At 71.2% G+C, this 57,671-nt stretch carries 48 protein-coding genes (2 of these 48 cut by a window edge); 15 read left to right on the top strand and 33 right to left on the bottom strand.

Going from position 1 to position 57,671, the window contains the following annotated elements:
* The 5 genes in view from WMF22_RS30875 to WMF22_RS30855 are tightly spaced (at most 19 nt apart) and all read left to right on the top strand, a layout consistent with a single transcriptional unit that may run on beyond the window.
* A protein-coding gene (locus WMF22_RS30875; RefSeq protein ID WP_438032102.1) for a DUF2169 family type VI secretion system accessory protein crosses the window boundary here: on the top strand, positions 1–1,938 show its 3' portion. 705 nt of this gene lie to the left of the window's left edge; the window shows 1,938 of its 2,643 coding nt (coding positions 706–2,643); the start codon falls outside the window, past its left edge; its stop codon occupies positions 1,936–1,938.
* Entirely contained in the window at positions 1,935–2,984 is a 1,050-nt protein-coding gene (locus tag WMF22_RS30870; protein WP_437293588.1) for a pentapeptide repeat-containing protein, read from the top strand. Before WMF22_RS30875 ends, WMF22_RS30870 begins: the two co-directional genes overlap by 4 nt.
* A 19-nt stretch (positions 2,985–3,003) precedes the next feature.
* Positions 3,004–3,648 (top strand): DUF3540 domain-containing protein, encoded by a 645-nt coding sequence (locus tag WMF22_RS30865; RefSeq protein ID WP_437293587.1) that lies wholly within the window; start codon positions 3,004–3,006, stop codon positions 3,646–3,648.
* Positions 3,649–3,657: 9 nt separating this feature from the next.
* Positions 3,658–4,050 (top strand): DUF4150 domain-containing protein, encoded by a 393-nt coding sequence (locus tag WMF22_RS30860; RefSeq protein WP_012238290.1) that lies wholly within the window; start codon positions 3,658–3,660, stop codon positions 4,048–4,050.
* Entirely contained in the window at positions 4,047–4,496 is a 450-nt protein-coding gene (locus tag WMF22_RS30855; protein WP_438032101.1) for a hypothetical protein, read from the top strand. Before WMF22_RS30860 ends, WMF22_RS30855 begins: the two co-directional genes overlap by 4 nt.
* A gap of 246 nt (positions 4,497–4,742) precedes the next feature.
* Here WMF22_RS30855 and WMF22_RS30850 read toward each other — a convergent pair whose 3' ends face one another.
* Positions 4,743–5,471, bottom strand: coding sequence for a hypothetical protein (locus tag WMF22_RS30850; protein WP_438032100.1), 729 nt, complete (start codon positions 5,469–5,471; stop codon positions 4,743–4,745).
* 46 nt (positions 5,472–5,517) lie between these two features.
* A complete protein-coding gene (locus tag WMF22_RS30845) occupies positions 5,518–6,417 on the bottom strand; it encodes a hypothetical protein (protein WP_438032099.1) in 900 nt (299 codons plus the stop codon).
* Between the two features lie 729 nt (positions 6,418–7,146).
* On the opposite strand from WMF22_RS30845, the gene WMF22_RS30840 reads away from it, so the two are divergent.
* Positions 7,147–8,619, top strand: coding sequence for a DUF5050 domain-containing protein (locus WMF22_RS30840; RefSeq protein WP_438032098.1), 1,473 nt, complete (start codon positions 7,147–7,149; stop codon positions 8,617–8,619).
* Here WMF22_RS30840 and WMF22_RS30835 read toward each other — a convergent pair.
* Positions 8,531–9,262, bottom strand: coding sequence for a hypothetical protein (locus tag WMF22_RS30835; RefSeq protein WP_437293582.1), 732 nt, complete (start codon positions 9,260–9,262; stop codon positions 8,531–8,533). The two genes, WMF22_RS30840 and WMF22_RS30835, sit on opposite strands and share 89 nt — an antisense overlap.
* An 855-nt stretch (positions 9,263–10,117) precedes the next feature.
* On the opposite strand from WMF22_RS30835, the gene WMF22_RS30830 reads away from it, so the two are divergent.
* A complete protein-coding gene (locus WMF22_RS30830) occupies positions 10,118–10,798 on the top strand; it encodes a hypothetical protein (RefSeq protein ID WP_437293581.1) in 681 nt (226 codons plus the stop codon).
* 14 nt (positions 10,799–10,812) lie between these two features.
* Here WMF22_RS30830 and WMF22_RS30825 read toward each other — a convergent pair whose 3' ends face one another.
* Positions 10,813–12,402: a DUF1552 domain-containing protein gene (locus WMF22_RS30825; protein WP_437293580.1), complete on the bottom strand. Its 1,590-nt coding sequence runs from the start codon at positions 12,400–12,402 to the stop codon at positions 10,813–10,815.
* Positions 12,403–12,642: 240 nt separating this feature from the next.
* Between WMF22_RS30825 and WMF22_RS30820 the strand changes: the two genes are divergently transcribed.
* The 3 genes from WMF22_RS30820 to WMF22_RS30810 all read left to right on the top strand — a co-directional run bounded on the left by WMF22_RS30820 (position 12,643) and on the right by WMF22_RS30810 (position 16,487).
* Positions 12,643–12,789, top strand: coding sequence for a DUF1810 family protein (locus tag WMF22_RS30820; RefSeq protein ID WP_438037297.1), 147 nt, complete (start codon positions 12,643–12,645; stop codon positions 12,787–12,789).
* A 301-nt stretch (positions 12,790–13,090) separates the two neighbouring features.
* On the top strand, positions 13,091–15,145 hold the full coding sequence (locus WMF22_RS30815) for a sodium-translocating pyrophosphatase (RefSeq protein WP_438032097.1): 2,055 nt from the start codon (positions 13,091–13,093) through the stop codon (positions 15,143–15,145).
* A gap of 178 nt (positions 15,146–15,323) precedes the next feature.
* Positions 15,324–16,487, top strand: coding sequence for a pyridoxal phosphate-dependent aminotransferase (locus tag WMF22_RS30810; protein WP_437293577.1), 1,164 nt, complete (start codon positions 15,324–15,326; stop codon positions 16,485–16,487).
* A gap of 48 nt (positions 16,488–16,535) precedes the next feature.
* Here the strand turns inward: WMF22_RS30810 and WMF22_RS30805 are convergent, their stop codons facing one another.
* The 10 genes from WMF22_RS30805 to WMF22_RS30760 all read right to left on the bottom strand — a co-directional run bounded on the left by WMF22_RS30805 (position 16,536) and on the right by WMF22_RS30760 (position 30,947).
* Positions 16,536–18,446, bottom strand: a complete 1,911-nt coding sequence (locus WMF22_RS30805; RefSeq protein ID WP_438037296.1) for an ABC transporter ATP-binding protein — start codon at positions 18,444–18,446, stop codon at positions 16,536–16,538.
* A gap of 77 nt (positions 18,447–18,523) precedes the next feature.
* Positions 18,524–20,257 carry an ABC transporter ATP-binding protein gene (locus tag WMF22_RS30800; RefSeq protein ID WP_437293576.1) on the bottom strand — a complete coding sequence of 578 codons (1,734 nt, stop codon included), beginning with the start codon at positions 20,255–20,257 and terminating at the stop codon, positions 18,524–18,526.
* The gene (locus tag WMF22_RS30795) at positions 20,251–20,868 is read right to left on the bottom strand and encodes a TetR/AcrR family transcriptional regulator (RefSeq protein WP_437293575.1); all 618 of its coding nucleotides are present in this window, start codon (positions 20,866–20,868) and stop codon (positions 20,251–20,253) included. Before WMF22_RS30795 ends, WMF22_RS30800 begins: the two co-directional genes overlap by 7 nt.
* Positions 20,869–21,009: 141 nt before the next feature.
* On the bottom strand, positions 21,010–21,975 hold the full coding sequence (locus tag WMF22_RS30790; protein ID WP_437293574.1) for an NADP-dependent oxidoreductase: 966 nt from the start codon (positions 21,973–21,975) through the stop codon (positions 21,010–21,012).
* Positions 21,976–22,160: 185 nt separating this feature from the next.
* Complete coding sequence (locus WMF22_RS30785; RefSeq protein ID WP_438032096.1) at positions 22,161–23,816, bottom strand: hypothetical protein; 1,656 nt, start codon at positions 23,814–23,816, stop codon at positions 22,161–22,163.
* Positions 23,817–23,904: 88 nt separating this feature from the next.
* A complete protein-coding gene (locus WMF22_RS30780; protein ID WP_438032095.1) occupies positions 23,905–24,669 on the bottom strand; it encodes a hypothetical protein in 765 nt (254 codons plus the stop codon).
* Positions 24,670–24,809: 140 nt separating this feature from the next.
* On the bottom strand, positions 24,810–26,453 hold the full coding sequence (locus WMF22_RS30775) for a hypothetical protein (RefSeq protein ID WP_438032094.1): 1,644 nt from the start codon (positions 26,451–26,453) through the stop codon (positions 24,810–24,812).
* Between the two features lie 240 nt (positions 26,454–26,693).
* The gene (locus tag WMF22_RS30770) at positions 26,694–28,277 is read right to left on the bottom strand and encodes a hypothetical protein (protein ID WP_438032093.1); all 1,584 of its coding nucleotides are present in this window, start codon (positions 28,275–28,277) and stop codon (positions 26,694–26,696) included.
* Between the two features lie 71 nt (positions 28,278–28,348).
* Positions 28,349–29,284, bottom strand: a complete 936-nt coding sequence (locus WMF22_RS30765) for a tetratricopeptide repeat protein (protein WP_438032092.1) — start codon at positions 29,282–29,284, stop codon at positions 28,349–28,351.
* Between the two features lie 58 nt (positions 29,285–29,342).
* Positions 29,343–30,947, bottom strand: a complete 1,605-nt coding sequence (locus WMF22_RS30760) for a protein kinase domain-containing protein (RefSeq protein ID WP_438032091.1) — start codon at positions 30,945–30,947, stop codon at positions 29,343–29,345.
* A gap of 296 nt (positions 30,948–31,243) precedes the next feature.
* Between WMF22_RS30760 and WMF22_RS30755 the strand changes: the two genes are divergently transcribed.
* Both WMF22_RS30755 and WMF22_RS30750 read left to right on the top strand, forming a co-directional pair.
* Positions 31,244–31,906 (top strand): FmdE family protein, encoded by a 663-nt coding sequence (locus tag WMF22_RS30755; protein WP_438032090.1) that lies wholly within the window; start codon positions 31,244–31,246, stop codon positions 31,904–31,906.
* Positions 31,907–31,987: 81 nt separating this feature from the next.
* On the top strand, positions 31,988–33,607 hold the full coding sequence (locus WMF22_RS30750) for an ABC-F family ATP-binding cassette domain-containing protein (protein WP_437293566.1): 1,620 nt from the start codon (positions 31,988–31,990) through the stop codon (positions 33,605–33,607).
* A gap of 48 nt (positions 33,608–33,655) precedes the next feature.
* Here the strand turns inward: WMF22_RS30750 and WMF22_RS30745 are convergent, their stop codons facing one another.
* The 5 genes from WMF22_RS30745 to WMF22_RS30725 form a co-directional block, all read right to left on the bottom strand.
* Positions 33,656–34,741: a lipase family protein gene (locus WMF22_RS30745; protein ID WP_438032089.1), complete on the bottom strand. Its 1,086-nt coding sequence runs from the start codon at positions 34,739–34,741 to the stop codon at positions 33,656–33,658.
* A 235-nt stretch (positions 34,742–34,976) separates the two neighbouring features.
* Positions 34,977–35,423 (bottom strand): hypothetical protein, encoded by a 447-nt coding sequence (locus tag WMF22_RS30740; protein ID WP_437293564.1) that lies wholly within the window; start codon positions 35,421–35,423, stop codon positions 34,977–34,979.
* A gap of 28 nt (positions 35,424–35,451) precedes the next feature.
* Positions 35,452–36,951 (bottom strand): cytochrome c, encoded by a 1,500-nt coding sequence (locus WMF22_RS30735; protein WP_437293563.1) that lies wholly within the window; start codon positions 36,949–36,951, stop codon positions 35,452–35,454.
* A 31-nt stretch (positions 36,952–36,982) separates the two neighbouring features.
* A complete protein-coding gene (locus WMF22_RS30730; protein WP_438032088.1) occupies positions 36,983–38,851 on the bottom strand; it encodes a peroxidase family protein in 1,869 nt (622 codons plus the stop codon).
* 19 nt (positions 38,852–38,870) lie between these two features.
* Positions 38,871–40,187, bottom strand: coding sequence for a cytochrome P450 (locus WMF22_RS30725; RefSeq protein ID WP_437293561.1), 1,317 nt, complete (start codon positions 40,185–40,187; stop codon positions 38,871–38,873).
* Between the two features lie 159 nt (positions 40,188–40,346).
* Here WMF22_RS30725 and WMF22_RS30720 point away from each other — a divergent pair, with 159 nt between their 5' ends.
* On the top strand, positions 40,347–41,834 hold the full coding sequence (locus WMF22_RS30720) for an NADH:flavin oxidoreductase (RefSeq protein ID WP_437293560.1): 1,488 nt from the start codon (positions 40,347–40,349) through the stop codon (positions 41,832–41,834).
* 156 nt (positions 41,835–41,990) lie between these two features.
* Here WMF22_RS30720 and WMF22_RS30715 read toward each other — a convergent pair whose 3' ends face one another.
* The 6 genes from WMF22_RS30715 to WMF22_RS30690 form a co-directional block, all read right to left on the bottom strand.
* Positions 41,991–43,574, bottom strand: coding sequence for a GMC oxidoreductase (locus WMF22_RS30715; RefSeq protein WP_438032087.1), 1,584 nt, complete (start codon positions 43,572–43,574; stop codon positions 41,991–41,993).
* Between the two features lie 135 nt (positions 43,575–43,709).
* Positions 43,710–44,750, bottom strand: coding sequence for a hypothetical protein (locus tag WMF22_RS30710; protein ID WP_438032086.1), 1,041 nt, complete (start codon positions 44,748–44,750; stop codon positions 43,710–43,712).
* Positions 44,751–44,794: 44 nt separating this feature from the next.
* Positions 44,795–45,301 (bottom strand): SRPBCC family protein, encoded by a 507-nt coding sequence (locus tag WMF22_RS30705; protein ID WP_437293557.1) that lies wholly within the window; start codon positions 45,299–45,301, stop codon positions 44,795–44,797.
* A gap of 592 nt (positions 45,302–45,893) precedes the next feature.
* Positions 45,894–46,922, bottom strand: a complete 1,029-nt coding sequence (locus WMF22_RS30700) for an N-acetyltransferase family protein (RefSeq protein WP_438032085.1) — start codon at positions 46,920–46,922, stop codon at positions 45,894–45,896.
* Positions 46,919–47,449, bottom strand: a complete 531-nt coding sequence (locus WMF22_RS30695; RefSeq protein ID WP_437293555.1) for an Lrp/AsnC family transcriptional regulator — start codon at positions 47,447–47,449, stop codon at positions 46,919–46,921. The genes WMF22_RS30700 and WMF22_RS30695 overlap by 4 nt, the downstream gene beginning before the upstream one ends.
* Before the next feature lie 55 nt (positions 47,450–47,504).
* Entirely contained in the window at positions 47,505–47,717 is a 213-nt protein-coding gene (locus WMF22_RS30690; protein WP_438032084.1) for a hypothetical protein, read from the bottom strand.
* A 90-nt stretch (positions 47,718–47,807) separates the two neighbouring features.
* Here WMF22_RS30690 and WMF22_RS30685 point away from each other — a divergent pair, with 90 nt between their 5' ends.
* Together WMF22_RS30685 and WMF22_RS30680 are read left to right on the top strand one after the other, a co-directional pair.
* Positions 47,808–48,062 carry a hypothetical protein gene (locus WMF22_RS30685; protein ID WP_438032083.1) on the top strand — a complete coding sequence of 85 codons (255 nt, stop codon included), beginning with the start codon at positions 47,808–47,810 and terminating at the stop codon, positions 48,060–48,062.
* A 277-nt stretch (positions 48,063–48,339) separates the two neighbouring features.
* Complete coding sequence (locus WMF22_RS30680; RefSeq protein ID WP_438032082.1) at positions 48,340–49,293, top strand: hypothetical protein; 954 nt, start codon at positions 48,340–48,342, stop codon at positions 49,291–49,293.
* A 22-nt stretch (positions 49,294–49,315) separates the two neighbouring features.
* On the opposite strand, the gene WMF22_RS30675 is transcribed toward WMF22_RS30680, so the two are convergent.
* The 8 genes from WMF22_RS30675 to WMF22_RS30640 form a co-directional block, all read right to left on the bottom strand.
* A complete protein-coding gene (locus tag WMF22_RS30675; RefSeq protein WP_437293551.1) occupies positions 49,316–49,858 on the bottom strand; it encodes a DUF6691 family protein in 543 nt (180 codons plus the stop codon).
* A complete protein-coding gene (locus WMF22_RS30670; RefSeq protein ID WP_437293550.1) occupies positions 49,855–50,379 on the bottom strand; it encodes a YeeE/YedE thiosulfate transporter family protein in 525 nt (174 codons plus the stop codon). Before WMF22_RS30670 ends, WMF22_RS30675 begins: the two co-directional genes overlap by 4 nt.
* Complete coding sequence (locus WMF22_RS30665; protein ID WP_438032081.1) at positions 50,376–51,785, bottom strand: MBL fold metallo-hydrolase; 1,410 nt, start codon at positions 51,783–51,785, stop codon at positions 50,376–50,378. Before WMF22_RS30665 ends, WMF22_RS30670 begins: the two co-directional genes overlap by 4 nt.
* Before the next feature lie 244 nt (positions 51,786–52,029).
* A complete protein-coding gene (locus WMF22_RS30660) occupies positions 52,030–54,096 on the bottom strand; it encodes a toxin-antitoxin system YwqK family antitoxin (RefSeq protein ID WP_437293548.1) in 2,067 nt (688 codons plus the stop codon).
* A 160-nt stretch (positions 54,097–54,256) separates the two neighbouring features.
* Entirely contained in the window at positions 54,257–56,629 is a 2,373-nt protein-coding gene (locus WMF22_RS30655) for a hypothetical protein (protein WP_438032080.1), read from the bottom strand.
* Between the two features lie 404 nt (positions 56,630–57,033).
* Entirely contained in the window at positions 57,034–57,210 is a 177-nt protein-coding gene (locus WMF22_RS30650) for a hypothetical protein (RefSeq protein WP_012238237.1), read from the bottom strand.
* A 40-nt stretch (positions 57,211–57,250) separates the two neighbouring features.
* The gene (locus tag WMF22_RS30645) at positions 57,251–57,517 is read right to left on the bottom strand and encodes a hypothetical protein (protein ID WP_438032079.1); all 267 of its coding nucleotides are present in this window, start codon (positions 57,515–57,517) and stop codon (positions 57,251–57,253) included.
* Positions 57,514–57,671, bottom strand: the final stretch of a protein-coding gene (locus tag WMF22_RS30640; protein ID WP_437293545.1) for a hypothetical protein. 442 nt of this gene lie beyond the right edge of the window; 158 of the gene's 600 nt are visible here — the last part of the coding sequence; the start codon falls outside the window, past its right edge; its stop codon occupies positions 57,514–57,516. Before WMF22_RS30640 ends, WMF22_RS30645 begins: the two co-directional genes overlap by 4 nt.

Here is a 57,671-nt window from a genome sequence, read left to right as displayed (position 1 = left end):
CCGATCGCGCTCGAGCAGCTCCACCCCGAGCAGGCCACGCTGACGGGCCGCGTGACCGAGCTCGTCGCGCGTTGCTTCGTGACGCGGGCCTCGCGCGAGGACGCGCTCGAGGAGATCGGGACGAGGCTCGAGACGCTCGTGCTCCTGCCCAACATCCGCCGCATGATCGCGATCTTCCGGGGCGTCGCGCGCGTCGAGGAGGACGACGCCCGCGACGTGAAGTGCCTGCTCGCCGCGCTCGAGCGCCGCGGCGCCCCCCGGCCGAAGGAGCACTACGACGCCGTCCTGGCGCAGCGCCTCGACAAGAAGAAGGGGCACCTCGTCGCCCTGCGCGATCGCGATCTGCTCCCGGACCCCGACCCCGACGCCCCCGCGCTGCCGGACGAGAAGATCAGCGACATGGACGATCTCCTGCGCCGCGAGGGCGTGCTGGAGCGGCGGTCGCGCGAGCGGGCGCAGCGGGAGCTCGACAACGCGCGCATGGCCGTGCGGGTGCTCGGGATCGATCCGGACGAGAAGGGCATCCCGCGCGAGCTGCCGCCGCCGGAGGCGCCGCCGAAGCTCGACGAGCTGCCCGAGTACATGGAGCGGGTCGAGGCGGAGGCCGCCCGCCTCGAGGCCGAGGCGAAGGTCAAGCAGGCCGAGGCCCTCGAAGACGCGCGCCAGAACCTCGCCGAGCACGGCATCGACATCGACGAGGTGATCGAGAAATCGAAGCGCGAGGCAGGCGGGCCGCCCGGGTTTCGCGCGGACGAGCACCTCGCCCGCATGCGAGAGACCGCCCAGATCGGCCGCGACCTCGGCGCTCCGATGGACGAGCTCGAGGCGCAGCTCGAGGATCCGGCGTTCCTCGCGAAGCTGCGCAAGCTCGAGGAGGCGCAGCTCCTCGCCTACAGGCAGGCCGCGCACCACATGGCGCCCGCGGCGCTCCCGGACGACGCCGCGCAGCGCGACCTCCGCGGGCGCGTGGAGGCGGCGGTCGCGTCGGGGAGCCCGATGACCGGCTGGGACCTCACCGGCGCCGACCTCCGCGGGCTCGACCTGTCCGGGGCCGTCCTGCGGGAGGCGCTCCTCGAGCGCGCGGACCTGCGCGGGTGCGCGCTCGCCGGCGCGGATCTGTCGGGCGCCGTGCTTGTGCGCGCCTGCCTCGAGGGCGCCCGCCTCGAGGGCGTCCGCCTCGAGGGCGCGAACCTCGGCGAGGTCGCGGCGCGCGGGGCCGACTTCGGCGGCGCGCGCCTCGCCAAGGCGATCCTGCAGCGCGGCGAGCTCGAGGGCGCGCGCTTCGCCGGCGCCGACCTCCGCGGCGCCGACCTGTTCGAGGCGCGCCTCGCGCGCGGCGAGCTCGAGGGCGCGCTCGCGGACGAGGTCCTCTTCTACGAGTGCGACCTCGAGGGGGCGCGGCTGGATCGCGCAAACCTTCGGAAAGCCACGTTTTTCCGGTGTCGCATGGCCGGCGCGAGCCTCGCGGAGGCCGTGATCGAGGGCGCGGCGCTCGTCGAGACGGGCGCCGAGGGCGCTTGCTTCCGGGCCGCCCGCGCGAACAACCTGCGCCTCGTGCTCGCGTGCCAGCTCGGCGGGGCCGATTTCTCGGGCGCGGAGCTCGCCCTCGCGACGATGCGCGGCGCCTCGCTGAAGGGCGCCGGGCTCGCGCGCGTCCGGGCCGACGGCTGTGACCTCAGCGAGTCGGACTTGCAGGGGGCCCGCCTCGCGGGCGCGAGCCTGCAAGGGGCGCGGCTGATGCGCGCGGATCTCGGCGACGCCGAGCTGTCGGACGCGAACCTGATGGAGGCGATGCTGCAAGGCGCGAAGGTCCACGGCGCGTCGTTCTCCCGGGCGAACCTGTTCCGCGCGAACCTGATGGGCACCGAGGGCGACACGCGCACGAGCTTCAAGGACGCCCACGTCGTCCAGACCTTGTTCCCGAGGCGAAAGCGATGACCAAGGACGATCTCCTCGCCCGCGTCGCGAGCGCGGATCCGGTGGCCGACGAGGATCTCGCGGGCATGGACCTCCGCGGCGCCGATCTCTCCGGAGCCGTCTTCGAGCGCGTGTCGTTCCGGGGCGCCGACCTCACGGGCGCGCGGCTCCACGAGTCCATCTTCTCGGATTGCCGGTTCGAGGGGGCGCAGCTCGCGGGGGCGCGCCTCCGCCACGGCACGTGGGACCGGTGCACGTTCCTCGCGGCCGACCTGCGTGAGGCCGATCTGGTCGCCGTAAGCCTCGTCGAGTGCGATCTGTCGCGCTCCTCGCTCGACGGCGCCGACCTGACCATCGCGAGCCTGATCAAGCCGCGCCTCGAGGAGGCGAGCCTGAAGGGGGCGAACCTCGACCGCGCCGCGCTCGTCGACGCCGACGCCCCGCGGGTGAGCTTCGAGGGCGCGAACCTCGCGCAGACGGTGCTCCTCAAGGCGGACCTGTCGACGGCGCGCCTGCGCGGCGCGCGGCTCGAGAAGGCGATGCTGATCGGGGGCAAGCTCGCCGGCCAGGATCTCTCGGGCATGGATCTCACGCTCGCGCAGCTCATGGAGGTCGACCTCGGCGGCTGCGACCTCCGGGGCGCGCGGATGGCGCAGACGAATTTCAAGGGGGCTTCCCTCGCGGGCGCGCGCCTCGACGAGGCGAGCCTCGAGCGGGCGCTCTTCGCGGAGGCCTGCCTGTCGGACGCGACGCTCAGGAAGGCGAAGGTCGATCAGGCGCTCTTCGTGAAGGCGCGGCTCGAGGGCGCGAGCCTCGAGGGCGCGAGCGCGCACCAGGCCATCTTCAAGCACGCGAGCTGCGCCCGCGCGACGTTCGCCGGCGCCGACCTGACGTACGCCGATTTCTCGTACGCGGACCTCGCGGGCGCCGACTTCTCGCACTGCACGCTGTTCCGCGCGCGGTTCCACCGGACGCGCGAGCAGGACACTCGATTCACGAACCGATCCGCAGCGCTCGGCGACGACGAGGAGCTCAGCAAGGCGGAGCGGCGTACGGAGGGCCGATGAGCTCGGCGCGGAGGTACCGATGAGAGACAATCTGGCGAGAAAGCTGTCGTGGCCTGCGCAGGAGGTCGCGATCGTGGTGGGCGTCTCGGGTCGCAGCCTGCGTGTCAGGTCGAGCTCGGGCGAGGTGGAGGCGCGGCGGGCCGCCAGCTGTCTTCTCGAGCCCGCCCTCGGCGACGAGGTGCTCGTCGCGCACCACGAGCGCGGCTCGCACGTGCTCGCGGTGCTCGAGCGCGACGACGCGGCGCCGGCGCGGCTCTCGGCCGAGGGCGACCTGGAGATCGCCGCCGCGTCGGGCAGGGTGTCGGTGAGCGGGCGCGATGGGGTCGAGGTGATCACGCCCGCCGAGGCCACGATCGCCGCGGGCTCCGCGCGCCTCTCGGCGGCGCGCGCCGAGGCGGTGGTCGGGGTCCTGAGCCTGCTCGGCGACAGCCTCACGGCGAAGGTCGACCGCATCAAGACCGTGGCGCAGTCGGTGGAGACGGTCGCCGAGCGCCTCGTCCAGCGGCTCGACAGGGCTTACCGCTTCATCGCGCGGTCCGAGACGGTGCGCGCCGAGTACCTGGAGCTCGAGGCGCGGGCTGCGTTCCACGTCAAGGCGGAGACGACGCTCGTGAACAGCGGCGGGCTGACCAAGATCGACGGTTCCCAGATCCACCTTGGCTGAGAGGGAGAGATGTTCGCGAACACGCAGATGATGGGCATGTCTCTCGGCGCACCCGACGTGTGCCTCACGCCGATGCCTGCACCGACCCCGGTCCCGTACCCGAACATCGCGATGCAGCCGATGGGCATCCCGGCCGCGTACAACGTGCTGTTCATGTGCACGCCGGCGCACAACCTGGCGACCACCGTGCCGCTCACGAACGGCGACAATCCCGGCGTCGCCCTCGGGGTCGCCTCGGGCATGGTGATGGGCCCGTCGCGGCATGTCACGGCGTCGTTCACCGTGCTCGCCGGCGGCATCCCGGCCACGCGACTGACCAGCATGACGATCACGAACTCGACGAACTGTCCGGCCGTATCGATCGTGCCGAGCCAGGTCAAGGTGCTCCTCCTCGCGCCGTGAGGGACCATAGCAGGCACCGCCTTTCGCTCATCACGGGCCGCTATGCGGCGCGGCAGCAAGAGAAGCTCGCGGGCGACCGCCGGGCGTTCGACGACGCCTTCCGGGCGGTGAGCGGCGAGGTGATAAGGCCGGTCCTTGAGGAGATCGCCTCCGAGCTCGGGTCCGCCGGCCACGTTCCGCGCATCGCGGTCGATGAGGAGCCCGAGGCGCCGAGCATCGCGCTCGAGCTGGGGATCCGGGGAGCGGGCGCCTCACAGGGGGCGGACCGCATCGCCTTCTCGGTCATCCAGCGGCGCGAGGCGCCGGAGGTCCTCGCCTATCTCATCGTGAGGCCGCCGCCGATGGATCTCCTGCGCTTCGCGAGCCCCGCCGAGATCACCGCATACCAGGTGGAGCAGCTCGTGATCGACGCGATAGAGCATATCTTCGCGTGCCGCTCTGTGTGATGCGCACGGCCGTGCACGGTCGGCTCACCGCAGCGCGGAAGTCCCGCGGGCAGCCGCTGATGAGCTCCTGAGTCGCATAGCCGATCCCGTACTCGTCGAGCGTGGCCGACCGGGTGCGTCACTCACAGCACGAAACCCGCCCTCCACGACGGTGACCGATGGTGGGGGAGGGGGGCAATCTGTCGCGACAAGCGCGTATGGGAAACAGCAGAGCGTCTGTTTCGCCAGCTCACGCGAGCGCGATCCTCAGAAGCTCATGCGCAGGGTCGCGCCCGTCGGGCCGACGGTGAGCTCGGGGGCCTGGATCGCCACCTTGTGAGGGATATCGTCGCGCACCCAGACCCGCTGGTTGCCGACGAGGCCCGCGACGAGCAGCACGAAGCCGGTCACCTGCGTGGCCCCGTCGAAGAGGAGGAGGGCGGCAGCGAGCCGGCCGTCGTCGCGGTCGACGTCGACCTCCTCGCCCGTGCCGAGCGTGATGAACGGGCCGCCCACGGGCACGAGCAGCGGCGAGTAGCTGACGGCGTCATGGCCTCCCTCGCTCAGGATGCTCCCCGCCGTCAGCGCCGAGAGCGCCCACGCGCTGGCGAGGACGATCGACCCCGCGACCACCAGCCGGCGGTTCATCTGCGTCTCGACGCGATAGCCAGCCGGCCGGATCCCGCCTTCCGTGAAGGTCAACGTCCGCGGCATGCCGAGGATGACGGACGGCGCATACGGCACGTAGCCGGGCGGCACGTGGTCAGGCGGCGGCGCGTATCCAGGCGGCAGCGCGTGGCCGGGCGGTGCGTAGCCGGGCGGCGCATGGCCGGGTGGCGCGTAGCCGGGCGGCGCGCCGGCAGGGGACGGCGCGTGGCCAGACGGCGCCGCGCTCTGCGCGGACGGGGGGGCGTCGCTCTCCGCCGCGGCCGGCGCTGCGAGCGCGAGCGCGCCAAACAGCGCGGCCATCGAGAGGGCGGTGCGGATCGCGGTCACGTGCGTCTCCCTTCGGGGTGAGGGCTGTCGGCGCAGGGGCACGAGCTCAGAATTTCCATCGGAGGCTGGCGGAGGACCCGCCGATCGAGACCTCGGGCCAGCGGGACGCAGCGAGCCCAGGGTCGCGTGAGCTCACCGTGAACTGGCGCTCGAGGTAGAGGTCCTCGTTCGCGAGACCGGCGGCGTACAGGATGAGCCCGCCCACCTGGGTCACGGCGTCCATCGTGAGCCAGAAGATGCCCGCGCCCTCCGCTTCCAGGGTCCCGATCGCGATCATCGGGCCAGCGAACGGGATGAGCAGCGGCCCGAACTCGTCGAAATCGTCGTCGTCGAACGACGCGATGCCCGCGACCGTGAACGTGAGAGCGTACGGGATCCCGAACGTCAGCAGCCCCGCCGTGGCGAGCTTGCGGTCCGCCCTGGTCCGGAGCGCGTAGCCGCGCGGGATCGGGTCCCCCTCTTCGTACTCGATGGTCCGTGGGTTGGCCCACGGCGGCAGCGGCGGCGCCGGCAGGTAGTAGCCCTGCGGGATGGGCACCAGCGCGCCGCCCGCCGGAGCGACAGGGGCGGGCGCCGGAGCGACAGGGGCGGGCGCCGGAGCGACAGGGGCGGGCGCCGGAGCGACAGGGGCGGGCGCCGGAGCGATCGGGGCGGGCGCCGGAGCGACAGGGGCGGGCGCCGGAGCGACAGGGGCGGGCGCCGGAGCGATCGGGGCGGGCGCCGGAGCGATCGGGGCACCCGCTGCCGCGGGCGTCGCGCCTGGCGCGGTGGGCCTCGCCGCGTCGCCGCGCGCCGGCTTCGGCGGCGCGGCCTGCGCCTGCGCGGCCGCCGGCGCGGCGAGTCCGAGCAGCGCCGCGAGCACCGCGGCGGCCTGCACGCCGCGAACGCGCGGCGCTGCGTCGCGGCGCAGCGGTACGATACTCCCTTTCGTTTGCCCGATCGGCATGCTGGCTCCCGTCGCGCTCGCGCGACGACTCCAAGGAACTGCGGGTGGCTTCGGTGCAGCGAGGCCAGGATACGCAGACCGTTCACGAACTCAATCCGCCCGCACAGTGCGGGCGGGCGCCGCGCTGGGAGCCCCGACGCTGGCGAGCCGGTCGCCCGCTCCGGCCGCACGATGGGCCACCCCTCGGCCATGCGCCGCACGCCGGAGGAGACCCTCGTCGTCGCGCAGCCCGCGATGCCCCGCCCCTCGGCGCACGCTGGGCTGCCGCTCCCCGGGCGCCGGCGGCGCCCTCGCGCCCCTCGCTCGCCAGCGCGATACCCGCCATCGCCGAGCGTGGTCTGCGCGCGCGCGGCGCCGTGGCCCCGCCGCCGCGAGTCATGAGCCGCCGGCGACGCGAGTCATGAGCCGCCGGCGACGCGAGTCATGAGCCGCCGGCGACGCGCGGTCGAGCCGTGCACCTGGGACAGCCCTGACAGGCAAGGACCGTAGCGAGTGGACCCCTGGGACAACCACGATGCGTAAGGGTCATGGCAAGTGGACGCCTGGGATAACCCTGACAGGTAAAGACTGTATGTCTCTCACCTGCTCTGGCTCAGCTCGCCACCGCCTTATCGGGCGCTACGCTGTTGTCTGATCAAGGGTGATGTCGCAGCCCCCCACGGCGAGCTCGGCAGAACCATGGGCCTTCCATGACATGGCGGCGACGACCGCCAGCGGAGGAGCGAGACGATGACAAGGACCTCATTCATGGTGTTGGCGTGCGCGGCCGCCGCGCTGAGCAGCGCGTCGTGCGGAGGGACGGACAAGGGCAATCGGGCCACGGGCGGCGGCGATACGGGCAGCGGCGCTGCCGGCGGCGGCGCTACCGGCAGCGGCGCTACCGGCAGCGGCGCCACGTCAGGGACCGGCGCACAGCCAGGGGCCGGCGAGCAGTTCTCCGTCGACGCGCAGGGCGGGACCTTCACAGCGGACGACGGCTTCACCATCGAGGTGCCGCCGGGCGCGGTGAACGAGAACACGGTGATCACCATCGAGCGCATCGACGAGGCCCCCGAGGGCGCGGTGGGGCCCATGTACGTCCTCGGCCCGGAGGGCCTGACGTTCGAGAGGCCGATCACGCTCACGCTGCCGATCACCGTCGAGCTCAGGGCGGAGCTGGGCGAAAGCGCGGTCCTCGGCGCCTATGGCTTCACCGCGCAGGAGGGCTCGGACGATTTCGCGCCGCTCGCGCGGCACGACGTCTCGAGGGACAGCGTCGTCACGGAGACCGATCGCCTCTCGAGGATCTATCCAGGCATGATCCTGGCGACCCCGATGGCCAGCCTGCACCGCTACCCGAGCGCGCTGGCCGCCGACGAGTCCTTCCTCTACTTCGCGAGCGGCGGCACCGAGGACGTCGCGACCGGGGACAACAACGACGGATTCATCTACCGCGTGAGGCTGGGCACCGCCGAGGCAGAGGCGATGATCCCCGCCGATCCCGATCCCAAGGCGCTGTGGGTCAACGACTCCCACGTGTACTGGGCGAGCGGCGGCGATGATGACCCGGTGATCCCCTCGGCGCTCCGGCGCGTCGACAAGGCGACCCTGGAGGTGGAGACGCTGGCCCAGATCGGCTATGTCGTGAGCGTCATCGGCGACGCGTCGGCCATCTACTTCGGCGACGGCGATGGCGAGAACCTCTTCGCGATGCCGCTCGACGGCGGCGAGCCGGTCGCCCTCGCGTCCGGCGCCGGGAGGCCCGCGTACCTCGCGCAGGACGCGCAGAACCTCTACTGGACCGGCGGCGCGGCGACCAACAAGGTCTACAAGGTGGCGAAGGCGGGCGGGGAGGTGACCGTCATCGCCGACAACGAGGCCGAGCCGGCCGGGATCGCGGTGGACGCGGCGTTCGTCTACTGGGCCAACGCCGGCGACGGCGGCGTGTTCAAGGCGCCCATCGCCGGAGGACAGAAGACCTTGATCCACAGGGGGGACTCGATGGCGGGGCTGGCCCTCCGGGGCTCGACGCTGTTCTCCACGGACACGCGCGGGAACCGCAGCGTCAACGCGCACGATCTCGAGAGCAACAGGACCGTCCTGCTGGCGTTCGGACAGCCCGTCCCCTGGCGTGTCATCGCCCCGGAGGCGCAAAGCGTGTTCTGGTCCAACGCCGGCGACTACCGCTACCAGGGGCAAGTCGCGTCCTACCACGCTCCCTGATCCCCCGTGCCCCGGCGGTGACCGCGAGGGCGCGCCCGCGTGGCTCGCCCTCGTTGTCGCCGTGGGTCAGGGGCCGAACGCCGCGACGAAGACGTCCTCGTCCCCTGTCAGCGGGCCGGAGCCGAGGTCGAGGGTGCCCGTGAACGTCGCCGTGGCCAGCACGCGATCGAGCGGATCGACGGCGATGCTGAAGGGCGACCGACCCGTCGCTGGAGTCGCTCCCGACGCCCTTGCTCCAGAGGGTGATGCCCGCCGGGTCCAGCTTGAACAGGAAGATGTCCTGCGCGCCCGCGCTGCTCACCGGCCCCGCGCCGAAGTCGACAGTCCCCTCGAACGAGCCGAGGACGACCACGTTGTCCTCGCCGTCGACCGACAGGCCATACACGTCTTGATAGGCCTGGTCGCCGAAATGGCGGACCCACTCCACGTCCCCTGCCGGGTCCGTCCTCATGACGTAGATGTCGCTCAGCCCGGCGCTCGGGATCGGCCCGGTGCCGACATCCAGCGAGTCGACGTAGCCTCCCGCGTTCACGAGGCTCCCATCGGAGAGCGCGGCGATCTTCGCGCCGAACTCGTCCCCAGGGCCGCCGTAGCGCCTCGCCCAGGCGAGCCCGCCGTCCGGATCGAGCTTCGCGATCAGCACGTCGCGCTGCCCCGCGCTCGTGAGCGGGCCTCCGCCGAGATCGGCCGTACCGCTGAGCTGGCCAGTGAGGAGGACATTGCTGGCCCCGTCGGCGTTGATGCACCGTGGCCGTGGCCGTGACCGCGCCGTGGGTGCCTGTCATTCGCCCGGAGCGCGCTCGCGGACGCCGCTGTTCCGTCGGGCTCGGGGCTCCCCTGTTTGCTTTCAGGGGGCGCGGCGCAACCGACCATGGCGGATGTCATCATCACGGCGGCATGCGTCCTGCTGTTCCTGAGAATCGTCGAGACGTGAGGCATGAGCTCCTCCAGCGCGCCTCGAGGTGCGCGCTCTTTGCTCGACCATGACGACCTGCGAGCCACGGGGCGTGCAGGCCATGGTCTCCGTGGAGCGATCGATGTTGCCATCCTCTCGATCATTTCAACTCCATGATGGCCTGGCATTGCGAGTCCGCCGTCGACCTGAACGCACGCCGGTCCAGGGAGAGGCGCCACGGGCGCTGAGCGGCTGCAGACGTAGATGGCTGAAAATCCGCTCGCCGCGGTCCGCGGTCCGCGGTCCGCGAACGGCGAACGGCCACTGCCGCGCTCGCCGAGCGCGGCGCCGCTGGGCTTCAAGCAGCTCGCGGGCCGAGGTGGAGGCGCGAGCCTCCATCGCCCTGCCGATGGAGGAGGCTGTCGCCTCCATCGCCGGGTCGAGCGGCGGTCTGGCCCCACGACCTGCGTCGCGCTCCTGCGCTGCGAGGCCATCGAGGGCACAGGAGCGCTCAGGGGATCGTCGTAGGCACGCTCCCTGCTCTCTGGCTGGTTGCGGGGGCGGGGCGGCCCGAGCGGCCGGCATACCAAGGGGAGTCACACCATGAAGATTGCTGCGTATCATCTCGGTCTCGGTCTCATCACCTTCTCGACGGTCACGGGCTGCGTGGCGGCGGATGACGGCAGCTTCGACGAGGAAGACATAGCGGAGAGCGCCGAGGCGCTCGGAGGAAACCCTGACCCCTGCGCGATGGGGACCGACCCGAACTTCACCAGCCCGCAGCTCACCGCGATCGGAGCGAGCGCAAACTACGTCCGCGCCTACCAGTGGATCGACGGCATCTGTCCGGACATCGGGCAGGATCGGGCGACGACGATCGTGGATTTCCCCGTGCCCGGCTATTATCAGCACCAGACCCCGGAGACATACCGCTTCGACGTGCAGCCTACCTTCTGGGACTCCTCGTCCACCTCGTGGAGCGACGCGTCACAGGCGATGAGCGACTGCGCGAACACCAAGATGGCCACGCGCGTGCAGCGCTGGGACGCCGCCACGAGCCAGTTCGTGCAGCTCACGTACAAGGAGCAGGCGGGCACGTGGCTCTGGGACAACCCGCTGACCGGCCGCGGGCACTGCTCGACGCCGGCGTTCGTCTACTTCCACGAGAACTACGGGACCGCGCAGCAGGTCGCCACGAGCAAGTACCGCGTCCGCACCTGGGCCACGCAGCCCGACGGCTCCCACGCGACCGTCTGGATCACGGGGACACACACGGGCCTGTAACCCGCGCGCGACGCTCAGCTGTTCGCGCGAAGCGCCTTGAATTCGCCCGGGTCCTTGATCACCGCTGGATTGTTTGCGTCGGCGAAGAGCGTGGTGTCGTCGTACTTGCCGAAGTGAGTCACCTCGTTCGTGCCACCGACCGCCGGGAAGCCGTCCGGGCCGGCCTTCACGCCGATGGCGTTCATCAAGCCGCAGAAGTACTTGTTGATCGGCTGCGTGGCGATGTCCGGCGGGGTCCCGGTGGCGTCCACTTCGCTGTAGGCGAGCTCCGTCTGGCCGGGGCCGCAAGCTCTCTCGCTGTTGCCGCGGGTCAGGTCCGCCCTGCCGCCTTCCACGTTCACGGCCTGACCCACCTTGAAGTAGCCTCCACAGCTCCCCGCCTGGAGGATCGGAAGGTTGTTGAGGTTGTGGCTGTTGCCGTCCGAGCATTCCTGGAACCAGACGGTCGCGGTGTTGTCGAGGAGCTTCACGTCGCCCTCCTCCAGGCTGTCGAGCCGACCGACGAGGTAGGCGAACTTCTTCGCGTACCAGTCGTCGATCTCATGGATCATCTCGAGCACGCCAGGGACGCACGTCCCGCCCATGCTGGCGTTGCCGATCCGGTGGGAGAGGCCATGGGACTCTATCGTGTGATCGATGCCATCCCACTTGAAGACCGTGGTCCCGGGGAACTTCATGAAGATGACGCGGCTCTGGTCGCAGAGGGCCGAGAGGACCGCGAGGTCCATCATGACGTTCGTCGATCTCGACAGGTCGCGATTGATGCCGCCTTGCGACGCCTGCACGGACTGGCTCGTCAGGCCGAGCGCCGTCGCGGTGGCTTCGCTGCACTGGGCCGTGACCGCGCCCGACGTCTCGTGGAGGAGATCCATCCAATCGGAGAGCTTTCGCCTGTCCGACCGGCTCATGTCGAACCGCTGGAGGGTCGCCAGGTCGTCTCGCACGACGTCGATGACGCTCTTGCCGCGGGCCACCTCGTACGTGTCCGGCGACATGGACCCGCGATCGAAGAGGCTCGTCAGGTTGTTGAAGATCGCCGCCGGAGACCCGACGCCCGGGAACACCTCCTCGGGCGCGGAGTACGAGAAATTCGATTTGCCGTCGGATCTCGTCCCGCCGATGTGCATCACGAGGGGAGCCGCGCCGCCGGGGTTGACCTGATCCGCACAGATGTGGTCGAGCGATCGACCGGTTGATTTGGCGTCGAACCTGGGGTTCTGGGGCGTCACCGGGTGACAGGTGAAATACGAGCCCATGACCTGGCTGTGGGGATCTTCGTCCTGGCCGTGGGTTCGCTCGAAGCTCCACTCGTTCATCGCGCGGATGCCGCGGGGCACGAGGAGCTTGGCCGCGAAGGGGGCGAGGTGCTTGAGCGTCGTCGCCTCGTAATCGGCGGCGGTCAGGGGGCCATGGGCCTTCTCGGGGAACCACCGGTTCGTCAGGCAGCCATAGTGCGTGAAGAGCACGATCAGCCGCTTCGGCGCCCCGGCGCCGCCCGCCTGCGCATTCGCGGTGCGCCCCGCGATGGAGCTCAAGAACGGCGCGGCGACGACGGCTCCACCCAGGCCTCGGAGGAACAATCTTCGGGTCAAAGTCTTCGCCATGGGCGGATTTCCTTTTCGGGTGCTGATCGCAGGGGGACCGCGAATCGCCTCGTGGTGAGGAACGTCGTCGTCCCGATGTGCGAGCGCTGCCGTGAGGCTCGCATGCTCCCCGCGCCAAGTAGAGCTCCATGCGCGAGGTGCATCAAACGGAGATTTCGCCCGCGCGGCACAGCCATGCGGCAGAGTGGCAACACGAGTGGAACGCCGGTGTGAGCGGACCGGCCGAATGCCACTCTCGACATCTTCGATAGCGCCGATGACATGAAGTTTTGCTCGTCGATGACCCTGTTCTCCCGCGCGGCCCCCGGCGAGGGGGCGTTCCTCGCGGCCCTCGACAAGTACTGCGGCGGCGAGCCCGATCCGCGGACGCTCGCGCTGCTCGAGTAGCGCCGGCCGTCGCCGGCCGCGCCGCTGGAGCGCCCCCCGTGGGTGGATCGTCGACGCGCTCGTCCGCGTCGCGTGCGCCCTCCTTGCCTGTAACATTTCGATGTCACGGTTGCTGTCGGCCCGCGCGGGAACAGCACGACCGACGTTGCGGACGCCACCTTTCCTGCCGCCAGCTCCAGATTTCGCCCTGGGCGGCCGCTTGGAACCGAGGCAACGCAATTTCCTACTTGATCCGCCGTCGTGGACGGACGAGTGAGCCGGCGCTCGCTCCGGCCGGGGGCGGGCGAGAGGACCATCACCCGTGGATGCATTGTCGTACCAGTCGCTCGTAACGGGCGCCGTCGCGCTCATGGTCGCACGCACGTTCTACGTGCGTGTCAAGAAGGCCCCTGAAGGCAACGAGACGATGGCGCGCATCGCGCGCTACGTCCGCGAGGGGGCGATGGCCTTCCTCGCGCGCGAGTACAAGGTGCTCGCCGTCTATGCCGCCGCCGTCTTCGCGCTCCTGGCCGCGACGCTCGGGCTCCTGTCCGCGGGCGCCTTCGCCGCCGGCGCGTTCCTGTCGCTCATCGCCGGCTTCTTCGGCATGAAGGCCGCGACGTACGCCAACGTTCGCACGGCCGAGGCCGCGCGCGCGCACGGCAAGCCCACCGCGCTCGTCACCGCGCTCGACGGCGGCGCCGTCATGGGCCTCTGCGTCGCGGGGCTCGGCCTCATCGGCCTGGGCGGCATCTACGCCCTGTTCCGCAGCCACGAGCACCTCGCGACGATCGTCCACTCGTTCGCCGTCGGCGCGAGCTCGATCGCGCTCTTCGCCCGCATCGGCGGCGGCATCTACACGAAGGCCGCCGACGTCGGCGCCGACATCGTCGGCAAGGTCGAGGCGAACATCCCCGAGGACGACCCCCGCAACCCGGGCGTCATCGCCGACAACGTGGGCGACAACGTCGGCGACATCGCGGGCATGGGCGCCGACATCTACGAGAGCTACGTGGCCGCGGTCGTCGCGGCGATCGCGCTCGGCCTCACGCTGCCGATCGCCAAGCTGCAGCAGCTCGCGCCGTCGGTGAGCGAGCAGGAGCTCCGCGCGATGGCGGTGTCGCTGCCGCTGCTGCTCGCGACGATCGGCCTCGCGGTCTCGGTCGTCGGCATCTTCATCACGCGCGCGCTCAAGAACCTGCCGCCGGCCCGGGTGCTGCGCCTCGCGCTCATCGTCCCGCCGTTCCTCGTCGTGCTCGCGGCGGCCGGCGTCCTCCCGGGGCTCGGCTTCAGCTCCGGCACCGTCATCACCCTCGCGGCCGGCGCCGCGGGCGGCGCCATCGTCGGCCTCGTGACCGACTACTACACGTCGATGGGCCCCATCCACAAGGTGGCCCAGAGCTCGCTCACCGGCCCCGGCACCAACGTCATCCGCGGCATCGCGGTCGGCCTCGAGAGCGTCGCGATCCCCCTCATGACCCTCGTCGCCGTGGGCTGGATCTCGAACCACTACCTCGGCCTCTACGGCATCGCGCTCGCCGCGGTCGGCATGCTCGCGGGCACCGCGATCGTCATGACCGTCGACGCGTACGGCCCGATCGCCGACAACGGCGGCGGCATCTCCGAGATGGCCGGCCTCGGCAAGGAGGTCCGCGCGATCACCGACGAGCTCGACGCGGTCGGCAACACCACCGCGGCCGTCGGCAAGGGCTTCGCGATCGGCTCGGCGGTGCTCACCGTCGTCGCGCTGTTCGCCGCCTTCAACATGGAGGTCGACGCGGTCCGCCGCGCGAAGGGGCTCCCGGAGCTCGTGCTGTACCTGACCGACGCCAAGGTCCTCATGGGGCTGCTCTTCGGCGCGCTGCTCCCGTGCCTCGTCGGCGCGCTCACGATGACCGCCGTCGGCCGCGCGGCCGGCGCGATCGTCGAGGAGATCCGCCGTCAGTTCCGCGAGATCCCCGGCCTGCTCGAGGGCAAGCCGGGCGTCGACCCGCAGCCGAAGGTCATCGTCGACATCGCCACGTCGGCCGCCATCCGCGAGATGATCGCGCCCGGCGCCATCGCGGTGCTCGCGCCGGTCGTCGTCGGCTTCGTGGCCGGCCCCGAGGTCCTCGCGGGCACGCTGGCCGGCGCGCTCGTCGTCGGCGCGGTGCTCTCGCTGATGATGGCGAACGGCGGCGGCGCCTGGGACAACGCCAAGAAGCACATCGAGAAGGGCGGCCTCGACGGCCACGCGAAGGGCTCCGACGCCCACAAGGCCGCCGTCGTCGGCGACACCGTGGGCGATCCCTTCAAGGACACGTCGGGCCCCGGCATCTCGATCCTCATCAAGGTGATGGGCGTCGTGTCGCTCCTCATCGCCCCGCTCATCGCCTGAGCGGACGCGCCGTCGCTGCGAACAACGAGCGAGAACGCGGCCCTCACCGGCCGCGTTCTCGCTTTTGTGGCTTCACGCACGGCTCTCGTCCCGCCTCGGCCGTCGGATTTTCCTCTGCTGACAGCGGCGCTACCGTGCTGTAAATGGCCTGTCTTCGGCGGGGGAGAAGGATGGCCGGGTGAGGATCAGCCGCCGCTCGCAGGTGCCGCCGTTCGCGGTCATGGAGGTGCTCGCCGCCGCCAACGCGCGGCGCGCGGCGGGGGAGCCGGTCATCAGCCTGTGCGCGGGCCAGCCGGGCTCGGGGGCGCCCGCCGCCGTGCGCGCGCGGGCGGCCGCGCTGCTCGCGGAGGGCGACCTCGGGTACACCGAGGCGCTCGGCATCCCGGCGCTGCGCCGCGCGCTCGCGGAGCACTACGGCCGCTGGTACGGCGTGGACGTCGACCCGTCGCGCGTCGCCCTCACCACGGGGTCGTCGGGCGGGTTCCTGCTCGCGTTCCTCGCGGCGTTCGAGGCGGGTGACCGCGTGGCGCTCGCTCGCCCGGGCTACCCGGCGTACCGGAACATCCTTCGCTCCCTCGGGGTCGAGGTGGTCGAGCTTCCGTGCGGCCCGGAGAGCCGCTTCCAGCTGACGACGTCGCAGCTCAGGGCCGCGTGCGACGGCGCAAAGCTCGACGGCGTGGTCCTGGCGAGCCCGGCGAACCCGACGGGCACGATGGTCGACGCCGCGGAGCTCGACGCGATGGCGCGCTGGTGCGCGGAGCGCGGCGTCCGCCTGGTGAGCGACGAGATCTATCACGGCCTCACGTACGGCCCGTGGGCCGGGCGCCAGGCGACGGCGGCGCGGCACGTCGACGCGGGCGCGGTCGTCGTGTCGAGCTTCTCGAAGTACTGGGCCATGACGGGCTGGCGCCTGGGGTGGCTCGTGCTGCCGCCGGAGCTCGTGCCGACGGTCGACGCGCTGGCGGGCAACCTCGCGCTGTGCCCGCCCGCCCTGGCGCAGCACGCGGCGCTCGCGGCCCTGACCCCGGAGGCGTACGCCGAGGCCGACCGGCTGGTGGAGGGCTACGCGGCCGCGCGCGACCTGCTGCTGCGGCGGCTGCCCGAGCTCGGCTGGAAGGTCGCCCCGCCTGACGGCGCCTTCTACCTGTATGCCGACGTCGGCACGGACGACTCGGTCGCGTGGTGCGAGCGGCTGCTCGCCGACACGGGCGTGGCGCTCACGCCGGGCACGGACTTCGATGGCGAAGGCGGCGCGCGGTACGTCCGGCTGTCCTTCGCGGCTCCGGTCGAGCAGGTCGACGAGGCGGTGACGCGGATCGTCGCCTGGCAGCGCGCGCGGTGAGCGGCGGGCGGGCGCTGGAGGTGCCCGGGGAGCTCACGAGGCGGCGCGCTAGCCCGCGAGTCGCGCGCCGCCTCCGCCGCTGCCGGCGAGCTGGGTCTGGTACAACGCGTGGTAGTCGCCGCCCGCGGCGAGCAGCTCCGCGTGCGTGCCGCGCTCGACGATGCGGCCCGCGTTCATCACGAGGAGCATGTCGGCGTCGCGGATCGTCGAAAGACGATGCGCGATGACGAAGCTCGTGCGCTGGGCCCGCAAGGCGGCCATCGCGCGCTGGACGAGCACCTCGGTCCGGGTGTCGACCGAGGAGGTCGCCTCGTCGAGGATCAGGATCGCCGGGTTCGCGAGGAACGCGCGGGCGATCGTGATGAGCTGCTTCTCACCGGCGCTCAGGTTGCCCGAGTCCTCGTCGATCACCGTATCGTAACCGGCGGGCAGGGCGCGCACGAAGCGGTCGACGTGCGCCGCGCGCGCCGCCTCCTGGATATCAGCCTCGGTCGCGGCCGCGTTGCCGAAGGCGATATTGTCGCGGATCGTGCCAGAGAACAGCCATGTATCCTGCAGCACGATACCGAGCCTCGCGCGCAGCTCGTGGCGCGGCAAGCGCGCGATGTCGACGCCGTCGATCAGGATCCGACCGCCGTCGAGCTCGTAAAACCGCATCAAGAGGTTCACGAGCGTTGTCTTGCCGGCGCCCGTCGGGCCGACGATCGCGACCGTCTGGCCTGGCTTGATGGTGAGGTCGAGGTCCTCGATGAGGGGCTCGTCGGGCTTGTAGCGGAACGTGACGTGCTCGAACCGGACCTCGCCGCTCACCCTCGGCAGCGCCGCGGGCGGGGTGGCGTCGGGGGACTGGCCCTGTTCGTCGAGCAGCTCGAACACCCGCTCTGCAGAGGCAACACCCGATTGCAGGACGTTGGTGACGGACGCGAGCTGGCCGAGCTGCTGAGAGAACTGGCGCGAGTACTGGATGAACGCTTGCACGCTGCCGAGCAGCATCGCGCCCGACGCGACGCGCAGGCCGCCGATGACGGCGATCGCGACGTAGGTCAGGTTCCCGACGAAATTGACCGCCGGCATGATGGTGCTGGACATGAACTGCGCGCGGAAGCTGGTCTCGAACAGCTCCTCGTTCGTGGACTGGAAGCGCGCCTCGACGTCGCGGCGCCGCCCGAGCACGTTGACGAGCGAGTGGCCGGTGAACGCCTCCTCGATCTGGCCGTTGAGCGCGCCGACCTGCGCCCACTGCGCGGCGAATTTCGCCTGCGCGCGCTTCGCGACCGCCGCGGTCGTGAGCACCGAGAGCGGCACGGTGAAGAGCGTGATCACCGCGAGCACCGGCGAGATCACGACGAGCATGACGACGATGCCGAGGAGCGTCAGCGCGCCGTTCATGATCTGCGTCAGCGTCTGCTGCAGGCCCTGCGCGAGGTTGTCGATGTCGTTCGTGACGCGGCTCAAGAGCTCGCCGTGCGGGCGGCCGTCGAAGTAGGCGAGCGGCAAGCGGGCGAGCTTGTCCTGCGCCTCGGCGCGGAGCTGCCGCACGGTGCGCTGCACGACGTCGTTGAGCAGGTGGCCCTGCAGCCAGGCGAACAGCGACGCGCCGGCGTAGAGCGCCATCACGAGCAGGAGCAGCTCGGCGAGCTCGCGGAGCTGGATGCCGCGGCCGGGAACGACGTCCATGTGGCCCACGAGCTCGGCGAGCCGCGCCTGGCCGGAGCGCTGGAGCTCCGCGACGGCCTCGGCCTTCGTGGCGGCCGCCGGGAGGCGAGCGCCCATGACGCCGGAGAAGATGATGTCCGTCGCGCGGCCGAGCAGCTTCGGACCGGCCAGGCCGAGCCCCACGCTGAGCAGCGAGCAAGCGAGCACGACCGCGAGGCGCGCGCGCTCGGGGGCGAGGCGGCCGAGGAGGCGCCGCGCGGAGGGGGCGAACTGCTTCGCCTTCTGCGGCGGCGCGGCGCCCATGCCGAAGGGGCCGCGCGGCAGGACCGGGGAGCGCGCCCCCGCGGGGGCGGCGGGCGGGGGACCCGCGTGACGCGCGCTCACGCGGCCACCGCCGCGTCGCGCTGCGAGGCCACGATCTCGGCGTACGTCGGGCACGACGCGAGCAGCTCGCCATGCTTGCCCTGGCCGACGATCTCGCCGTCGTCGAGCACGAGGATCTGGTCGGCGTCGACGATGCTCGACACGCGCTGCGCGACGACGATCACCGCGGCGGCGCGCGTGCGCTCGGCGAGCGCGGCCCGCAGCCGGGCCTCGGTCGCGACGTCGAGCGCGGAGAAGGCGTCGTCGAACAGGAACACGCGCGGCCGGCGCAGCAGGGCGCGGGCGATCGACAGCCGCTGGCGCTGGCCGCCGGAGACGTTCGTGCCGCCCTGCCCGATCGGCGTGTCGAGCCCTCGCGGCATCGCCTCGACGAAGTCGCGCGCCTGGGCGGCGGCGAGCGCCGCCCAGAGCTGCTCGTCGGTCGCCGCGGGGTCGCCGTAGCGCAGGTTCGAGGCCACCGTGCCGGAGAACAGGAAGGCCCGCTGCGGCACGAGCCCGATGCACGACCACACCGCGTCGAGGGAGAGCATGCGCGCGTCGACGCCGTCGAGCCGGACCTCGCCCCTCGTCGGATCGATGAGCCGCGCGATCAGGTCGAGCAGCGTGGTCTTGCCCGAGCCGGTGCTGCCGATGATCGCGGTGACCTGCCCGGGGCGCGCCACGAACGAGATGCCGCGCAGGACGGGCAGCTCGGCGCCCGGGTAGCGGTACTCGACGTCTCGCAGCTCGACGACGCCGGTCGGCTCGACGAGCGTCACGGGCTGGTCGGGAGCGCGCACGGACGGCTCGGTGTCCAGCACCTCGACGATGCGCTCCGAGCACGCGGCCGCGCGCGGCAGCATGACGGCCATGAACGTCACCATCATCACGGCCATCAGGATCTGCACCAGGTAGGCGAGGAACGCCGTCATCGAGCCGATCGCGAGCGTGCCGTCCGCGATCTGGCGCGCGCCGAACCACAGGACGGCGACGCTCGAAGCGTTGAAGACGAACATCACGGTCGGGAACATCAGCGCTTGCAGGCGCCCGATGCGCAGCGCGGTCTCGGTGAGGTCGCCGTTCGCGCGCTCGAAGCGCGCCGCCTCGGCGCGCTCGCGCACGAAGGCGCGGATCACGCGCACGCCGGTGATCTGCTCGCGCAGCACGCGGTTCACCGTGTCGATGAGGGGCTGCATCCGCCGGAACTGCGGCACCATCCGCGACATGATCGCGACGACGGCGCCCGCGAGCAGGGGCACCGCGATCGCGAGCAGCCAGGCGAGCGACCCGTCCTCGCGCAGCGCCATCACGACGCCGCCGACGCACATGATCGGCGCGAGGACGAGCATCGTACAGCCCATCATCACCACCATCTGCACCTGCTGGACGTCGTTGGTCGTGCGCGTGATGAGCGACGGCGCCCCGAACCGCGACAGCTCGCGCGCGGAGAACTCGCCGACGCGGTGGAACACCGCCGCGCGCAGGTCGCGGCCGAAGCTCATCGCGACGCGCGCGCCGGCGTAGTTCGCGGCGACCGAACCCACGATCTGGACGCCGGTGATCGCGAGCATGATCGCGCCGAGCTCCAGGATCCGCTGCGTGTCACCGAGCGCGATGCCCTGGTCGATGATGTCGGCGTTCAGGCTCGGCAGGTACAGCGAAGCGAGCGTCGCCACGAGCTGGAGCGCGACGACGAGCGCCAGCAAGCGCGCCTGTGGGCGCAGGAAGCGGCGCAACAGCTGCCTCAGCAAGGCTCCTCCTCCTCCTCGGAGCGGCGGCGGATACCGTCGAGCAGGACCGCCACGACCTCCGCGGCGGTCAGGGGCATGCCGTCGGTGAGCCGCGGGTGCGTGCCCGCGAACGTCATCATGCGGACGAGCCGCGCCGCATACGCCGGATCGCAGCGCAGCTCGTCGCGCGACGCCTCGAACAGGCGCTCGATCTGCACGTGAACCTGCTCATCGTGGCGCGGCGCCTGGGCGCAATCGGACCCGGGGCGCACGGGCGGCGGCATCGTCATGCCGAGCATCGAGATGAGCTGCCAGATGCCCTCGACGCGGCGCTGCAGGACCTCGACCGCCTGGATCAGGCGCTCGCGCAGCGGCGCCGCGAGATCGATGCGCTCCAGCTCTCGCAGCGTCGGCGCCGGATCGAACAGGGCCGCGATCGCGGCCTGGATCAGCGACTCCTTGTCGGGGAACACGCGGAACAGCGTCCCTTCCGCGGTGCCGGCGGCCATCGCGATCTGCGCCGTCGTTACCTCGCGGCCGTGCAGGCGCAGCAGCGGGATGGTCGCCGCGATGATGCTCGCGCGACGCTCCTCCGGACGCAGGGGAGGAGCTCGCCGGCTTGGGGGTGCCATGCGTCCCGTGTACCGGAGTGAGCGCTCACTCGTCAAGAGTGAGCGCTCACTCACTCGGTCTGAAGGCGGCCGGTTGGGCCTGCGCCGGGGCACAACGGCCCCTGGTCGGACGCGCCCGGGGAGCGCTGCTCTCGGACGACCTCAGCGAGCAGGGGCCATGGCCAGGACGATCTTGCCGCGCGGGCGGGGGCGAGCGCCCTCGAGCATCTCGTGCGCGCTGCGGACCTCGGCGAGCGGCAGCACGGCGCCGATGTCGACCGAGAGCTCGCCCGCGTCGAGCAGGGCGGCGATGCGGTCGAGGTGGGCCGTCGTGACGTCGACGAGGAAGAAGCTCGCCCGCACGCCGCGACGGGCGGCCTCCTCCCGATCAGGGGCCGACACCGCCGAGACCAGGGCGCCACGTGGCTTGAGCACGGCGAAGGACCGCGCCTGCGTGTCGCCACCGACGAGGTCGATGACGGCATCGACGTCCCTGGCGGCATCCTCGAAGCGCTCGCTCCGGTAGTCCGCGACGACGTCCGCGCCGAGGCTGCGGACGAAGTCGCGATCCTTGGCCGAGGCCGTCGCGATCACACGGGCGCCGGCCCGGCGCGCGAGCTGCACCGCGTACGTGCCGACGCTGCCGGCCGCACCGTGCACCAGCACGGTCTGTCCGGCTTCGAGCTGGGCCCGATCGAACAGCGCCTGCCACGCCGTGACCGCGATGACCGGCACGGAGGCGGCCTGCACGTCGGAGAACCGGAGGGGCTTGCGCGTCACCATGCACGCCTGCGCCACGGCATAGTCCGCGTGTGCGCCTGTGAAGCGCTTGTTGGCGACGCCAAAGACCGCCGCGCCCGGCGCGAGGCCAGTCACCTCGGGGCCCACCGCGGCCACGGTGCCCGCGAGGTCCGAGCCGAGCGTCAGCGGCAACGGCTGGGGCAGCACGCTCTTGCCCGCACGAATCCAGGCGTCCCACGGCCCGACCCCGGCCGCCGCGACGCGGACCAGCACCTGGCCCGGGCCGGGCAGCGGGACCGGCACCTCGTCGATGGTGATGACCTCGGGGCCGCCGAACCGGTGGACCCGGGCGGCGTCGGTCGAGCTGGGGAGCATCGTCGTGAACATGGTGCGGACCTCGCGGGCGTCGAGGGAGCGCGCCGGCGGAAGAGGTCGCAAGGGCAGACGTGAACGGGCGTGCCCAGGACAGAGCAGGCTCTGGCCGCATGTCGATGAGGCGAACGCCAGCCTCGAGCTGCAGGTCCAGCGGCCAGGACCGCGTCCGCCGCATGTCGCCGCCGCGGTCCTCCGGATCAGCGCGCGCTGGAGAGCCTCGCGATGAACCCGCGGGACTCGTTATCGCTCTCGCTCCCGAGCGGCGCGGCGAGACCGTCGAGGTGGAGCGCGCCCGTCACGGCGCCGGCGACGTAGACGGGCCCGCCGAGCGCCCCGTCCACCGCGACGACGCGGAGGGCGACGGTGCCGGCTCCTTCGACCTTGGCCGCGGAGATCAGGTTGCCCTGCGCGTCGAGCCGCATCAGAAACCCCGCCCGCTTCTGGGACGTCGTGAGGCTCCCGGCGCTCCCCAGCGGGATCGTGCCCGTGAACTCCCCGGTGACGTAGATCGCGCCGGCGCCGTCCACCGCCACGCCGGCCGCGACCTGGCTCTCCTTGTCGTCGCCGAACCCGCGGCTCCACACGACGCCCTTCCTCGAGACGCGCGCGACGAAGAAGCTCTCCGTGTCCCCCGCGTCGGGCAACGCCGGGCAGCCGCCGCCGAAGTCGACGACCCCCCGGTACGAGCCGGCGATCACGACGTCGCCGCCCGGGAGCAGCGCGGCGCCGTGCTGCGCCACCTGCTGATCTCCCTCGAGGTTCAGCGTGGTCAAGTCCACCAGAGCGCCGTCGATCGCCGTGTAGCGCGCGACGAAGACGTCGCGCTGCTCCGAGGCGAAGGGGGTCTGCCCGCCGAACGTGACCGCTCCGCCGAGCGACTCGTAGTCGCCCACGACGGTCACGAGGTTGCCGCTCGCCTTCGGGTTGACGGGGAGCGCCTTGACGGTCACGGCCGCCCGCGGCCCGAGGCGGTGTTGCCACTTGCACGCGCCGTCCGCCGGGTAGAGCGCGGCGAGCAGCGCCGACTCGGCCGGGACGCTCTTCAGCTCGCACGGGCCGAAGCTCCGGCCGGCGTCCGTCACGTCGACGGCGAAGACGACCGCCTCGGAGCTCGCCGCCATGGCGCGCGCCGTGGTGTTGTGCTGCGCGTCGAGGCTCCACGCCCACCCACAACGGCCGTTCGCGTCGAGCGCGGCGACGAAGCTCGTCGTGTAGCTGGTGGCGACCAGCGCAGGGCCGACGCGGCACGCGTCGAGGAGCCCACCGGGGAGATTGGTCGCCCCCGCGGCCTCCCCCGCCACGTAGGTGGCGCCGCCGCCCGCAGCCAGGTGCAAGCCCCAGACATCGTTCGCCGACAGCCCGTACCGGGAATCGTTTGCCCCGCCGGAGGTCCATTTCGCGACCGAGAAGCGGAACGCCCCGCTGTCGAGGACCTCCGTGATGACCGCCGTCAGCGCGCCGTCCGACGCCGCGAGATCGCCGACGTCGAAGCCGAGCGTCTCTCCCCAGCTGGCCGACGGCGCGACGACGGTCCCCTCGGCGTCGCTGCACAGCGGACCCCCGCCGCCGCTGCCTCCACCGCCGCCGTCGCCGCCGCTGCCTCCACCGCCGCCGTCGCCGCCGCTGCCTCCATCGCCGCCGTCGCCGCCCCCTGCACCACCGCCGCCGTCGCCGCCCCCTGCACCACCGGTGCCCTCACCACCGGCGCCCGAGCCTCCGGTGCCAGGGCCTCCCGAGGAGGAGGCCGAGGCCGTGCCCGCGCCGGACTGCGACGAATCCAGCTCGCCGACCTCCAGCCCGATGAGCGCGTTGCAGCCCCCCGCCGCCGCGGCGAGCAGGAAGGCGCACGACACGGCGGATCGGACGGCACGAGGTTCGGGTCTCATCGGGTCGGCTCTCCGTTGCGTGGCGTCCTCGACCCGCCACCGAGGCAGCGCGGGCTCAATGGCATCCCCTGACGTAACTGGGAAAGGTGATGGTCGACTTGCAGGTGAGGTCGCAGGACCCGAACGGGCCCCGGCTTCCACACGGGACGTCGCTCAGAAACACGCTGCTCGCCGTGGCACAGACGAGCAGGCCAGCGCATTTGACGGCGGCGAACTCCGTCTCCTCCTCGCCGCTGCAGTCGTAATCGAAGCTGCGTCCCGGAGGGATCGGCGCGTCATAGAAGGTGCTGGGCTGGTTCGGGTGGACCGAGGGGTTGTCGTCGTTGCAGTCGTCGCCGCCCTCGCACGCGATCGACAGATAGCCGTCCTTGTCGGCGTCGCAGTCGACGGTGCCGCCGCTGGAGCTGGAGGTCGCCGGGCCGGCGCTCGCGCTGGAGGTCGTCGAGCCGCCGCCGGCGCCGGAGGTCGCCGCGCTGGAGGTCGTCGAGCCGCCGCCGGCGCCGGAGGTCGCCGGGCCGGCGCTCGCGCTGGAGGTCGCCGAGCCGCCGCCGGAGCCCGCGGAGCCGCCGCCAGAGCCCGCGGCGCCGCCGCCGGAGCCCGTCGCGCCGTCGCCGGTCCCGCCGGCGCTGGAGGCCTCCGCGCCGCCGCCGGGGCCCACCGCGCCCGAGGACGCGGCGGCGGAGCTCGCCGACTTCGCGGCGCCGCTCGCGCCCCCCACGCCCGTGCTGGAGCGCTCCGTGAAGGTGGCGTCGGGGAATCCACAGCTGAGTCCGGCAGGGAGGGCCAGGCAGAGACAGAAGAGGCGGTGAAGCGAGCGCATCCTCTCATGGAAGCTGCCAGTCCCCGCTTCGTCAACCCGGGCTGGAATGCGCGCCGCTGCGGTCCGGTCGCAGGCTGCGTGTCGTCGTGCGGAAATGTCATGGACTGCTCGCGTGGTGCGCTGGCGTCCGCGCGTGGCGCTCACGGCGACCCCTTCACCCGGGCGATGAACCCTTCGCCGGGCGCCGCGCTGGGATGGTCGCTGGGGACGAGAGAGAACGTCTCCGTCAGCTCACCGCCGATGGTGAAGGGATCGCCGATCGTCGCGCCCGGCGCGACCGCCCACACGCCCACGGTGCCTGTGCCCGTGAACGCGGTCGCCGAGAGGACGTTGCCGCTGGGATTGAGCACGATCAGAAAGCTCTGCAATTCGTCCGTCCCGGCCGTGAGGCTCTCGCCGTTCCCCAGGGCGATCTCGCCCTCGAGCGTGCCGGCCATGTAGATCGCCCCTGCTCCGTCCACCGCCAGACTGACGACCATCTGATCTCGCTCCTCGTCGCCGAACCCGCGGCTCCAGACCACTCCCTCCCGCGAGACGCGCGCGACGAACGAGTTCTCCGTGTCTCCTGTGGGAGGCAGGAGCGGACAGTTGTCCTCGAAGCTGAAGGACGGCCCGGTGTAGGTCCCGGAAATCACGAGTTCGCCGTCCGGGAGCAGCGCGGACCCGTGCCGCGCCGCGGCCTGGGTCCCAGGGGCCGTGAGCGGGATGAGGCCCGTCAGGGCGCCGTCATCGAGCCGGAAGCGCGCCACGAACAGGTCGCGATCCGGCGCGCGGGGGAGCTTGCTTCCCTGGATGTCGATGGGCTCATCCGGCGCGTCGTAGTCGCCGACGACGAGCACCTCGCCGGTCTCCGGCGCGGCGACGACCTCGGCGACGTGCACGGCCGCGGAGGATCCGAGCGCGCGGCTCCACCGGCACTTGCCGCCTGCGTTGAAGGTCACGAGATCCGTGACCCCGCGCTGATCGGCGGCCCCGAGGACGCAATCGTCGGTGGTCGCGCTCGTCGCCCCGGATCGCGAGACGGCGAAGGCGACCCGGTCCGCCGTCGCCGCGAGCCCGAGCGGGTAGGCGTTGAACTCCGCGTCCACGGTCCAGGCCCACCTGCACTTGCCCAGCTGGTCGAGCGCCAGCAGGAAGCTCGGCTTGCGGCCGGTGTCCGCGCTGGCGGTGCACCTGCCGCCCGACGCGAGCAAGGTGAGGGGAGCTTCCGACCAGCCGGCCACATAAGCGAGGTCCGAGGCGACGGCCAGGTGCTCGGCCGAGACGCTGCCGAGCATGTCGCCGGTCGTCATCCCGTACGCGCTCTCGCGGACCCCGGACGGGCTCCACCTCGCGACCGAGAACCCCGTCCTGGTCTTGGTGGGCTCGCTGGCGAGCACCCGGCTCTCCTTGACCAGGGCCGTCACACCGCCGTCTCGCGCCGCGAGGCCGACGACCGCCAGGCCGGACAGCGCGCCCCACTCTCCCGACGGTGTCCGGACGGCTCCCTCGCGGGCGTAGCTGCAGAACGCCTCGTTCCCGCCGCCAGCGCCGCCCTCGCCTGCGCCGCCCTCGCCAGCGCCGCCCTCGCCAGCGCCGCCCTCGCCAGCGCCGCCCTCGCCGCGACCGCCTTCACCTCCTGCGCCGCCGGCCGACACGCTCGAAGCGGTCGCGCCCGCGCCGCCCGCCGAGGCGTCGAGCTCGCCGACCTCGAGCCCGATGATCGCGTTGCAGCCCCCCGCGGCCGCGGTGATGAGCAGCCCGGCGCAGAACATGGGTCGAGTGCTCCTGAGATCGCGCTTCATCTCCCGTCTCCTGGTGGCGCGGCGCCGCCGCGGCCGCCAGCGAGAGCCCTCGCCTCGCTCGCCACCATCGACTTCATGGCGAGCGTCGCTCCAGGAGTCGAGAGGGTTCCGGCGCGCCCCTCACCGAAAGGCGCGCTCTCCGCCGTCCGCCCGCGCCCGCGCCGCGGCGATCCGGTCGCAGCGGCCGATGCGGAGGCGGGGCGTCGAGCGCTCGCGGCCCGGCGCGCCGGACCGCGGGGATCACCGCACGCCCGGGAGCTCGGCGATGAACCCGCGCCCCATCGCGTCGGTGAGCGGCGGGTCGCGCCCGATATCGAGGGTGCTGCCCAGCTCCCCGCCGAGATAGAGGGCGTCTCCAGGCGCCGGGCCGGGCGCGGCGGCCCACACGTAAGCGTCGCCCGTCCCCCTCAGCTCGGAGGCGGAGACGACGTTGCCGCGGGCATCGAGCACGATCAGAAACCCGACCATCGGATCGGCGTCCGTCGCGGGAGCGACGAGCTTCCCGCCGTTCCCGAGGTCGATCTCGCCCTGGTAGTTCCCCGTCACGTAGATCAGTCCATCGGGCGCCGCCGCCACGCTGGCGACCCACTGCCGGTGCCCCGCGTCGCCGAACCCGCGGCCCCAGACAACGGACGGGCCGGAGACGCGCATGACGAAGAAGTTCTCCATGTCCGGCGCGTCCTCTTCGGGCGCCGGCGGGCAGCCCTCGCCGAAATCGAGCGCGCCGGCGTAGGAGCCGACGATCACGACGTCGCCGCCCGGGAGCAGCGCGGCCCCGCGCCGGTCCACCTCCTGACGCCCGGGGAGGGGGAACGCGTCGATGCCCTTGAGCGACCCCTCGGTCAGCGCGAAGCGCGCCACGAACACATCGCGATCCTGCGAGGGAGGGAGCAGCGCTCCCCCGACGACGTAGCCCTCCTCGCCCTCGTAGCGGCCGACCGCCAGCACCTCGCCCCGCGCCTCGTCGACGAGGAGCTCTCCGACGGTCACGGCCGGCGACGGGCCGATGGGCATCCCCCACAGGCAACCGCCTGCCGCCGGATCGAGCGCGGCCAGCCCCACGGACGTCTCCGCGTCGCCCATCGCGAGGATGCACGCGCCGTCGTTCACGCTCGGCCCCTTCACCGAGGCGGCGATCACCACCGCGCCGGGCGCCGCCGCGAGGCCGAGCGGGGTGGAGGTGGCGCCGCCGTCCGGCGACCACGCCCACCGGCACTGGCCCTTCTCGTCGAGCGCAGCGAGGAAGCTCGGGTGAGAGAGCGCGAGCCCGCTGAGGACGCACCCGGTGGTGGACGCGCTGGGCAGCTGGGGGCCGCTGTCCGACCACCCGGCCACATAGGCGAGCCCCTGGCCGACGGAGAGGTGCGTGGCCTTGATGTCGCCTTCCAGCAGATCGGTCGCCGTCAGCCCATACCCGGCGTCGCGGGTGCCGCCGCGCGCCCACCGCGCGACGGAGATCGAGCCCTTCTCGTTGATGATGGCCGTCACCCCATCGCCGTGCGCCGCGACGTCGGTGACGTCGAGCCCGATGGTCGTGCCCCAGCGCGCCTGCGGCCCGCGGATGGCGTCCTCGCGATCCCCGCCGCAGAACGGCGCCTCGCCGCCGCCGCCGCCCGAGCCGCCCGCGCCGCCGCCGCCCGCGCCAGCGCCGCCGTCGCCTCCGCCGCTGCCGCCCGTGCCGGCGCCGCCGCCGTCGCTGCCACCGCCGCCCGCGCCCGCGCCGCCCGTGCCGGCCGTCGATGCGTCCAGCTGGCCGACCTCGAGGCCGATGAGCGCATTGCAACCCCCCACGCCCGCGGCGACGAGCAGGACGGCGGAGACCACGGCACGGATGCTCCTCTGATCGCGCTTCACCACCAGGGCCCCTCCCTCGCGGCGACGCCGCGCAGCTCCCGTCAAAAGACGATGGTCGCCACGGCGCCTCCCGGCACCACGCCGAGGGTGGCTCGGGGCGCCGGCGACCCTTGCCCCGAGGAGGGCGCCGTGAAGACGAGCACCGCGCCCGTGCCCAGCGCCGCCGCCCCGACGAGGAACGCGACCGTCGAGATTGTCCCCGCGGTCACGCCCTGCTTCTGCAGCTTGATCCCCTGATCCAGGCAGACGTTGTCCTCGTCGCAGTACGCCTCGGCGTCGCCCTTCTTCCCGATCGCGCGCGCGCCGAACACGGCGCCGACGCCGATCCCGACCGCGCCGACGCCGGCGCTGATCCAGCCGGCCGTCCGCCGGGGTGAGCCCCCCGTCCCCTGCGGGGCGGTCTTCGGCGGGAGCGCAGGCCCCGCGCCCGCGGCGGCCGCGGCCTCCTCCGGCGCCACGAGCAGCTCGACCTGCGCGCCCTCCGCGAGCTGCACCGTGAAGATCTTCTGCTTCCGGCCCGGCGCCGCCGCCGTCACCTGGACCTCGCCCGGGTCGACCGGCAACGGCGAGCCCAGCGAGCCCGCGCCGACCGGGACCCCCGCGCGCTGCACCGCCGTGTCCGCGGGCGCCGCCGGCGCGAGCCGGATCGTGAGCCTCGGCACGCGGGCCTCGAGCGCCGCCGCGCGCGACTGGGCGATGGGGCGGCGGTCGTCGTTCGCGGGCAGATCGCGCGCGAGCTGCCGGAAGATCGACCACGCGGTCGCGACCCTGCCGCGCTTCTCCTCGCAGTCGCCGAGGTTGAGCAGCGCCCCGGGCGCCGGATCGAGCTCGTAGCTCTCCTGGAATTTCGGGCACGCGGCGTCGTAGTCCTTCGCCTGCAGCGCCGCCCTGCCGGCGTCGAACAGCGCCTCCGCGGCCGCAGGATCGCGCCCCTGCGCGGAGGCGTCGGGGCAGGCGAGGAGCACGGCTCCTCCCACGGCGAGCACCTCCGCCGGGAATCGTCTACGCGGGCTCGATCTACGCATCCGTGCGACCTCAACGTCTCCGGTTGTACGGGTCCTCCGCCGGCGTCGGCGCGGGGGCCGGCGTCGGCGCGGCGGGCGCCTTCGTCGCGGTCGCGGGGGATCGCGCCCTGCCCCCGGCGGCGGGCCTCGGCGCGGCCGCGCTCGCGCTCGCGGCCGTCGCGGGCGCGGCCTCGGGCGCCGGCGCGGCCGTCGCGCCCGCGGCCTCGGGCGCCGGCGTTGTCGCGGGCGCGGACGGCGCGATCGCGGGGACCGCATCGCCGGACGGCGCCGGCTGCACGCCGGCCCCGGGCGAGCCTGCGCTGTCGGGCGGCGCCGTCGTCGCCCCGGCGCCCGCGGTGGAGCGCGGCTCGGCCTCCACCGTGGAGCCGTGCGACGGATCCTCCGCGCCCCTTTCGCCCGCGCGCTGCCACCACACGAGCGCGACCAGGGCGCCCACGGCCAGCGCGCCGGCGAGGAGCGCGCCCGTGGCCACCGCGCGCGGCGCGGAGCGCTCCGCGCTGGCCGCGCGCTCCACGACCGGCGAGACCGTGCCGGTGCTGGCCGCGCCGCCGCCGGCCGCGACGCCGCTGGCCGTGCCCGCCGCCGCGAACTCCGTGCCGCGCGGCCCGCTCCCGGGGCCTCGCGCGTGCGCCGACGGGCGCCCTGGATCCGAGTGCAGGAGCCCGCGCCCGTGCTCCGAGTGCAGCGGCGCGCGCCCGTGCTCCGGTGGCGCGCCCGGGGCCAGCTCGAGCGCCGCGCCGCCCCGCGCCTGGCGGAGCGCGCGCTGCATCGCGCGGGCGTTCGGCCAGCGGCGGTCGGGGTCGAACGCGAGCGCCACGTCCATCACGCCGGCGATCGGCGGGGGCAGGGCCGGCAGGACGCTGCCCACGGGCGGCGCCGGCTGCGTCATCGCCGCGAGGAGCAGCAGCGGCAGCGTCTCGGCCTGGTGCACGTACCGCCCCGAGAGCAGCTGGTACATCGTGCTCCCGACGGCCCATAGATCGCTGCGCGGGTCGACCCTGTCCCACTGCCCCCGCGCCTGCTCCGGCGGCATGAACTGCGGCGTCCCCATCAGGGTGCCGGCGCGCGTGGAGGCGTTCGCCGGGGAGGAGAGCTCGCGCAGCCGCGCGATGCCGAAGTCGAGCACCTTCAGCTGCCCGTGGCGCGTGAGGAACAGGTTGTCCGGCTTGAGGTCGCGGTGCACGATCCCGCGCTCGTGCGCGACCGCGAGCACGTCGAGCAGGTCGTCGGCGATGGCGAGCACCTCGTTCACGCCGAGCACGCCGCCCGGCTCGCGCGCGCGGCGCGCCTCGACGGTCTCGCCCTCGAGCAGCTCCATCACAAGGAACACCGAGCCGTCGTCGGTGACGTCGTCGTCGAGCACCCGGACGATGCCCGGGTGCTCGACGCGGTTGGCGACGTAGCCCTCGCGCAGGAAGCGCGAGCGCGCCTCCTCGTCCTCGGACAGCTCGCGGCGGAGGATCTTCACCGCGCCGCGCATCCCGTTGCGGTGGGTGGCGGCGTAGACCATGGCCATCCCGCCGAAGCCCAGCAGGCGCTCCAGCCGCCACTTGCCGCGCAGGACCTGGCCTACGAGCGCTTCGGGCCGGAAGCCTTCAGGGTGGACGCGGGTCATCGGCGAGCATCACCCCCGGCGCGGGCCACGTGGGTCGTCGCGTCGCCGCCGAGGCCAGCGGAGCCAGCGAGGCCGGCGCGGCTCTGGCGACGGAAACGGCTGGCGGGCGCGCGGGGCATGACGGGCGCATGTTACCCCGGTCTGACGCCGCGGTGCGTGAAACCGTCCGCGGTACGCCTGCGCGCTCGCCGGATCGGGCGGATCCCGGGCGTCGCGGGCAGCGGCGCGCGGCCCGACGCCCTTGACGTCGCGCGCGAACGGGGACACTCCGCCGCCCTCACGGGGATCGAGCGAGCATGCGCAAGACGATGAGCCGAGCGGCGTTGATCCTCCTCGCCGCCATTTCCTCGATCCGGTGCGGCGGCGCGGGCGCCCATCCCCCCGAGGGCCCGGCGGCGCGGGAGACCGCCGGCCGGCCGCATGCGCCTGCCAGTCAGGGCCGCGGGCAGCGGCACGCGGCCCACCACCACGGCCACCCGCCCGCGCAGGGCCGCCCGGCCGCGGAGGCCCCGGACGACGAGCTGCGCGCCGTGGCCGCGATCCACGGCGGGGCGGGGCCGTGGGCCGTCGCCGGCTACCGCATGGGGCGCTTTGCGCTCGCGAGGCTCGGGCTGCCAGCGAGGAGCTTCGATCTCGAGGTGATCCACCACAGCCCGCGGAACGTGCAGTTCTCCTGCATCGCCGACGGCGCCGCCGCCGCGACGGGAGCCAGCCTCGGGAAGCTGAATCTCAGCCTGATCGAGGCGAGCGAGGACGGCGTGGAGACCACGTACAGGCGCAGGTCGACCGGGCAGGCCGTGACCCTCCGCCCGTCTGCGGCGTTCCGCGCGCGCTTCCGCGACGTGCCGCGAGAGAAGCTGGAATCGGCCGGCAGGGAGGTCCTCTCCTTGCCGGACGCCGAGGTATTCGAGGAAGCGCCGGCGCGCGTCGCCGGCCCGCCGCCCGGCGCGCCGCGGTGACGCGCCTGCCCCGGGGGGCGCGCCGCCTCCGGAATTCACCGGAACCGCAGGCGCACACGTGCTACGCCCGGCGCCGCTGAGATGATCACGCTCGAAAAGCTCACCAAGCGGTACGGTCCCAAAATTCTCTTCGAGAACGTCACGATGCGCTTCGACCCCGGCAAGCGCTACGTGCTCGTCGGCGCGAACGGAGCGGGGAAATCGACGCTCCTCAAGGTCATCTCCGGCGAGGAGGAGTCGGATCAGGGCTCGGTCGAGATCCCGAAGCAGCTCCGCGTCGGGGTGCTCAAGCAGGACCATTTCGCCTACGAGTCCTGCCGCATCCTCGATACGGTCCTGATGGGCAACCGGGCGCTCTGGGACGCGATGCAGGAGCGCGATCGGCTGTACGAGGTCGAGATGACCGACGAGGTCGGCATGCGGCTCGCCGAGCTCGAGGGGACGATCGGCGAGGAGGACGGCTACACCGCCGAGTCGCGCGCCGCCGAGATCCTCGAGGGGCTCGGGATCGCGACCGCCCGGCACACGAGCGCGGTGAGCACGCTCGCGGGCGGGTACAAGCTCCGCGTCCTCATCGCCCAGACGCTCTTCGGGGGCGCGGACGTCCTGCTCCTCGACGAGCCGACGAACCACCTCGACCTCGACTCGATCCGCTGGCTCGAGTCGTACCTGACCGACACCTTCCGCGGCACGCTCCTCGTCGTCAGCCACGACCGGCACTTCATGAACGCGATCGCGACGCACGTCGCCGACGTCGACTACCAGACGGTCACGCTCTACACGGGCGACTACGACGACTTCATCGAGCAGAAGACGACCGGCAAGCGCCAGTCGGAGGCCGACGCCGCGCAGAAGAAGAAGAAGATCGCCGAGCTCAAGGACTTCGTGGCCCGCTTCGGCGCGAGCGCCAGCCGGTCGAGCCAGGCGCAGTCGCGCGTGAAGGAGATCGAGAAGCTCGAGGCGGGCATCCAGGTGCGGCGCTCGAGCGTCGTGCGCCCGTACATCAAGTTCGAGATCGAGAAGCCCTCTGGCCGCGACGTGCTGCGCGTCGAGGGCCTCTCCAAGAGCTTCGGGGATCGGCGCGTGATCCAGAAGCTCGATTTCAACCTGAACCGCGGCGACAAGCTCGCGGTCATCGGGCCGAGCGGCATCGGCAAGTCGACGCTGCTCAAGCTCCTCGTCGGCGAGTACACGCCCGACGCCGGGGCCGTCACGTGGGGCCACGACACGAACGTCGGCTACTTCGCGCAGGATCACCACGAGGCGATCGAGGCGGGGTTCACGGCGTACGACTGGCTGTACCGCTTCGACCCGTCCGCCCCGAAGGAGCACGTGCGCTCGGTGCTCGGGAAGCTGCTCTTCAGCGGCGAGGCCGGGCTCAAGAAGACGGAGAACCTCTCCGGCGGCGAGGCGGCGCGCCTGTTCCTCGCGAAGCTCATCCTGGTGAAGAACAACATCGTCGTGCTCGACGAGCCGACGAACCACCTCGACGTCGAGAGCATCGACGCGCTCCTCCAGGCGCTCGTCGAGTACAAGGGGACGGTCGTCGTGACGAGCCACGACCGGCACTTCGTGGGCAAGCTCGGCACCCGCGTGCTCGATCTGTCGTCGAAGGATCCGCGCGTCTTCAACGGCACGTACGACGAGTACCTCGAGGGGCCGGGGAACCCGGACGCGCTGAAGAACGCCAGGGCCTCGTAGCCTCGCGCTCGGCGGCGAAGGCGTGGCGCCTCGTGGCTGCCGGCCCCCTCACTCGAACTCCGAGCCGGGGTGGGCGGCTTGCGAGGTGCGCAGGTAGTAGAGCGGCGCGTGGTCACCCCAGGAGACCGGCAGGCGCAGCCAGCTCAGGCCGGGCAGCTGATCTCTGACCCAGGCGAGGAGGCCGATGGCCGTGCACAAGCTCATCTTGATCGCCTGGGTCACGGGCCGCTCCTGCTCTGCCCAGCCCGCGCTCGTCGACGCGTACTCCTGGCCGAAATGCGAGAACCTTCCTGTCGTTATCGGCGGCAGGCGCGGAACGATGTCGTTCCCGTAGATGTGCCGGAAGAGCTTCTTCCCGAACTTTTCGCCGAAGTGCCTGGCAAACGTAGGCCCGCCGACCATTGGCTGGCCGTAGGTGTACACCCCCTTCAGCAGCGGCCGGAGCCCGGCGAGCTGCCTCTCCGAGTAGATGAGCGCGGCGGCGAGCACGGCCAGCGCTCCGCCCAGGCTGTGGCCGGTGATGTAGAGCGCCTCCAGCTGACCGGCGGGCGCGTCGCCTTCCTCGGTCAGAGGCGGAGGATCGCCGCTCCGCGGGCCATCCTCCGCGGGGCGCTGCTCGGCGCCCCTGTCCAGCGAGCCCCGCAGCGGGCAGCTGCGCAGCGCCTGGTCGGCCTCCAGCGCCCGGCAGACCGACGCGCCGCTCGCAGCGGCCCGGAGCAGATCCCTCATGACCGGCCACAGCGCCGCCGTGGCGCGGTAGAAGCCGCCGTGCACGTTCCCCACGGAGGGAAACGTGTCCGCCCTGACGCTCGCGTCCGTCAGCCAATCGATGTGGTTGCGCGGCTCCGTGCCGCTGAAGCAAAGGATCGCCAGCCGGCGATCGTGGCTCTGGACCACGTAGGCGGTGGAGTCCACGAACAGCGCGTCGTTCTTGAACTCGACGGAGACACATTCGTTGGCGATGCCACGGCGTGTGAGCATCCTTCCGAGCGCATCGGCGTCCGAATACGTCCACGCCGACGCGGCCGCGAGGATGTACGCGGTATCCCGGTCGTATACCCCCTCTTCTGCGTTCACCATCTGATCGATGACGCCCTTCGGCGGCTCGCGCCCGGTGCCGGTGGCCGACTCCATCTTGAACGTCTCTTCCGTGGTCCTGCCTGCCAGCCTACCCGGCTCGCCCTCTCCGCCCTGGGTGACAGCGCTGCCCTGCGCCCTCGCGAGGGCCGCGCGACGCTGTTCCTCCCCAGGCGGACGCAACAACCCCGGCGCCGGTGAACGTGCGATCGAGATTCTCATGCTGCACCTCTCTCGTCCTCGTAGACCCGAGCCTTCTCTCCGTGCAATCCGGGCGCCGGAGTCGGGCTGCTCACGCCGCTCCCGGCGCGTGCGTTCCTGGCCGAAGGTACTCTCGACGCAGGAACGCGACGTAGAGCAGCGCCTGGATTGCGCCGAGCGAGCCGCCGACATAGGCGAGCCCGAGGTAGGCCGCCTGGTAGTCGGCGAACGTCACCAGCCAGAACCAGAACAGCCCGAAGCCGAGCTGCGCGATCACCGCGACGGAGGCGTTGAAGCGGTGGCGAGACGGGTTCACGACGGCCGGCACGTACATGATCGAGAGGGCGAGGAGCAGCGCGCCGGCGTAGCGCATCCACACATCCGCCTTGAACGACAGGATCGGCGGCAACGACAGCGCAGCGAGCGCCCACCGCGGCGAGATGATGGATGGAATGGCCATGGCGACGTTGATGAGGATGCCGAGCGCGACGACGGCCTGGAAGGCCTTCGCATAACGGTTGTCGATTCGCGATGTCATGGTGGTGTCCCCCCGGGGTGGCGGCGGCCTAAAGCGTCTTGAGGTATTCGATCAGCGCCGACTTGTCGCCGTCGCTCAGCTCCGTCCCGTAGCGCTCTCCGGTGTGCCCTTTGTTGCTGTTGCCGGGGAGCCGCGTATCGAACAGGAACGCCGGCCTGCCCTCGATCTCGCGGATGTCCGTCCGGAAACCGACCCGGGCGGGGTCGTACACATCGTGACCCCGGTAGAAGCGTGTGGGCCGGCGCTCGGCCGGCGTGAGCAGGTCCCACAGCGTCGGGACAGAGCCGTTGTGCAGGAAGGGCGCCCTCGCCCAGACGCCGTCGAGCGGCTGGTTGGCGTAGCCGTTGGTCTTCCGGAAGTGCTTGAACTCCCAGTCGTAGCCCTCCCCGTAGGCGCGCTGGATCTGCTGGAGCTTTGTCGTGTAAGAGTTCAATCGGTGCTCGTCGGTGCCGATCTCCTCGATCGGCACGACCTGCCCCACGTACGCCCCGGAGGGCGCGTGGCAGCTCGCGCACCGCCCTTCGAACAACGCCTCTCCGCGCTGGAGCGTGGCCCGGTCGGCGCTGCCCTCGAAGGGGAACGCCGGCGCCGGCAGCTGGTCGAGCCACAGCTTGATGCGCATGATCCTCGGTAGATCCACGTCCTCACGGGTGGCGCCGGCGCCGAACGCGGCGCTCACGTTGCGCTCGCTGACCGAGGTGTTGTTCCCGTCCCAGTGCAGGTGCATGCCCTCGCGCATCTTCTGGTTCCACACGGAAGGGAAATCGGCGGTGCCGATCCGCTCCTCGTCGGGAATGCCATCCTGGTAATAGGCGGCAAACGGGCCCGACTTGTAGGGATTGAACGTGTCGACGCGGCCCGGCCCGAAGCGGGGGTGGTCCGGGAACCTGAAGCCGGCCAGCGTCCGCTGCCGGAAGGCCAGGCCCACCTTCATCCGCTCGACGGCCGTGCGATAGAGGGAGCGCTCGATCGGGAACAGCGCGCCGTCCTTCTCCAGCTCCGCGAGCACGCGGTCCGGCGTGAACCGGGGGTCCTCGGCGCACCGCGAGAGAAAGTCGAAGTACGCCTCCAGGTCGACCGTGTTGGCCGGCATCGCGAGGTAGCGGACGGGGGCGGCGTCCGGAGCCGCCCGCACGGAGCCGACGTGGCACACCGCGCAGTTGAGGCCGACCAGGTCGATCCCCCGCCTGCGCACGGAGAACCCGATCGGCGTCACGTGGCCCGGCTCCTGGATGAAGCCGAACGCCCTGTAGTCCGGCGGCCCCGGGGGCATGTGCTCGCGGAACAACCGGGGCAAGATCTCCACCACGCGCAGCGGCAAGCCGCTCTCGGTGTCGCCGCCGATCGAGCCATATTTGAAGTGATCCTCGATCGCCTCGTACTCCACCGGGCGGTTCGGCGAGTACCGATAGGAGAGGAGGAGAGCCACCCCGAGGAGGGAGGCTGCACCCGCGATCCCGTACTGGAGGCGACGCCACCTCCGGCGGCCCTCGTGCGCAGGCGCGCCCGCTTGCTGAGCTGTCTTCATGAATATCCTCCCCGGCATGGACGTCGCTCCGCTATTTCGACCCTGCGCCGGGCGCCCCCGGCGCATCGACGCGCGCCCAGGGCGCGAACGCGTTCTCGACCTGGCGGAGCATCGGCGCGAGATCGGGATTGTGGCGCAGGAGGACGCTCGACATGGTGTTGTTGTCGATCCAGTCGAGGCCCTCGCGGCTGTAGACGTTCTCGTTGTAGTCCGTCGTGAAGAACCGATCGCTCTTCAGCCTTCGCGACGCCATCAGGATGAAGACGCGGAACGCCGTGTCGCTGAACCCGAAGCCCGCCGGGAAATCCTCCGCGAACATCCCGACCATCAGGTCGACGCGCTCGACGTCGCCGTACACCTCGCGGAGCTCGCGGGCCCACTCCTTGTTGCTCGTGATCTCCTCGAACGACTTCACCGGATCGAGGTGCAGGAGGCGGCGGAACTGGTTGTACCGCGGCACGCCGCGCTCGCGGTCGCGCATCACGTCGATCGCCGCGAGGTCGATCCTGGACTGGTCGTCGCGCTGGAGGTCGCGAAGGAAAGCGGGGTAATTGTGCAGGACCACCGCACCCGGGTGGGCGATGCCGAACGAATAGAGGAGGTCGGTCATCGACAGATCGCCGTTGAAGGCCGACACCGTTTGCTGACCGGAGACGTCGGGCAGCGCGACGCTCCGCTCCAGGCCGCCGGTGCCGGCGCGGAACAGCTGGATCGCGTCGGGCATGAGCGGATGCATCCGATAGACCGAGACGAACTCCTCGGTCATCGCGTAGGGCGCCGTGTGGTGCACCTTCTGGGAGCCGATGATGCCGTTCCACACCTCGCTGCCGCGCCGGGGGCCGACGGCGCGCCCGCGGCCGAGGGCGCGCGTGAGGCGTTCGCCCGCGAAACCCCACCAGTTCGCGTTCATGGCGATGTCCAGCGTGGGGTGCCCCAGGATGGCGGTCGTCCATTCGACGGTGTGGATCTTGGCGATCAGCGCCACGTTGACGAGGCGGGCGGTGTGGAAGAGGCGAGCCGCGCTCCACTCCGGGTAGTGCCGCCGGAGGTGATCCACGATGGCGTTGTGCTCCTTCACGAACAGCGTGTGAATGAGGCTGAGGCCGATCCACCACTGATTGGACACCTCCGCCAGCTTCCGCATCTGCGCGGGGATGGATCCGATCAGATGGCCCTCGACGAGGTCCAGCTTCAGCTTGCCTTCGGCCCCCTCCCTGTCGTCGATCAGCCTCGCGAGCTCCTCCTCGCTCGAGCCGTAGAACATCGAAGCGTCCCACCAGTGCGAGCTGTGGTTGAGGTACGTCGGCGGGCGATCCGCCGTGTCCGGCAGCCGCGTGTTGTCCGGCGGCGTCCGCCGGATCAGCATCGGATCCTCGTACCAGTCGTCGCCGCGCTCCTTGTCGAGCGGCACGCGGAGCTCGTTGCCTTTCACCGGCGTGCCGTGGTTGAACCAGTCGCGCGTCATCAGCTGGATCCACGCCGCCGCGAGCAGGTTCAGCGATGTCGCCGGGACGAACTCTCGCCGAGCGAGCAGCCGGCTGCTGACGATCCTCGGGCTCGGCTCCATCATCTTGTCTTCCGGCTCCGGGTACGTGTACTTGAGCGGCACGTTCCGGCCGAACCGCGTCCCGGTGCAGCCCATGGATGGCTCGTCGAGATCGTTGTAGGAGCCGTCGGGCGTCCGCTGGATCAGCGCCTCGGGGCGAGGCGGCGCCGCTGTGCGCTTCGATTTGCCCCGCGGGGCGTCGTTCGTATCGTAAAGGTTCTCCCGCCGGAGCTTGTTCCTGTAGGCCAGGAGGTTGAGCGTGCCGAGGCTGGGCGGCAGGCGGTGCCACGGGACGAGCCTGTTGATCAGCGAGAATGCGCCCTCGAAGGCGCGCGTCATGAGCCGGCGTTTCATAGGGATCCTTTGCACGGTGTCAGCGGTCACTCCGGGTCTCGTCCGGTGAGACATCGAAGCGGACCCGGAAATGGTTGAACGTGTAAGGAACGCGCTGTGACCGCCGCAGGTCCGGCCGGACGAGGCGGAAGCGGCGGCCGCTGAGCAGCGCCGCGAGGACCGCCTTGGCGAGGAACAGGGCGAGAGGTCTCCCCGCGCACACCTGGGCTCCGCCGCCCAGGTGATGGAACAGCGGGTGCGCTGCGCCGTCGACCCACGAGCGCGGAGAGAACCTGTCGGCCGTGGCGACCCGCTCGCGATCCCGGTGGTTGAAGCCGTTCGGGATCAGGACCGGCGTCCTCGCGGGGATCTCGACGCCTCCGAGGACATCGGCGGTCGTCGTCTCGCGGAAGAGCAGCGGCGTCGTCGGCCAGAGGCGCATGGCCTCTTGCACGCATCCTTCGAGGTACGCGAGCCGGTCGATCCCCTCGGCGGTGGCGAGATCGACCGCGGCCATCTCGCGTCGCACCTCGCGCTCGGCGTCGGGGTGCGCGGCGATCAAGGCCAGCGCCCGGACCACGTTCGTGCCCAGCGTCTGCCACATCGCGAACAGCCAGTGCGGGACCTGGTTCTCGACCTTGGTCAGCTCTGTCGCAGGCACCTGTCTGCAGAGCGCGGCCAGGCTGCCCGGCTCGGCGGCGTCGAGGTAGGCTTGGACGCGGGCATAAAAGCGGTCATAGTACCTCGAGCGCCTCGGCTTGATCAGCTGGTTGGCCTCGCGCAGCATCCGCTTGAGCAGGCCGGTCACCTCCGCGTCGTCCCTCGCGGCAGCGCCGAAGACGATCCTCCGCGTGATCGTCTCGAAGAGACGATCGTAAGCATCCCAGGAGCACAGCGAGCCGCCCGCGCGGGCCGCGATCGCGACTTCGTCTCGAACGACCGAGATGAACTGCTCCGCGCAACGGTGCTTTGAACGGTGGAAGTCGAGCACGATCTCGTTGAACCAGCGCCGCTCCCGCCACGCCTCGCCGCGCGAGATGGTGACGGCGTTCGGCTGGAAGAGCCGCATCCCCTCGCGCTTGAAGCTCCCGGCCTGATAGACGTCGGGGGAAAGCTCGAGCACCCGGTGAACGTCCTCACGATCGAGGACGATGAGCGATCTGCGGAGACCCAGGCGGACCCAGAAGATGCCGCTCCGATGCTTGTCCCGCATCCGCCCCAGGAAACCGACGGCCCCGGGATCGCGGTGGACCGCGAGCCAGAAGTGCACCCACGGCCGCCGGTCGGTGAAGACGCCCTGCAGTAGATACGGAACGAGGTAACCGAGATTATAGACCAGGGCATCAGCGGACGACAAATCGGGAATCATCCTCTGCGTGCCGGCCCGGAGCTCGTGAGATGGCATGTGCCCCTCCGGCGGCTATATCTACTTGGCCCGGCGGGGCGCGCAAGGGCGCTCCAGCCTTGCGCTGGTGTCCAAGAGTCTGGACGATTGCGACCGTCCACTGGAGAGCCTATGCCCACGAGAGATTGTGAGAAAACCGCTCAGAAGGCCGGCGAGCCCGCAGGTCGAGGGGGCGCGGGCGACGTCATCTTCCGTGAGCTCAAGCTCCCCAAAATCACCGTCAAGAACCGCATATTCCGGTCGAGCATCTCGGGCCGCTTCGACAACTACGACGGTTCCGGGACCTATGTCCGGATCAACTGGGAAGAGAAATTCGCCGCCGGCGGGGTCGGAGCGATCATCTCGTCGTTCGTGCCGGTCCACACCCGCGGCCGCATCCTCCCGAACTACGCGATGATCAACCACGATGGGACGATCCCCTTCTGGGCCGCGCTGGGCGAGCGGATCCACCGCCACGATTGCAGGTACATCCTCCAGCTGAGCCACTCGGGCCGTCAGCAGGACATCGGCGGCGTCGAGAACCTCGCGTTCCGGGCGCAGAGCTCGACCAGCGAGACCGAGCCGTTCAACGGGTTTCTCTGCCGGTCCATGACGAGGGAGGAGATCAAGTACACCGTCCAGTGCTTCGCCGACGGGGCGAGGCGCGCGAAGGCGGCGGGGCTCGACGGGGTGGAGACGCACAGCGCGAACGGCTACCTCATCCACCAGTTCCTGAGCTCCGGCATCAACGATCGGAAGGACGAGTACGGAGGGTCGGTCGAGAACCGGGCGCGGTTCCTCGTCGAGATCATCCGGGCGATCCGCGGCGCGGTGGGCGACGACTTCCACGTGCAGGCCAAGATCAGCGCGAACGACTACAACGACGTCGTGCCCTTCGAGAAGAAAGGGAATACGATCGAGGACTCCGTCGCGATCTGCCAGATGCTCGAGGAGGCGGGGGTCGATGCCATCCACGTCTCGTCCGGGAGCATGTTCCCCCATCCGCGCAACCCTGCGGGCGACTTTCCGATGGACGAGGCCCGCCGGTGGTATGACGGGCTCCTGTCGAGCGGCGTCCACACCGGGCGCAACTACCTCCTGTTCCGGTACCGGCTCCTGCGCCCGCTGTTTCGCTACTTCTGGTTCCGCCGGGCGGGCACCAAGGTCGAGGGCATCAGCACCGAGGACGCGCGGATCATCAAGCGTCACGTGAAGGTCCCGGTCATCGTCACCGGCGGCTTCCAGACGGCCTCGGTCATCGCCGATGTCATCCGCGGCGGGGCTGCCGACGCGGTCAGCATCGCCAGGCCGCTCATCGCCAACAACGATCTCGTCAGGATGTTCGAGCGCGGCCTCGACGCCGCGCCCAGGCCTTGCACTTATTGCAACAAGTGTCTCCTGAACGTGACGGAGAACCCGCTGGGTTGCTATGATCTCAGCCGTTACGACGGCGATTACATCAGGATGATGGAGGAGGTCATGTCCGTCTTCTATCCATCTCCCTATGTCTCGGGGCCGCCGCCCTTCGCCGGGCTCGTCGCCTCCGAGCCCCCCGGGGCGCCGCCTGTCCCGCTCCGGGTGCCCAGTCGCGTGCCCGTGGACCGCGGGCGCCTGCGCTGATCCGGAACGAGCGCCCATCGTCCGCGCGGCGCGCGGCGCGCGGCGCGCGGCCGCGGCGGCTCCCACCCCGGCGGCCGCCGCGGTGCGACGCCTCACGCCTCCTGGTCGCTGTGTGCGGGGGGGGGCGGAGCAGCTGCCTTCGCTCCGCAGCCAGCTTCAGCGCTCCGCGCCGGCGCCTGGATCGCGCAGCATCAAGGCGGCGATGCGCTCGCTCAGGGCACCGATCGTCATTGAAGGGTTGCGTCCGGTGGCCCCGGGGAGAATCGCGCCATCCGCGACGACCAGGTTCTTGTAGCCGAACACCCTCCCCGCATGGTCGACCACGCCCTCGGTGCGGCTGCGGCCCATGCCACAACCTCCCAGCGGGTGCACCGAGACCATGCCCCGGACGAGCCGCCAGAACAGGGGCACATAGAGCTGGCCGCCAGTCGCCTCGGACAGCCGTCTATGCATCTCCAGGATCGTGTCGGCCAGCGCTCTCGACTCGTCGACGCGCCACGTGAGGTCGATGTCCTGTTCCCACGGCTTCGCGAAGCGAGGGCCCAGGCGCAGCTCGCCGTCGGCGGCGTCGACGCCCTGGCCCAACCAGAGCATCAGGTTGCGGGTCGGATTCACCTCGTCCAGACCGCGCGCGAGCTGTCGCTCGAGCAGCCATGCCAGCGGCCGCAACGCGGGTGACGCCAGCGTGGCGCGCATCGCGTTCAACAGCATATTCGGGAATCCGTCGTCTTGGATGTAAAAGCGCTGCCCGTTCACGCTGCCGTCCATGAACTCCAGCCCTGACGCGATGGTGGGGCCGATGCCCTGCTTCACCTGGTCGCCATCCGGGTAAAACGCAGGAGTCAGGAAGTTGGCGTTCGGACTCCAGTGTTTCCCGAGCCGTCGGCTGATGTTCGGCAGGGTGCGGTGCTCGTCGCGGCAGCGCAGCAAGAGCTCCGTGGTGCCGAGCGAGCCCGCTGCCAGGACGACCATCTCCGCGCGCACGCTGCCGGCAATCAGGCGCTCACGGTCGACGCGATCGAAGGACACGCGGTAGCCGCTGCCATCCGGCTCGATGCGGCGCGCGATGTGCAACGGTCGCACTTCGGCCCCGTGGCGCTCCGCGAGAGGGATGTAGTTGAGGTCGAGCGTATTCTTCGCCCGAACGTCGCAGCCGATGTCGCAGTTGCCGAGGTGGACGCATGTACCCTGCCGCTCCCCCTGCTGATTGATGAACGACTTCGAGTGCTGATGGCCGAGCGGGTCGTGGAGGCCATGATGCCAGTCTTCGTCGAACGTGATCCCCAGCGGCACGCTGGTGAAGCGGTCGCCATGGCCGAGCTTCGCGGCCGCTCTCCGGAGCAGGCGCGCGCGCGCTGTGAGCTGTCGGCTAGGGATCGGCTGCACGCTGAGCATGTCCCGCACCTTCGCATAGTACGGTCGCAGCTCCTTGTAGGTGATCTCCGGCGGCCACCCGGCGTCGAACAGCTCGGGTCGAGCCTCCAGCAGGACAGCGGAGTAACACAGGGATCCGCCTCCTACGCCGGCGCCCTGCGCGACGATCATGCGCGGGAAGAAGCGCAGGTCGAGCCAGCCGTTGTGCTTCGCTGGGGAATTTTTCCGATAGAGCCAGGCGTCGGTCGGCCCGCGCGGGTGCTGAGTTGCGGTCCAGCGCCTGCCCCGTTCGAGGACGAGAACGCGGGCACCTCCCTCTGCCAGCCGAGCCGCCGTGATGGCGCCCCCGAAGCCGCTCCCGATCACGATGACGTCGAATTGATCACCCATGAGGCACGCTCCTCGCGAGGGGCCTTTCACCTGGACGGTGCGTCAGCTCTCCGGTCGCTCGCCATGCAGAGCGCTCCGCCGGGTCGATCGCGCTGGCGTCGCGGATTACGACTACCGGATCCGCCTCCCGCCCGAGCGGATGGCGGTCGATGCGTCGTTCCGGTTGGTGCGCCAACCCGGGTGATGGAAATGCACGACATGATCGGCGTTGTATGAGGCGACGGCCTCCGTGAACGTGATCCGACCGATACGACGCCAGTTGGTGACCTTCACGCGCCGGAACCCCGGTATCCCTATGTTCACGGCGCAGTCGGACACGCTGATGTCGAACACGATCGAGCCAGTGGGCTCCGAGGCTCCCGGCTCGAAGATGTGAGCATAGATCTCATCTCGGAAATCCAGGTTTTTGCCCTGTATCCGGGCCTGTCGAGGCGCCATCTTGAGCAGCATGTGCTCGGGGCATCTCGTGCGCTCGCCCTCGGGCTTGCCGAGCTCGGCGATCTCATGGAGCTGGCGGGCGTCCGCCACCTTGTCCACGAGCGAAAAGACCAGACCAGCGCGGGCCAGGATGAGGAGGTAGATCCCGCGCCGGCATGCGGTCACGTCGGGCGCGTTTCGGAGCATCGCGTCGTTGATGAAGTCGGTGTGCATGCCCCCGAGGTCTTCCTGGGACATGAAGCTGGCGGGAATGAGCGGATCCGCGTGGTTCGGGTCCATCGTCGGATAAATCTTTCCGGCGAGGCTCAATGAGCGTCGTTGCCCACGGCGCGTCTCATTGCCGTCCGATGAGTATCTTCCGATGATCAAGCCCTTGGCGCCTTGCTTGAAGTAGCCGCTATACTCGCTCTCCTCCGTGATCTCCCATACTCCGAGGAGACAGATGCCGTTGGGCGCTACTATCCTGCGGAAGCCCTTGCCGTCGGGGCCCCAGCGAAGGTCCGCCCTCGAGTCGACCGCGCGCCCCGCGGCTTGCTTCATGAGATCGGCGTGAGCAGAGAAGGCGCCTGACCACGCGTTGCGGATGGTCGACTTGAACATCGGCAGGGGGCCGGGGGCCTCGCCGCTTCGGCCTTTGCGATATGGGTTCTCGTACAGGGCGTCTCGGACCTCTGCATATCTGGAGCCGCAGTAGGCGAGGTCCTCGTCGCTCATCCCTTGCGGCCCGCGCAAGGCACTCAGGTCGAAATTCCACCTGCTCATGATTGCTTCCCCCGTAGCTCGTTCTGAGCGCGTTTCTTGATCCGTTGCACCCCCGCGGCCATGTACCGGTTATAGAGGACCTTGATCGCGGGAGTGAGGAGGAGCGTCGCCAGGGCGGACGTGCCCTCGAACTCATAAAGCCATTTCACCTTCGTGCCGGCGCCGTCGTCCGTGAACCACCATTGCCCTCGCGCCTCCTTCACCAGGCAGCGGAGGATGGGATTCGTGAAGTTGGTTACTGCGTACGAGAAATAGTCTGGCGCATCGGCAGCTACCACCTCTTCGCGTACGGTGCTGCCGTCCGTCAGGTGGATTGTCCGGTACGAACCAGGCACATCCCACGGTCCAGTGGTGCCGGAGGTCCACTCTGCGCCGGGAAAGCCGTACCCCGCGCGCAGCACGGTGTGCAGCTCCGTGTCGAACACCCCGGGGACGAGCCAGGCGAAAAGGGGTGCCCTCGGCACCGCGATTCGAGACGATACGACGGAGGAGACGGTTGACATCAGTAATTCCCTCTTGGGTTGAAGGCGGGCGGGTATGCCGAGGGCTACGCTGACGGTCAATGACGCTGCGCTTCGCCGTCGTGGGCGCTGCCCTCCCCATGCTCATCGTCCAGCAGCGCGCCGGCCGCCTCGGGCATGTTCTTGTAGTAATGTGGACAGAAGCCCTCGAGGGCATTGTCGAGGCCCAGGGGATTTGCGCGCCATTCAGGCAGGCAGCAGGGTAGTCGGGCTCGTCGCGCTGAGCAAGGCACGGGCGCCGGCGGTGGCGGCATCCGGGTCGAGACGTTCGAGAACGTCCGGGTCACGCACAACCTGGTAATAGCCCTTTCGAAGCGTCGCGCAGCGACGATGTCGTTCTGACGTGCAATGTGGCCAGGGCCGGCTCTGCGGTGTCCTCGGTCCTGTTGATCCCGGTCATCTCGACGTCCGGGTGGGCGCCAATCGAATCAACGTTCGACTTGAAGTGGCCCGGCGAGGCTTGTCTTCGTGTCTTCGGTCGGGTGGCGGAGCCGGTCTCGACAGCGGGTGAGGGCGCGGCAGGTCATCAGCAGAGCAGGTTGGTGACGAACATGCTCTGGTCGTCGCTTGCAGGTTAAGGAATCGCACGCTGCATCAGGATCACGTCGAGCCAGCGGTCGAACTTGTGCCCGACGTCGCGGAGCAGCCCGGCGTCCTCGAACCCGAGCGCGCGGTGCAGCGCGACGCTCGCCGCCTGGTCTCCGGCGATCTGCGCGATGATCGTGCGGTGGCCGAGCGAGATCGCGCGGCTCACGAGATCGGCGAGGATGCGGCGCCCGAGCCCCCGCCGGTGGAGGCCGTCGCGCACGTAGACCGAGTTCTCGACGGAGCGGGCGTAGGCCTCGCGCGGGTTCCACAGGGAGAGCGAGCCCCAGCCGACCACGGTCCCGTCGCCCTCGACGGCCACGGTGGCGGGGTGCAGGGGGCCGTGCGCGGCGAGCCAGGCGCGGCGCTCCGCTGGGGTCGGGACGGTGGTGGCGAAGGTGCAGGTCGAGCGCTCGACGTAGAACGCATAGATCTCCTCGATCGCCGAGAGATCGGCCTCGGTCGCCAGGCGGATGAGAACGCCGTCGCCTGGCGCCGGGAGCGGCGCGAGGTCGGGCGCGACGAACGCGGCGCGGGCGTCGTCCGAGAGCAGCCGCGCGCGAGAGTAATGGGCGAAGAGCGCCTTGCTGCTGCGGTGGCGGTCGAGGAGGCCCTCCGCGAGCTCGTGGACGGCGGCGCCTCGGTGCTCGGCGGCGTGGCGGGCGACGAGCGTGAGCCAGGCGACCGTGATCGTCTCGTGGTAACCGTTCATCGGCGGGTGCCGCGCGTTGAAGGCCTGCAGGGCGGAGCGCATGCGCGCGAGCGCCCCCTCGGGCCCGTGGGCGCGCACGTAGTGCAGGGCGAGGAGCAGGTGGCGCGCGTGCGAGAAGTCGCGCTGCTCGATCGCGGCGTCCTCGATGGCGGCGGCGAGCGCCGCGAGGTCGCGCTCGTCGATCTGGCGTTCGCGGCGTTCGCGGCGTTCGCGGCGTTCGCGGCGTTCGCGGCGTTCGCGGCGTTCGCGACGCGCGCGGCGCTCGCCACGATCGCCGAAGGGCGGCAGTCCGTCGGCGCCGCTCACGGCGCCTCCTTCCGGGCGGCTCCGCGGCCGGGCGCCTTGCGGGGGCGCGCTTCGCCGTCGCGCGCCTCTCCGGACGGCAGCGGCAGGGGCGGGAGCGCGGTCTCCTTGGCGGTGGACAGGACGATCGTCGTGCGCGTGCGCACCACGCCGTCGTGGGCCTTGAGCTCCTGCGTGAGCAGGCGCTCGAGCGCCTCGGTGTCGCGGCAGCGCACCTTGAGCAGGTAGTCCTCGTCGCCGGCGACGTGGTGGCACTCCTGGATCTCGGCCGCGCGCTCGACGGCGCGCAGGAACTCGCCGCGACCGCGCCGGTTCGCGATCGAGACCGAGATGAAGGCCGTGAGCCCGGCGCCCACGGCCCGGGCGTCGAGGCGCGCCTCCCACCCCGTGATGACGCCGCGCTCCTCGAGCCGCCGCACCCGCTCGGCCACGGCGGGCGCGGAGAGGCCGACCGCCTCGCCGAGGTCCGCCCACGACCGGCGCGCGTCGCGGGCGAGGAGGTGGATCGCTTTCAGATCGATGGCATCCATGGTGGTTGTCATTTGAAGTGAATGAATTATGGATAAAATTGTTTCGAAATACAAGTCATGGGCCTGCATGCGCCGGCGCGTCGCTCCCGTCGCCGTCCCTGCTCGCCCCCTCTCGCCGCGCGGCCACGCTGCTCGCGGCGCAGCACCAGAGCAGCATCGCTGCTGGCCCGCGAGCAGGGGCGATCGCGAACTGCCGCGCCCGGGCCCTCGCCGGCGGCGCGGCGCTCCGGCGCGCGGGCCCTGCCGGCGCGGCGTCGGGCGTCGGCACGGGCCCCTGCTCGGGCGGCCAGCATGAGAGCTCGGGAGAGACGCGGAGGGCAATAACCCGCACAAGCTGACGGTCGACAAGGTCCGGGCGTTGCTCGAGCGCGCCGGCTTCATCGCCGACACCGTGGAGATCCTCACCTTCGTCGACCACGCCGCCGACATCGACGAGATCTTGAGGCACAGCGGGTCGAGCTCGTTCGGCAACCACCTCTCGCACCTGAGCCCCGAGGAGAAGCGCGAGGTGCGAGCGCGGCTCGCGAAGGAGCTCGAGGCGTTCCGCACGCCGAAGGGCATCCGGCTCGAGCGCAACCTCATCTTCGCGATCGCCCACACGGCAGGCAACTAGCCCGCCCGCCGGCGCCGCTTCACTCCAGCGTGCCTCGCGGGTGAGAGCTCTGTTAGAATCGAGCGACCATGCGAGGGGAAGACGGGAAAGGCTCATGCTGCGTCGCGGGCTGAGCGGCGCGGCAGGGTTGCTGCTCCTCGGTGCTGCGGCCTGCGGCACCACCCCCGACGGCCCGAGCGGAGCGACAGGTGGCAGCGGCGGCTCCGGGGCCGCCGAGCCGTCCGGGGGCGGGCAAGCGGGTTCTCCCGGGGGGCGTGACTGCGGGACGGCGGGGGAGGTGCTCGCGGTGGGCACGAACCTCCTTGACGAGGCGACCGGGCCCGCGCCCGAGCTGGAGCGCCTGCGCGGCTGTACGCGCTTCCTCGGCACGCTTCATCTGCTGAATCTGGGCGGGCCCGAGGCGATCGACGCGCTCACGGATCTCAGGGAAATCGCGGGGTCCTTGCTGATCCTTTCGCCTCCCGAGGATCTCGGACCCCTGTCCAACCTGACGCGGATCGAAGGTCGGTTGCTGGTCGTGGGAGCACTGGAATCCTTGCGCGGCCTGGAGTCGATCCAGGTCGTCTCCGGGCTGTGGCTCTACCAGAGCGGCTTCGCCGACTTCTCGTGGCTCCCTGCGCTCGCGGAGATCGGCGATTCCATGATCGCCCGGCGCAACGCCCAGCTGACCGCTGAAGCGCTGGAGTCCTTCGCGACGTCGCACGTGCGCAGCGGCGCGCTGGTGTCCCTCATGAACGCCGTTCCCAAGGAGCCGCCGGACCCCGATGCCGAGGCGGTCGTGTGTGGCCAGCCGAGCGATCTGGCGATCGTGCCCTACACGAGCGTGGCCGGATGCACCCGCTTCCGGGGCTCGATCCACCTGAGCGACGTGACGCCAGGCGCCTTGGAGCCGCTCTCCTCCATCGTCCACATCGACGGCTCGCTGACCCTCTTCCGCAACCACACGGACGACTTCACCGCGCTGCGTAACCTGCGCCGCGTCGGCGCGAATTTTCAGATGCATCTGCTGGAAGGCCCAGGCCTCGACGGGTTCGACGCCCTCGCGGAGGTGGGTGAGCTCAGACTCCTGAGCCCGGGTGAGCTCACGGGCTTCGACTGGCTCCCAGCGCTCACCAGCGTTCGTGAATCCGCGTTGGCGGTGAGGGGGGCCCCCCTGTCCATGGAGGCGGTAGAATCTCTTCTTTCGCGCCTGGACATCGGGGGCGAGACCGCGGTGATGACCCGCGACTGACGCGCCCTCGTCGCGTTCGAATTCATCGCGCCGCCCGCGCGCGGCTGACGAGCGCCGCTGCGCCCGCGAGCCCGGCGAGGCCAGCCACCCAGGGCCAAGGGGATGTCCTCGTCGCCGAAGGGACGGTGACCTTGCCGAGGTCCGTCTCTTCGACCACCTCCTTGATGTGCGGGTACACGCGGATGAAGGCGAGCGCTCCAGCGACCATCCCGAGCAGCCCGAACACCGCGTCGCGGCGGCCTTCACCGACGGCGGCGAGGGTCGTGCCGGGGCAATAACCGAGGATCGCCATCCCAGCGCCGAAGGCCACGCCGCCCAGGATCACCGACCGTACCTGGAACGGCTTCACGTCGAGCTCGGTCGCGCCGGCCGCGCGCAGGCCGTGCGCCCCGATCGAGCCGGCGGCCGCGGCGGTCGACATGATCCGCGCAATGCTGCTGTCGCGCAGCAGGAGCTGCTCGATGATGAGGTCGGCATCCGAGGCCCCTCCTCGCTGGAGGAGGGCGCCGAACGCGGTCCCGGTCGCGAGGCCGAGCGCCAGTCTTCCGAGCGGATCCTGCCTCATCGCGCGCCTCCTCGAAACAGGAGCTTCGCCGTCAAGACGGAGCTCAAACCCATCGCGACGTCGAACGCGAGGCTCGCCGCGGCGAGCTGCATCGTGCCGCTGATGCCGTGCCCGCTTGTGCATCCTTTGCCGAGCCGCGCGCCGAACATCATCAGGGCGCCCCCGCAAAACGCGGCCGCGTAGCGCTTTCCGCGGCTCTCCCCGAACCGCGCCCGCCATGCGTCCGGCAGCGCGGAGCCTCGCGTGCCCGAGGCGCGCGAGGCCAGGAACGCGCCAAGGACGATGCCCGGGACGAGCAGCACCTCCCAGTCGATCTTCGGCGTCGCCTCGCGCTTGGCCACGAACTCGTTCACCCGGCTGGCCTGCGGCGCGAGCCGGCGCGCCAGCGCGCTCGCCCCCGTCTCGAACGCGGACGTCACGCCGAGAGGCCGCTTCGCGGTCCCCATCGCGAACGCCTCCAGCGCTCCGATCGCGAGCCCGGCGATCTCCGGCGCCCAGCGCGCGCCTCCCTGCGAGCTCATCGTCGCGCTCCTTCGATATCCAGGGTGGTCACCGTGCGCTCGGGGCCCTGCTTCTTCGGCAAACCGAGCTTCTCCCACGCCGTCATCCCGCCGAGGACGCTGGCGACGTCCGTGAAGCCGCGGCGACGGAGGATGCTCGTCGCGAGCCCGGCGCGGTGACCGACGCTGCAGACGAGCGCGATGCGGCCATGACGCGGCAGCGCGGGCTGGATCTTCTCGAAGTGCTCGTCGAGATATCCCACGTACATGTGCCGTGCGCCTCCGACGTGCCCCTCCGCCTCGAACTCCTGATCATCGCGGACGTCGAGCACGGCGACGGCATCGCCCGCGTCGTGGAGCTCGCGCGGGGCCATCGTGCCCGTCTTCTCGATGGGCATTCCGGCGTCCCGCCATGCGTCGAACCCTCCGGCCAGCACGCCGGAGACGTGATCGACGCCGACGCGCGCGAGGTGCAGGACCGCCGCCTCCACGTCCGCGGCGCGCGGGACGATCAGGTACACCCGGGTCGTCTCGTCCGCGACCCACCCGCCGAACACCGGGAGCCCAGCGAGCCAGAGGTTCAGCGAGCCGGGCAGGTGGCCCGACGCGAACGCCTCGGGGTCGCGCGCGTCGAGCACCAGCCCCTGCCTGGACTCCGACGCGAACTTGTTTGGCGGCAGGAAAGGTACTTCACCGGGCTTCGCGGCGAGCGGCTTGCCCCCTTCGAGGTTCAGCCGCTCCATCGAGCTGAAATAGGGGGGGCGCGGGATGCGCTCCGCGACCTTGGCGCGGGCGAAGTCGTCGGCCGATCTCACGAAGACGGGATTGTAGGCGCGCTCGAGGCCGAGCGTGGAATCATCGCGCTCCGCGATGTTGCCCCCGCAGACCGAGCCGGAGCCGTGGGCGGGCCAGACGAGCGCCTGATCCCCGAGCGGGAGGAGCTTCTCGTGCACCGAGGCGAAGAGGAGGCGCGCGTTGTCGCTGGTCTCCTCGCGGTCGGGCAGGTCGGTCCGGCCCGTCTCCCCGATGAACAGCGTATCGCCGGTGAAGACGCCAAAGGCGCGCCCGGGCACGTCCGGGAGGAACACGGCATAACAGGTGCTCTCCGGCGTGTGTCCCGGCGTATGGAGCGCGCGGAGGCGCAGCCCGATCAGGTCGAGCTCCTCGCCGTCCCGCAACCGGATGTCGCTCTGTCCGAAGAGCGGATGATCTCCGCTCACGATCTTCGCGCCCGTCGCCTTCGCGAGGGCGCCAGAGCCGATGACGAAGTCCTCGTGGCGGTGCGTCTCGAGGATGAACTTGATCACGAGATCCCTCTCTCGGGCCGCCGCGAGGACCTCGCCGATGTCCCTCCGCGGGTCCACCACGATCGCCTCGCCCTTGTTGCCGAGCAGGTAGGCGATGTGAGCGAGACCTGGAGTCTTCATCCGGTGTAGATGCATGCGCGGGAGCGGATGCAATCGAGGCGCCAGACCGGCCGCCGCGAGCGATCGGCGCGACGCGCGAGCTCGAGGGGTCACCCGTCGCGCGCAGGACCGCCACGCCTCGACCTGTCCGCTGTGGCGAGATGGTGCGTCCGCGAGGGCGAGCGACAGCGCAGGCGTCCTGCCCGCCTCGTCCGCGACGGCCGCTCCCATCACCGGGAGAAGCCAGAGCCGCCCTGACTCGCGCTCACGCCGCGCGGATATCGCTCTGGAACGGGGAGACGTTCTCCCGGAACATGAGCCACACGAAGAGGCAGCGCATCTCGAAGTACTCGTCGGCGGCGATGCCCGCGAGCGTGGGGTCGAGCTCGCCGATGTCGTGCCCTTCCCAGAGGAAGCCCGGCACGCCGCGCGCCCGGCTGACGAGCCCGCCGCTCTGCAGCTGGTCGCGCGCGCGGAACCAGCGGGTGAGCGACATGTTGACCGCCGCCGTGAAGTCGGGCCGGTGCGCGATGCGCTCCGGCAACGCGACCTTGTCGAGGCCGGCCGACCAGCAAAGCCAGCAGAGGGCGGCCCACTCGGCGCGGGCCCTCCGCATCAGGAGAGAGACCGGCAGGGCTCCTGGGTCGAGCGCCTCGTCCACGGTGAGCTCGACGGTCTCGACGCCATTCTCGGTCTCCTCGGTCAAGGTCGTCTCCGTCCGCGCGAGCTCCACCGGCCCGTCCGGCAAGAGGTGCGACAGGTCGGGCGGGAGCCACGGGCAGGGCTCCGTGCCCGGCAGGCTGCGCTGCACGGCCTCGCGCAGGCGCAGGAGGCGGGTGGCGTAGAGCTGGACCTTCTGCCGAACCTGCTCGATCGGCTGATCGAGCTCGACCGTGGCCGATGCGTCGCCGGGCACCGGGTCGATGGCCTGGCCCGCCGGCCAGAAAGCGAACTCCGGGTACAGAAGCCGCACGAAGGTCCTGAGGTGCTCGGCCACGGCGGGGGCCTCGGCCTCGACGCGGTCGGCGTCCTCGAGCACCCCGCGCGTGTCGCCGAGCTCTAGTCGCAGGAGCGCGCGCGTGATGCAGGTCGAGCGGCGCTCGGGCACGAGCAGCAGCGCCGCCTCGACGAGCGAGAGCGCGACGCGACGCGAGCCCCGGAAGACGGCGGCGAGCGTGCGGTACGCCGCGCCCGGCTCGGCGCCGAGCAAGAGCTCGTCCAGGACGCCGAGCGCGGTCGCGTCGGACGCCTCGAGCAGCGCTCGCCCGCGTTGCTCCACGACCTCGGGTCTCGGCTGCAGCGTCGCGCCGCGCAGGAACTCGGCGAGCCTCTCTCGCTCGCCCCCGCGGGCCGCCGCGCGGGCCGCCGCGCAGCAGGCCTCTCGCGCGCGGCCCTCCTGCAAGAGCTCTCGCGCGAGGGCCCAGACGCGCTCGGCGTCCCACGCCGCGACGTCTTCGGCGAGCGCGGGCGACGCGACGAGGCTCGCCTCGTCGAGGGCCGCGCCGAGCTCGCGTCGAACCACCGGCGCCCCGTCCGCGTCGAGCCCCGTGAACGCTCCGACCGGGTGGCCGTGCGCATACTGGCCGCGCTCCTCGCGCACGCGCCGGTCGAGGTAAGGGCTCGTGTCCGGATCGGGAAACCAGCGGACGGACGGGCCGTGGAAGCGTCCCTGGGGATCGAAGTGCCGCTCCTCGGCAGGGCGGCCCAGCGCGTCGTACCGGAGCTCGCGATGACGCGCGCCAGCGCGAACCTCGATCTCCTGAGAGGGCTTGCCCTCACACGTGAAGTAACGGTCGATGAAGGAGGCCGAGGCTTCGTCCTCCTCGCGGACCAGCCATCGTTGCGAGCCGTGGTCGTAGTCGGCCTCTCCGGCGACGCCGGCGGGTCTGTCGGGCCAGCGGGAGCCGTCCGCGGAGATCGGGTACCCGTCGCGGTCGTGAAAGACCTGGCGCAGGATGCTCCCTTGCCGATAGCGCGTTCGCAGCTCCCAGGCGCCGGGCGGCACACAGCACGGTCGTAACCTGAGCTCCGTCGGGGCGTCGCTGCCGTACACAACCACCTCGCCGTCGAGCTCGCCGCCCCGGTAGCGCCCGCGCTGCGCGGGTTGACCGTTCGGGTGGAACGAGGTGAACGGCCCGTCCTTCACCCCACCCGCGTAGCAGCAGCGCGAGAGCAACGAGCCGTCGCTCGCGCGGTAGACGTGGCACTCGCCCGAGCGACGGCCGTCGGCGTCGGTCTCCACGAGCTCGAACGTGCCGTGCTCGGGGTCGTACCTGGCTGAAGGAGGAACCGACGGAGGCCGCTCCGCGCCGTGGTGTGCCGTGGAGTCCACGCATCGCAGTCTATCGGCTTTCGCGCCGAGAAGGCGGCCCTTCACGCTGATTGCAAAGATCCACGACGCGCGGGTCCGGGGAGCGCCGCTCCGAACCATGGAAGCTCGACCCTCTCGACGACCGCGGCCAGCGCAGCGGATCGCTGCAGTTGGCGCCGCGCTACTGGTTGGCGGTGTCGCCGGTGCAGATGACGAACTGCGTCGCGCCGTCCAGAGCTGCGCCGTCGCCGGTGAACCGGACCTGGCGGCGCTCCGTGGACGGGCACTTGGCGACGACTTCGTCTCGGCCGAAGCCGAGCCGCGGGTCGACATAACACCACCCGTGCACCTTCTCGCCGCCGACCTCGACCGGCGCAGGAGGCACCGTGTCCTGGCACGCCGCGAGCTCCTCCGGCGTCTTCAGCTGCTCGACCTCGCAGACGCAGTTCCAGCCGTTCACCGCCGCCACCGGATCCTCGAGCACCATCCGCTTCGCGGCGAGGTTCTCGCGGAGCACCTCCCGCCGCGCCGTGAGCCCGTCACAGCCGCACTTCCCCTCGGCAGTGCTCCGCGCCTCGAGGACGAGGCAGCTGACCTGTCCGCTCTCGTTCGGCTGGAGCGCGCGGGGCAGGCACTGCCCGCCGAGCTTCGTCTTCAGGCGATCGACGATCGCGCCGATCGCCGGCCGATAGCCGAAGTCGAGCCGGTCCTCCGCCGGGAAGTCGAGCTGCGCCGGGCACACGGAGCCGACGATGCCCTGCTCCCCGAGGTTCCGGATGAGCTCGAGCTGCCGCAGGCCCGGGTAGGCCTTCGCGTTGACCTGGAGGTTGCTGTCGGTGCCGTCGGGGTTGTCCTTGCACAGAGGGCTGTTTCGGTCTTCAGTGCTCTTGCAGTCATCGCCCGTCACGGACTCGAGCAACCGAAACGTGCAAGCGTACTGGAGGTCGCCGAAATCCGGGTTGGGGTTCCATTCATGGCCGTTGATGTCGTTGGCATCGTCCGGCGAGTCCGGGCCGGCGATGCGCGTCCCGGTGATCGGGTTCTGGCCCTCGCGGGGGACCGGCGACTCGATCATGTGGGGATCGCCCGGGCTCCGGCGCGACTTCGGATCTCCGAGGATGATGTCCCAGGTGCTCGCGAAGCTCGCGTTCGGGGTGCTCAGCTCCTTGGCGCTCTTGAAGCCGCCGACGCGGTTGCCGTCCTGGTCCCTGCCTTCCCGGAGATTGGGCTGGCCCGCGTCGTCCTGGCGCGCGATGTCCTGCCACGGGACGCCCACGAGGCCCGCGAAGAACACGTACTCCGGCGGACGGACCGCGCTGTTCTCGTCCTCCGGGTCGAGATCCGAGAAGAGCGGGTTGTCGACGATATTGCCCTGGTGATCCTCGATCCGCGCCAGCGTGAGCGCGTCCGTGTAGCGGTCGATCGGGTAGAGCAGATCGATGCCGAACCGGCGCTTCTGGTCGAAGCAGCGCAGGTTGTGCGGGTCCTCGTCGGGGGGGAGCGTCTTGGGCTGCCCCTCCGGGCCGCAGGTCTCCTCGTCCAGCGGGCACTCGCCCCTGGGCGTCCCGCAGGACTTGCAGCACGGGTCGTCCAGGCCCTTCTCCGCGCACTCCCTGCGCGGCGCGAACATCCGAAAGACGTCGCCGTCGTCGTCCTTCTGCCTCGCGACCCAGAAGGCGTTCCCTCCCTCCTTGATGGAACAGTCGTTCTCGTCCGACAGCATGACGATCGCGAGGAGCGAGTCCGGCCGCAGGAACGCCTTGCGCTGATCCAGGAGCTTCTTGTCCACGCCGCGCCGCTCCGCCTTGCCGTTCACCACCTCGAGGGTCTCGTAGGGCGCGGGGTCCACGAGGAATCGGTACCAGCTCTCCAGCTGCGACTCGAAGCCGCAGCCGTTGTCGGCCACCCCTCGGACCATGTTCGTCAGCGTCGGCACCAGGCCGCGCCCCGCGCCGTCGTCGAGGATCGACTCGCCGGCGGGGCTGAGCTTCTGCTCTGGATCCCAGGCGAGGAACCCCAGGTTCTGGTAGGTCGGCGGGTCGTTGTCTGCGTCGTTGCGGTCGTCCCTGTCGCTCCGGGCGATGAGGTGTCCCTTGTCGTTGTTGAAGAAGGCGAGCGACTCCTCGGGGCACGAGTCCGCGCCATGGCTGCCGAGGCTCGTGCTGATGATCCCGATGTGGATGTCGACGACGGGCTCGAACTCGCGCTCCTTGCCGCTCGGGCAGCGGCCGTCCTCCCCCGGCGGGGACGAATCCAGGGGGTTCAGCGGATCGATGCACCGGGGGTCGACCAGGCGCCTCACGAGGTCGGGCACGGCGAGCGCGAGGATGTCCTGCTTGTCCTTCATCGACGATGAGTTGTCGATGGTCAGGAGGAGATCGATCTTGTCGACGCGCCGCGGGAGCCGCTCGACGACGGTGCCAGTCGTGCGCGTGTCCTGATGGGCTATCGGGCGGCTCAGGCACCCCGGGAGGAGCGATATGCCGCCGACGACGAGGGAGCACAAAAGCGACGCTGCCGCGCGGGCAGCGCGGGACGGACGACGAGCGGCCATGGATCCTTCCTTGCGCGAGAGATGGAGTGGGCCCTTCGCGCGCCATGCGCGCGGAGCTGGCGCGCCCGTCTCGCGCGGAGTGGGTGACAGGCCGCCTGGCGATCGCGTATCAGACGCCGAGAGGGGGTGTTCTCTTGGCTACGTGGCGAGATGAGCGCGACCCCATCACGAAAATCCACGAACCATGGAGAGGCCGCGGTGCGGTGGCCGCGTCGCACAGCGGCGGCACATCCGCGGCAGCGGCTCGCGTCACGTGCGGCACAGCCGCCATCGCGGGCGGAGGCGCCGCCGCCTCGTCGGAAGCGGAGGCGGCCTGCGCCGGCATGCGATGGTATTGAAAGATTATGTGTGGAATGGAATCGTGAAGGCCGGGCGCCGGGGCGTCCTCGGCCGGCGGCGGGAGCTCAGCTCTCGGCGGAGGCGGCCGTCTCGGCGCCAGCGACGAGCGGCGCGTACTGCGCGAGGAACTTGCTCCAGCGCTTGTGCTTGCGGCCGGGCTTCCGGGAGCTCTGGGCGCTCCGCTCCTGCTTCTGGGTGACCTTGAGGGTGAGGTGCTCGTGCTGGCGCGTAGGGCGATGCATGGCGGCGGATGCTGCTCGAACGCGCCCCGCTCTGCAAGCCTCAACGCGACGGAGCCCGCGCCTGCTCGCTCCGTCCGTCCCGCCCCGCCCCCAGCCGGCCGAAGCTGTGGATCCCGTAGATGAGCACCAGGAGCGCGAGCACCGTGAGCCCCATGCCCGCGTCCGACGGCCCGACGCCGACCAGCGCGAGCCCGGCGACGAGGAGCAACCCCCCGCCGCCGAGCGCGCGTCGCGCGCGCTCCTCGGCGTCTCGCTCTCTCCGGTGCCCCCGGCGGCGCGTCGGCCCGCCCTCCTCGCGCGCGCTCACTGGAACTTCTGCGTCCGCGCGTAGGTGATGAAGTCCTGCACGTCGCGCGTCAGCTCGCGCTCGGCGGTGATCGTCGTGCGCTCGTGCGACTCGCCGACGAGGTCGTCGTAGAGGTAGTTCTGCTGGTAGAGGAGCACGAGGCGAATGGCCCCGT

The organism is Sorangium sp. So ce204 (assembly GCF_051526795.1).
GTDB lineage: Bacteria > Myxococcota_A > Polyangia > Polyangiales > Polyangiaceae > Sorangium > Sorangium cellulosum_B.
Note: the sequence above shows the minus strand (reverse complement) of the source record. Positions and strands in the feature narration are given on the sequence as shown.

What these genes read in the sequence shown, in the direction of transcription:
- WMF22_RS30870 (WP_437293588.1), top strand. Translation starts at nt 1,935, where the DNA reads ATGACCAAGGACGATCTCCTCGCCCGCGTCGCGAGCGCGGATCCGGTG.
- WMF22_RS30865 (WP_437293587.1), top strand. Translation starts at nt 3,004, where the DNA reads ATGAGAGACAATCTGGCGAGAAAGCTGTCGTGGCCTGCGCAGGAGGTC.
- WMF22_RS30860 (WP_012238290.1), top strand. Translation starts at nt 3,658, where the DNA reads ATGTTCGCGAACACGCAGATGATGGGCATGTCTCTCGGCGCACCCGAC.
- WMF22_RS30845 (WP_438032099.1), bottom strand. Translation starts at nt 6,417, where the DNA reads ATGCCGATCGGGCAAACGAAAGGGAGTATCGTACCGCTGCGCCGCGAC.
- WMF22_RS30840 (WP_438032098.1), top strand. Translation starts at nt 7,147, where the DNA reads ATGACAAGGACCTCATTCATGGTGTTGGCGTGCGCGGCCGCCGCGCTG.
- WMF22_RS30830 (WP_437293581.1), top strand. Translation starts at nt 10,118, where the DNA reads ATGAAGATTGCTGCGTATCATCTCGGTCTCGGTCTCATCACCTTCTCG.
- WMF22_RS30825 (WP_437293580.1), bottom strand. Translation starts at nt 12,402, where the DNA reads ATGGCGAAGACTTTGACCCGAAGATTGTTCCTCCGAGGCCTGGGTGGA.
- WMF22_RS30805 (WP_438037296.1), bottom strand. Translation starts at nt 18,446, where the DNA reads ATGGGCGCCGCGCCGCCGCAGAAGGCGAAGCAGTTCGCCCCCTCCGCG.
- WMF22_RS30795 (WP_437293575.1), bottom strand. Translation starts at nt 20,868, where the DNA reads ATGGCACCCCCAAGCCGGCGAGCTCCTCCCCTGCGTCCGGAGGAGCGT.
- WMF22_RS30790 (WP_437293574.1), bottom strand. Translation starts at nt 21,975, where the DNA reads ATGTTCACGACGATGCTCCCCAGCTCGACCGACGCCGCCCGGGTCCAC.
- WMF22_RS30780 (WP_438032095.1), bottom strand. Translation starts at nt 24,669, where the DNA reads ATGCGCTCGCTTCACCGCCTCTTCTGTCTCTGCCTGGCCCTCCCTGCC.
- WMF22_RS30775 (WP_438032094.1), bottom strand. Translation starts at nt 26,453, where the DNA reads ATGAAGCGCGATCTCAGGAGCACTCGACCCATGTTCTGCGCCGGGCTG.
- WMF22_RS30760 (WP_438032091.1), bottom strand. Translation starts at nt 30,947, where the DNA reads ATGACCCGCGTCCACCCTGAAGGCTTCCGGCCCGAAGCGCTCGTAGGC.
- WMF22_RS30755 (WP_438032090.1), top strand. Translation starts at nt 31,244, where the DNA reads ATGCGCAAGACGATGAGCCGAGCGGCGTTGATCCTCCTCGCCGCCATT.
- WMF22_RS30750 (WP_437293566.1), top strand. Translation starts at nt 31,988, where the DNA reads ATGATCACGCTCGAAAAGCTCACCAAGCGGTACGGTCCCAAAATTCTC.
- WMF22_RS30745 (WP_438032089.1), bottom strand. Translation starts at nt 34,741, where the DNA reads ATGGAGTCGGCCACCGGCACCGGGCGCGAGCCGCCGAAGGGCGTCATC.
- WMF22_RS30740 (WP_437293564.1), bottom strand. Translation starts at nt 35,423, where the DNA reads ATGACATCGCGAATCGACAACCGTTATGCGAAGGCCTTCCAGGCCGTC.
- WMF22_RS30735 (WP_437293563.1), bottom strand. Translation starts at nt 36,951, where the DNA reads ATGAAGACAGCTCAGCAAGCGGGCGCGCCTGCGCACGAGGGCCGCCGG.
- WMF22_RS30730 (WP_438032088.1), bottom strand. Translation starts at nt 38,851, where the DNA reads ATGAAACGCCGGCTCATGACGCGCGCCTTCGAGGGCGCATTCTCGCTG.
- WMF22_RS30720 (WP_437293560.1), top strand. Translation starts at nt 40,347, where the DNA reads ATGCCCACGAGAGATTGTGAGAAAACCGCTCAGAAGGCCGGCGAGCCC.
- WMF22_RS30710 (WP_438032086.1), bottom strand. Translation starts at nt 44,750, where the DNA reads ATGAGCGACGAGGACCTCGCCTACTGCGGCTCCAGATATGCAGAGGTC.
- WMF22_RS30705 (WP_437293557.1), bottom strand. Translation starts at nt 45,301, where the DNA reads ATGTCAACCGTCTCCTCCGTCGTATCGTCTCGAATCGCGGTGCCGAGG.
- WMF22_RS30695 (WP_437293555.1), bottom strand. Translation starts at nt 47,449, where the DNA reads ATGGATGCCATCGATCTGAAAGCGATCCACCTCCTCGCCCGCGACGCG.
- WMF22_RS30675 (WP_437293551.1), bottom strand. Translation starts at nt 49,858, where the DNA reads ATGAGGCAGGATCCGCTCGGAAGACTGGCGCTCGGCCTCGCGACCGGG.
- WMF22_RS30670 (WP_437293550.1), bottom strand. Translation starts at nt 50,379, where the DNA reads ATGAGCTCGCAGGGAGGCGCGCGCTGGGCGCCGGAGATCGCCGGGCTC.
- WMF22_RS30665 (WP_438032081.1), bottom strand. Translation starts at nt 51,785, where the DNA reads ATGAAGACTCCAGGTCTCGCTCACATCGCCTACCTGCTCGGCAACAAG.
- WMF22_RS30655 (WP_438032080.1), bottom strand. Translation starts at nt 56,629, where the DNA reads ATGGCCGCTCGTCGTCCGTCCCGCGCTGCCCGCGCGGCAGCGTCGCTT.
- WMF22_RS30650 (WP_012238237.1), bottom strand. Translation starts at nt 57,210, where the DNA reads ATGCATCGCCCTACGCGCCAGCACGAGCACCTCACCCTCAAGGTCACC.